The sequence below is a fragment of the Mycobacterium sp. E796 genome, from assembly GCF_001672815.1.
Classification (GTDB): Bacteria; Actinomycetota; Actinomycetes; order Mycobacteriales; family Mycobacteriaceae; genus Mycobacterium.
In genome coordinates, this window is the sequence record NZ_LZKK01000300.1 from 1 (window position 1) to 45,744 (window position 45,744).

Consider the following 45,744-nt stretch of genomic DNA (forward strand, 5'->3'; position numbering starts at 1 on the left):
CACCGCGGCCGTCAGCGCCTTACCGGGGCCCACTTCGACGAACACCCCGGCCCCGAGCGTCTCGGCCAGTTGGATGCCGTCGGCGAAGCGCACCGGCGCGCGGACCTGCTCGACCCAATACTGCGGGGAGCCGTACCCTGGCCCGGCCGCCTGGCCGGTCACGTTGGATATCAACGCAATCCGCGGTTCGGCCGGCGCTATCTGGCCGGCCACCTCCGCGAACCGCTCGATCATGGGTTCCATCAGCGGTGAGTGGAACGCATGCGAGACCGCCAATCGATGTATCCGCCGGCCCTGCTCCGCCAACCGGTCGGCCACCGCGTCCACCGCGGCCGCCTCGCCTGAAATCACCACGGCGCTGGGCCCATTGACCGCCGCCAGGCTGACACTCTCGGTCAACAACGGCGCCACATCGGCCTCACTGGCGGCCACGGCGACCATCACGCCACCGGCGGGCAGCGCACCCATCAGGCGGCCCCGCGCGGCCACCAGTTTGGCCGCGTCGGCCAAGGACAGCACCCCGGCGATGTGGGCGGCCGCGATCTCACCGACGCTATGGCCGATCACCACATCGGGCTGCACACCCCAGGACCGCCACAGCGCGGCCAGCGCGACCTCGACCGCGAACAGTGCCGGCTGCGCAAACTCCGTGCTTTCCAACAGGTTCGGGTCATCTCCCCACATCACCTGGCGCAGCGGCAACCGCAGGTGTTCGTCCAGGGCCTGCGCGGCCTCGTCGAAGGCGCGGGCGAACTCCGGGAAGCGCCGGTACAGCGCCGCACCCATCCCCAGCCGCTGCGACCCCTGACCGGGGAACAGCCACACGGTCTTGCCCGCTGCCCGCGCCCGTCCGACGACCGTGTCGGGGCCCGGGTCGCCGGCGGCCAGCTGCACCAAACTCAGTTGCATCGCCTCGCGGTCGTCGCCCACCACCACGGCGCGATGATCGAAGGCGGAGCGCGTGGTGGCCAACGACCACCCGACATCGATGACGCTGAGGCCCTCGTCGGCGCTCACCAGCGCCAGCAGCCGCTTCGCGTACGCGCTCAGCGCTTCGGGCGAACGGGCCGACAGCACCCACGGCGCCACGACGGCCTGGCGGGGCTCATCCCGCTCAACCGCAACGCCTTCCAACGCCGGTGGATCCTCGACGATCACGTGGGCGTTGGTCCCGCTGATCCCGAACGACGACACCCCCGCCCGGCGCGGACGATCCCCCGCGGGCCAGGGCCGCGGCTCGGTCAACAACGACACCGCCCCCGCCGACCAATCCACATGCGGCGACGGCACATCCACATGCAACGTCTGCGGCATTACCCCGTGGCGCATCGCCTGGATCATCTTGATCACCCCGGCCACCCCGGCGCCGGCGGAAGTATGGCCGATATTGGATTTGATCGATCCGAGCCAGAGGGGCTCTACGCGGTCTTGGCCGTAGGTCGCCAGAAGTGCCTGGGCCTCAATGGGATCCCCGAGCACCGTCCCGGTCCCGTGTCCCTCGACCACGTCGACGTCGGCCGCGCTCAGGCCGGCGTTGGCGAGCGCCGCGCGGATCACCCGCTGCTGGGACGGACCATTGGGTGCGGTCAAACCATTGGAGGCGCCGTCCTGGTTGACCGCCGAGCCGCGCAGCACCGCCAGCACCGGATGCCCCAGGCGGCGGGCGTCGCTCAGCCGCTCCAGCACCAGCACGCCCGCGCCCTCCGACCACGCGGTGCCGTCGGCGGCGCCGGCATACACCTTGCACCGGCCGTCGGGCGCCAGCGCCCGTTGCCGACTGAATTCCACGAAGGCGGCCGGGGTCGCCATCACGGTCACGCCGCCGGCCAGGGCCAGCTCGGACTCCCCCGAGCGCAGTGACTGCGCCGCCAGGTGCATGGCCACCAACGACGACGAGCACGCGGTATCCACCGAGACCGCCGGGCCTTCCAATCCCAGCACGTATGCCACCCGGCCGGAGGTCACGCTCAGGGTCGAGCCGGTGAGCCCGTAGCCCTCCAGCTCGCCCTTCACCTCGCCGCCGTAGCCGGCGTGGATGACTCCGGCGAACACCCCGGTGGCCGAGCCGCGCAGCGTGAGCGGGTCAATCCCCGCCCGCTCCAACGCCTCCCAGGAGAGCTCCAGCATCAAGCGTTGCTGGGGATCCATCGCCAGGGCCTCGCTCGGGCCGATGCCGAAGAATCCCGCGTCGAAGTCGCCGGCGTCGCGCAGGAAGCACCCGCGGCGCGTGTACATCTTGCCCTTGGCATCGGGATCCGGATCGAACAACCCGTCGACGTCCCAGCCCCGGTCGGTCGGAAAATCCGACACCGCGTCGCGGCCTTCGACCACCATGTCCCACAACGCTTCCGGCGAATCCACCCCGCCCGCGTAGCGGCAGGCCATCCCCACCACCGCCACCGGCTCCGACTGCTTGCCCTCCAACTCCAGGACGCGCCGGCGCGTCCGCCTGAGATCGGCGGTGAGGCGCTTGAGGTAATCGAGATGCTTTTCGGTGCCCGGCACCGCGTGCTCCTTAAGTTATGAGCCCAGCTCTTCGTCGAGGATGGCGAACAGTTGGCTTTCGGTCGCGGTGTGGATGTCTGCGTCGTCGGTGTCGTCGAGGTGGGCGCCGCTGAGGGTGGTCAGCAGGTTTTGCAGCCGGATGGTCAGGTGCGCCTTGTCTTCCGGGTTCCAGTCGGTTCGATTCAGGAGCGCTTGTAGCTCTGCGGCGATGTCGTTGGCGCGGGCCGCCGGGTCGGGCTTCTCGGTCCCGACCGCGAGGCGGGTGTCCAGGTATTCGCCCAGCGCTATGGGCGTGGGATGGTCGAAAATGATCGTTGGCGAAAGGGTGAGCCCGGTGGCGGTTTTCAGCCGGTTGCGCAGTTCGACCGCCGTCAGCGAGTCGAAACCCAGTTCCTGGAACGCCCGTTCGGCGTTGATGTCCGCCACGTCGGTTCGTCCCAGCACCGTGGCGGCGTTGCTGCGCACCAACTCGACGAGCTCGCGGTGGCGCTGGTCGGGGGCCAGTTCCCGCAGCCGCGCGGTCAGCCCCGTCGTCGAGGCGGTCACGGGAGCGTCGTCGATGACGCGGCGCGCGGGGCGGGTGGCCAAACCGTGCAGCAGGGGCGGTAGCGCGGCGGCGTTGTGCGACAGCGCGATCCGGTCCAGGGACGTGGCCACCACGACGGGCCGCTCGCCCACCATGGCGGCGTCCAGACGCTGGAGGGCCTCGGTGGTCGACAACGGCGCGAGGCCCAGCCTGCTCATGCGGTCCTTGTCCGTGTCGCCCAGGTGCGCGGTCATCGCCGAAGCCTGCTCCCACAGGCCCCAGGCCACCGACAAGCCGGGCAAACCATTTGCGTGGCGATGGGCGGCGAGCGCGTCCAAGAAGCTGTTGGCCGCGGCGTAATTGCCCTGACCGGGGGTGCCGACGATCCCCGCCATCGACGAAAACAGCACGAACGCGGACAGGTCCAGGCCCGCGGTCAGCTCGTGCAGGTTCCAGGCGCCATCGACCTTGGCGCGCAACACCGCATCCACCCGCTCGGGCGTCAACGACGCGATCAACCCGTCGTCCAGCGTCCCCGCCGCATGAAACACCCCGCGCAACGGATACTCGGCGGGCACCCGCGCCAACAGCGCCGCGGCCGCGTCCCGGTCGGCCACATCGCAGGACACCACGGACACACCGGCCCCGGCCGACCGTAACCCGGCCTCCAGCTCGGCGGTTCGTTCGTCGCCACCGCTCCTGCTGGCCAGTACGACGTGGGCCACCCCGTACTGGGCGACAAGGTGACGCGCCAGCGCCGAACCGGCCATCCCGGTTCCGCCGGTGATCAGCGCGGTGCCCCCGGAAAGCCCCGACGACAGCGTCAGCACGATCTTGCCGACGTGGCGGGCCTGGCTGACGAACCGATACGTCTCGGCGGCGCGGCGCACGTCGAAAGCCCTTGTCGGCAGCGGCTTCAGGACGCCCTCTTTGAACAGATCCGTCAGCTGGCCCAGCATGGCCGCGATGCGATCGGGGCTGACCTCGGTCAGGTCGAAGGCCTGATAGCGCACGCCCGGATGCTGCGCGGCGACCTCGTCGGGGTCGCGCAGGTCGGTCTTGCCCATCTCGACGAAGTGCCCTCCGTCGACCAGCAACCGCAACGAGGCGTCCACGAACTCCCCGGCCAGCGAGTCCAGCACGACGTCCACCCCGCGGCCCCCGCTTGCCGCGAGGAACTGTTGCTCGAACGCTGTTGTCCGCGAGTCGCCGATGTGGTCGTCGTCGAAACCCATCGCGCGCAACGTTTCCCACTTGCCCCGGCTGGCGGTGGCGAAGACCTCGGCCCCCCAATGCCGCGCCAGCTGGACCGCGGCCATGCCGACCCCGCCCGTGGCGGCGTGGATCAGCACCCGCTGTCCGGCCCGCAGCCCGGCCAGCACCGACAGGCCGTACAACGCCGTCAAGAACACCACCGGCACGCCCGCGGCCTCGAGCGTCGACCACTGCACCGGGACGGCGGTCACCAACCGCGCATCGACCACCGCTTCGGAGCCCACGACCCCGAGCAGCCCCATCACGCGGTCACCGACCGCCAGCCCGGACACACCGGGGCCGACTTCGGCGATCACGCCGACGCCCTCGGCGCCCAGCTGGCCGCCGCCGGGGTACATCCCCAGTGCCACCAGCACATCCCGGAAGTTCACCCCGACGGCGGCTACCGCCACGCGCACCTGGCCGGCGGCCAGTTCCACCGGCGGGCTCGGGCGCACGACCAGGTCCTCCAGCGTCCCACCCCCGCCGGCGTCCAACCGCCAATTCCCCTGCGGCAGCGCAAACGCCGCGTCGGGCGGCACCGGCGCCAGCCGGGCGGCATACGCGACCCCGGCCCGGATCGCCAATTGTGGTTCGCGGCAACCGATTACCGCGCTCGTGTCCAGCGATCCATCCGAATCGACCAGCACCACCCGGTCGGGATGCTCGGCCTGGGCGGAGCGGACCAGTCCCCACACCGCGGCGCCGGCCAGATCCGTGACGTCCTCGCCGGGGAGCGCGACGGCGCCGCGGGTCTGCACCACCAGCACCCCGCGCCCGTCGCCGGCCAGCCAGGACTGCAACACTCCCAATGCCTCGTGAACGGCCTCGTGCGTTGCGCGCACCACATCCGGGCCCGTGCCCGGCTCCCACACCACCACGCCATCGCCAACACCGCTGTCGCCCAACGGCGTTGGTGACCAGGCGACCTCGAGCAGCCCGCCGACGCCCGGCACCGCCGCTGACAGCTGGCCCGCCGACATCGGCCGTAGGTCGAGGCGTCCTACCGACAACACGGGAAGGCCCATCGCATCGGCCAACTCGATGGACACCGCCCCGGCGCCCGCCGGGGTGATCCGCACCCGCGCCCGCGATGCCCCCGCCGCGTGCAGGCTCACCCGCTGCCAGGAAAACGGCAGCACCGTCGAGGCGTCCGCATCGGTCAGGCCCAGCGCGTGCAGCGCGGCGTCCAGCAAGGCGGGATGAATCCCGAACCCGTCAACCGTGACACCGGCCTCTGGTGAAACCGCGACCTCGGCGAAGATCTCGTCGCCGCGCCGCCACATGGCCCGCAATCCTCGAAAGGCCGCACCGTATTCGTATCCCCGTGCCGCCAGGCGCCGATAGGCGTCGCTCACGTCGACCGGCTCCGCGCCCACGGGCGGCCAGGCTGACAAATCCGCGCCCGGCGCGGCCGAGCGACCCCCCAGCAGGCCCTCGGCGTTCAACGCCCACTCCGAATCCGGCTGCGCGCCAGAGGAATACACCGCCACCGGCCGCGAACCCGCCGCGTCTGCCCCGCCGACGACCACCTGAATCTGCGCCGAGCCGTCCGCGGGCAGCACCAACGGGGCCGACAGCGTCAGCTCCTCGATCACCGGACAGCCGACCTCGTCACCGGCCCGGGAGGCCAGTTCCACAAAACCGGTTCCCGGGAACAGCGTCACCCCGCTTACCTGGTGGTCGGCCAGCCAGGGCTGCGCGGCCGGGGATAGCCGACCCGTCAGCACCACGCCGCCCGAATCGGGTCGCTGCACCACCGCACCCAACAAGCCGTGCTCGGCCGCGGCCAACCCCAACCGACCCACGTCGCCCGAACCCATGAACTGGGCGGGCAACCAAAACCGCTGTCGCTGAAACGCATACGTCGGCAGCTCGACACGCCGCGCGTCGCCGCCGGCAAACGCCGCCCGCCAATCGACCTCGGCCCCGGCCACGTGCGCTTGCCCGACGGAGAGCCAGAACCGGTCGAGGCCGCCGTCGTCGCGGCCCAGCGACGGGACGACGATCGCGTCTTCTACGGAATTCACCGCGCCGAGCGTCTCTTCGATGCCCGCGATCAATACCGGGTGCGGGCTGCATTCGACGAACATCCGGTACCCGGCCTCGCGTGCGCCCCGTACCGCTCGCTCGAATTCCACCGTCTCACGGATGTTTCGGAACCAGTACTCGGCATCCAGGCCCGCCGTGTCCATGATCTCGCCGGTGACGGTCGAGTAGAACGCCGTCGAGGACGACCGGGGCTCGATGTCCGCCAGCGCCTGAATCAGGGGTTCGCGGATCGCGTCTACCTGCGTCGAGTGCGACGCGTAGTCGACGTCGATCCGGCGGGCCCGAACGTTATCGGCCTCGCAGTGCCGGATCAGCCCTTCCAGCGCCTCGACATCGCCCGACACGACGACCGCCGAAACCCCGTTCACCGCGGCGATATTCAGCCGATCACCCCAGTGCGCCGCCAACTCCCGTGCCTGCGGTAGGCCGCACGCCAGGGAGGCCATGCCCCCCTCACCCGACAACTGCAGTAGGAGCAGGCTGCGCAGCGCCACGACCCGCGCGCCGTCCTCCAGTGACAGCGCCCCCGCCACGCACGCCGCAGCGATCTCGCCCTGCGAGTGGCCGATCACCGCGTCGGGGACGACGCCCATCGACCGCCACGACTCGGCGAGCGACACCATGACCGCCCACAGCGCCGGCTGCACCACGTCCACCCGATCCAGCCCCGGCGCGTCCGGCGCCGCGCGGATGACGTCGAGCAACGACCACTGGACGTGCTCGCCGAGCGCCTTGTCGCACCGGCGCATGTGGTCGGCGAATACCGTTGACTCATCGAGTAATTGGGCCCCCATGCCGGCCCACTGTGAGCCCTGCCCGGGGAACACGAACGCCGTCTTGCCTGCCGCGCCGGCCCGGCCCACCACCGCGCCCGCGCCGGGCGAACCGGATGCCACCCCGGACAGGCCGGCCAGCAGCGCCTCGCGGTCGGGACCGACCACGACGGCACGATGCTCGAACGTCGAGCGGCTGCTGGCCAGCGACCACCCGACATCGGCGGCGCTCAAACCCTCGCGCTCCCCGACCCAGGCCGCCAGCCGGGCCGCCTGCTCGGCCAGCGCGCGCTCGGAGCGAGCCGACACCACCCACGGCACCGACGGCGGCTCATCGCGTTGGGCCACAACCGGTTCCGGCTCGGCGGGTGCCTCCTCGACGATCACGTGCGCGTTGGTCCCGCTGATCCCAAACGACGACACCCCCGCCCGGCGCGGACGATCCCCCGCCGGCCAGGGCCGCGGCTCGGTCAACAACGACACCGCCCCCGCCGACCAATCCACATGCGGCGACGGCACATCCACGTGCAACGTCTGCGGCATCACGCCGTGGCGCATCGCCTGGACCATCTTGATCACCCCGGCCGCGCCCGCGCCGGCCGAGGTGTGGCCCATGTTCGATTTGATCGAGCCCAACCACAGGGGCTTTCCGGGTTCTGCCCTATTCTGCCCATAGGTCGCCAAAATCGCTTGGGCCTCAATCGGATCCCCCAGCATCGTGCCGGTGCCGTGCCCCTCCACGACGTCGACGTCGGCCGCCTCGAGGCGCGCGCTGGCCAACGCCGCTCGGATCACCCGCTGCTGCGACGGCCCGTTCGGCGTCGCCAGCCCGTTCGAGGCGCCGTCTTGGTTGACCGCCGAACCCCGCAGCACCGCCAGCACCGAATGCCCCAACCGCCGGGCATCGCTCAGCCGCTCCAGCACCAGCATGCCGGCGCCCTCGGAGAACCCGGTCCCGTCGGCGGCGCCCGCGTAGGCCTTGCACCGACCATCAGCCGACAGCGCCCGCTGCCGGCTGAAGTCGACGAACATCGCCGGGGTCGCCATCACGGTCACGCCGCCGGCCAGCGCGAGATCGCACTCCCCCGACCGCAGCGACTGCGCCGCCAGATGCATCGCCACCAACGACGACGAGCACGCGGTATCCACCGACACCGCCGGGCCCTCCAGCCCCAGGGCGTACGCCACCCGGCCCGACGCCACGCTCAGCGTCGTGCCGCGCATCCCGTAGCGCTCCAGCTCTCCCGGCACCCGGCCCGCGCCGCCGTACGAACCATGGAAGACGCCGGCGAACACCCCGGTCGCCGAACCCCGCAAGCCCAGGGGGTCGATCCCGGCGCGCTCCAGCGCCTCCCACGAGATTTCCAGCAACAACCGCTGCTGCGGATCCATCGCCAGGGCCTCGCTGGGCGCGATCCCGAAGAAGGCGGCGTCGAAACCGGCGACGTCCGCGAGGAACCCGCCCTGCCTCGAATACGACTTGCCGACCGCGTCGGCGTCGGCGTCGAACAGGTCCGCCAGGTCCCAGCCCCGGTCGTCCGGGAAGTCCGACACCACGTCGCGACCCTCGGCGACCATCGCCCACAGACCCTCGGGCGAATCGACCCCGCCCGGATAGCGGCAACCCATCCCGACGATCGCCACCGGCTCGGTCGCCTGGGCCAGATATTCGCGGTTCTCGCGCTTGAGCTGCTCGTTTTGTTTCAGCGACGCGCGCAGGGCCCTCACGAGCTCTTCGTGAGTGCTGCTCATGAGCCCCGGCCTCCCGGGTTACTCAATCGGCGCCAAGCCGCGCGACGATCATCGCCATATTCTCTCAACGGCCGCTCGTGCCGTCTGCCGATCTCGTCAACTGCGGGCGCCAGGGGTCGCGCCACTCGTGGACTCAATGCCAGCGCAGGAGCACGAGCTCAGAACAGAATCCGGGACCCATCGCGATCATCAGCCCGGGGCTGTCGCTGGGCGGCGGCTTGGCCAGGGTGTCGCGCAGCACGTGCAGCACCGACGCGGACGAGAGGTTGCCGATCTCGCCGAGCGAACGCCAGGTCAGCTCCAGGGCCTCCGGCGGCAGGTCGAGGGTCTTGACGATCGCCTCGATGACCTTGGGACCGCCGGGATGACTGACCCACGCGCCCACGTCCGTCGTCGTCAGGCCATGAGCTCCGAGGAAGCCGGTGACGTCGTCGTACAGGTACTGCTCGACAACGCCGGCCACATCCTTCGACAAGACCAGCTCGAAGCCGGTGGCGCCGACGTCGTAACCCATCGTGCGTAGCGAGTCGGGGTAGAGGTGACTGCGGGAGTCAACGATGTCGGGACCGACGGCACCGATATGCTCGGCGCGGCGCTCCCCGACAGCCACCACCGAGCCCGCCCCGTCAGCGAACAGCGCGCTGCCGACCAGGCCGGCCACCGTCGGCTTGTAGCCCGGGTACGTCATCGAGCAAAGCTCCACCGAGACGAGGGCCGCGACGCCGTCCGGCGCGCCCCGCAGGTAGTCGTTCATGCGGGCGACCCCCGCGGCGCCGGCAACGCAACCCAACCCGAACAGCGGAACCCGGCGCACATCGGGACGCAGGCCGAGCCGCCCGGCGATGCGAGCGTCCAGCGACGGCACCGCGATCCCGGTGACCGTCGTGGTGATCAGCACGTCGAGGTCCTGCGGCTGCAGCCCCGCCTCCTCGAGAGCGCCCGACAGCGCCTCGCAGCCCAGATCCACCGCGTGCTCGATGAAGACCCGGTTGGCCACGCTGAAGTCGGTCAGCGTCGGGTATTTCTCCAGCGGCAAAACCAGGTGGCGGCCGTTGACCTTGGAGCTGGCGTGCAGCTGGCGAACGAGGTCCTCGTATTCGGCAAACTCGGGGATGCTGATAAAGAACTCGGTCAGCTCTCGCTGCGAATAGCGGTGAGGCGGCAGGGCGCCGAAGACTCCTGCGATGACGCTCATTGGTCCCACCCTTTTGGAGACGTGTAACTAGGCCGATAGGTTCAGCCAGATCGCTTTTCGAGCTGAAAGCTTAGCCGGGTTTCATAAGTAAGGCAGAAATGGGCCGCGGACCTGCGGCGTTAGCTGGAGCCATTGGCGACAAGCCGACATGAAGTGGGCGACGGCGCCACGGGGGCGGCGCGGAGGCGCAACGCCGGTCGAGCGACTCGGGAAAGTCCCAACGCATTCCCCGTCGCATTAATTTGCCGCCGCGTCAATATACCGACGGCCTGGCGCCGCCACCCTGATTAGCCCCGGAAACAACAACCGAAACCCACCAAACCACACGGGGAATACGACGCAACGCTGCCATTCGACGCGAAAGAGCTTTATCGGCATCGCAAGCCGACCGGCTGTATTGCCGGGCAAACAAGCCGATGGCATTTGTATTCAATGGTCCGAATTCCTCGGCAGCGGCTGAGGAATTGGTCCGCGTCCGTTCGACGATTCCCGGCTATCGCTCCGCGCTTAGGCGGTCCTTGAGTTCGGCGCACCGTGCCAGCACGGCATCGAGCTGCTCGGCGACCCGGTTGGGTGCGGTGCCACCCCTGGAATCCCGCGAGGCCACCGACCCCTCGATGGTCAGCACGTCGCGGACCTCCGGGGTCAGCTCGGGGCTGATGGCGGCCAGTTCGTCGTCGGTCAGCTCGTCGAGCCCGACCCCGCGTCCCTCCGCGGTGCGCACGGCCGCCCCGGCCGCCTCGTGCGCGGACCGGAAAGGAACGCCCTGGCGAACGAGCCATTCCGCGATATCGGTGGCCAGCGTGTAGCCGGCCGGTGCCAGGGCGGCCATCCGCTCGACGTCGAACGTCAGGCTGGCCACCAGTCCGGCCATCGCCGGCAGCAGCAGCTCCAGCTGCGCCACCGCATCGAACACCGGCTCCTTGTCTTCCTGCAGGTCCCGGTTGTAGGCCAGCGGCTGCGCCTTCAACGTCGCCAGCAAGCCGGCCAGGTTGCCGATCAGCCGCCCGGCCTTGCCGCGGGCCAGCTCGGCGATGTCCGGGTTCTTCTTTTGCGGCATGATCGAGCTGCCGGTGGACCACGAATCGTGCAGGGTGACGTAGCCGAATTCCGTCGAGCTCCAGATGATGATGTCCTCCGCCAGCCGGGACAGGTCGACGCCGATCATGGCGAAGACGAACGCGGCCTCAGCGGCGAAATCCCTCGCCGCGGTCGCGTCGACGGAGTTGTCGGCGGCGGCGGCGAAGCCCAGCTCCGCGGCGATCGCGTCCGGGTCCAGGCCCAGCGACGACCCGGCGAGCGCGCCCGAGCCATACGGGGAGATCGCCGCGCGACGGTCGAAGTCGACGATCCGGTCCACGTCGCGCAGCAACGGCTGGGCGTGCGCGAGCAGATGGTGGGCCAGCAGGATCGGCTGGGCGGACTGCAGGTGGGTCTTGCCGGGCATGATCGCGTCCGGGTGCGCGGCGGCCTGGGCGGCCAGTGCGGCAACGACCTCGAGCGCCCCATCGGCGACCCGTTGGGCCGCGTCCCGCAGCCACATCCGAAAGAGCGTGGCCACCTGGTCATTTCGCGATCGCCCGGCGCGCAACCGGCCGCCGAGGTCGGGCCCGACCCGGTCGATCAGCCCGCGCTCGAGCGCGGCGTGGACGTCCTCGTCGGTCACCAACGGCGTGAAGCTGCCGTCGGCCACGTCCTCGGCGAGGCTGTCCAGGCCGGCCAGCAACCCATCGCGCTGCTCCTCATCGAGGAGCCCCGCCCGGAACAGGATCACCGTGTGCGCCCGAGAGGCCACGATGTCGTAAGGCGCCAGCACCCAGTCGAAGTGCGTGGACTTGCTCAGCGCGGCCAGCGCGTCCGACGGCCCGTCGGCGAACCGCCCGCCCCACAGCGACCCCTCGCGAGTGCTCACCTCGTCTCCGCGAGCAGACGCAAAAGCCCCATTGCGCCCGGCGTGTCGGGGGCTTTTGCGTCTGGTGGCCGGGCAGGGCCCGGCGAACACTGTTGGAGGAAGCTCACTGCATGTCCCGGCGGGACGCGATCTTCGACGACAACCCGTGCACGTAGACGAAGCCCTTCGCCGCCGACTGGTCGAAGCTGTCGCCCTCGTCGTAGGTGGCAAGGTTGAAGTCGTACAGCGATTCGGAACTGCGCCGGCCGTTGACCGCAATGTGGCCGCCGTGCAACACCATTCGCACCTCGCCGGTCACGTGCTCCTGGGTCTTGGCGACGAAGCTCTCCAGCGCGTCCTTCAGCGGCGAGTACCAGAGCCCGTCGTACACCAGCTCGGCCCAGCGCTGGTCGGTGTGGCGCTTGAACCGGCCCAGTTCGCGCTCCAGCGTGACGTGTTCGAGTTCGGTGTGCGCGGTGATCAGCACCATCGCGCCTGGCGCCTCGTAGATTTCGCGGCTCTTGATCCCCACCAGCCGGTCCTCGACGACGTCGAGGCGCCCGACGCCCTGGCCACCGGCGCGCCGATTGAGTTCCTCGATGGCCTGCAGCATCGACACCCGTTTGCCGTCGATGGACACCGGCACCCCGCGCTCGAACCCGACGATCACCTCGTCGGGCGTGCTCCAGTTCAGCGTCGGGTCCTCGGTGTAGGAGTAGACATCCTTGGTAGGCGCGTTCCAAAGGTGTTCCAGGAAGCCGGTTTCCACCGCGCGGCCCCACACGTTCTGGTCGATCGAGAACGGCGAGCGCTTGGTGACGTTGATCGGGATGGCGTTCTCCTCGGCGAACGCGATCGCCTTCTCCCGCGTCCAGGCGTAGTCGCGGACCGGCGCGAGCACCTCCAAATCCGGTGCCAGCGAACCGAATCCCACTTCGAAGCGGACCTGGTCGTTGCCCTTGCCGGTGCAGCCGTGCGCGACGATGGTGCCGCCGTGCTCACGGGCCGCCGCGACCAGGTGCTTGACGATCAGCGGCCGGCTGATCGCCGACACCAGCGGGTAACGGTCCATGTACAGCGCGTTGTTGAGCACCGTCGGGAGGCAGTAGCCCTCGGCGAACTCGTCGCGGGCGTCCACGACGACGGCCTCGACCGCGCCGCAGTCCAGGGCCCGCTGGCGGACCACTTCCATGTCCTCGCCGCCCTGGCCGAGGTTGATCGCGACCGCGACCACCTCGCGGCCGGTCTCCTTGCCGATCCAGCTGATCGCCACCGAAGTGTCCAGCCCGCCGGAATACGCCAGGATGACGCGTTCTGACATTGACTTATCTCCTTACTTGAGCTTCTCCAGCATCGCGGCGAGTTCCGCGCCCGTCATCGGTTCGCGCGCAACCACCAGGATGGTGTCATCACCGGCCACGGTGCCGACTACGTACGGTAGGGCCGCGCGGTCGATCGCACTGGCCAGATAGTGCGCCGCGCCCGGTGGGGTGCGCAGCACCGCGAGGTTACCGCTCGCGTCGGTCGACACCAGCAGCTCGCCGAGCAGGCGCGACATCCGGTCGGTGCCGCCGGCCACCCCGCGCACCGGGCTGCCGTCCTCGGGAACGATGTAGACGCCGACGCCGCCGTCGGCGCCGCGCAGCTTGACCGCACCCAGCTCCTCCAGATCGCGCGACAGCGTGGCCTGGGTGACCTCAATGCCCTCGCCGGCCAGCCGGGCCGCCAGTTCGCTTTGGCTGCTGATCGGCTCCGACGACAGGATCGCCACGATGCGGGCCTGCCTGCCGGCGCGGGTGGTCTCGGGACTGGTCTTCGAGCGGGTCATCGTGATTGCTCCAGCAGCCACACCAGCAGCGCCTTCTGGGCGTGCAGACGGTTTTCCGCCTCGTCCCACACCGCGCTGGCCGGCCCGTCCATCACCTCGTCGGTGATCTCCTCGCCACGGTGGGCCGGAAGGCAGTGCAGCACAACGGCTTCCGGGTCGGCCAACCCGACGAGCCGCGCGTTGAGCTGAAACGGCCTAAAGGGGCCCACCCGGTCCAGCCCGTCGTTCTCCTGGCCCATCGACGTCCAGGTGTCGGTGACGACGACGTCGGCACCCTTGGCGGCCGCGTCGGGGTCGGCGGTGACCGTGACCGACGCGCCGGTGGCCTCGGCGCGTCGCCCGCCCGCGGCCACCAGGGCCGGGTCGGGCGCGAAGCCATCGGGGGCGGCGACGGTGACGTGGATGCCGGCGGTTACCCCGCCGAGGATCAGCGAGTGCGCCATGTTGTTGGCGCCGTCGCCGAAGTACGTCAGCCGCAAGCCCTTTAGCGATCCCTTGCGTTCGGCGATGGTCTGCAGGTCGGCCAGCACCTGACACGGATGGAAGTCATCGGAGAGCGCATTCACCACGGGCACCGACGCGGACGCCGCCATCGCCTCGAGCCGGTCCTGCCCGAACGTCCGCCAGACGATGGCGTCGACATAGCGGGACAAGACCTTCGCGGTGTCACCAAGCGTCTCGTCGCGGCCAAGCTGCGTGCTGCGGCCATCGACGACGACGGCGTGCCCCCCGAGCTGGGCGATGCCCACCTCGAACGAGAACCGGGTGCGGGTGGAGTTCTTGTCGAAGATGACCGCGACCCCGCGCGGCCCGTCGAGCGGGCGGCGCGCGAACGGGTCCTTCTTCAGTTCGGCCGCCAGGTCGAGCACCTCGGCCTGTTCGGCGGGTGACAGGTCGTCGTCGCGCAAGAAGTGCCGAATCACGTTGCCGCCCCGGCGCTATCGAGGATGCCCGGCAAAGCGGCAATGAAGCCGTCGATCTGGCCCTCGGTGATGATCAGCGGCGGCGCCAGCCGAATGACGTCGGGGGCCGCCGCGTTGACCAGGAATCCGGCGTCCCGCGCCGCGGCCTCGGTTGCCTTGGCCGCCGTCGCCGAAAGCACGATGCCCCAGAGCAATCCGCGGCCGCGCACGTGGTCGATCAGCGGGTGCCCGAGCCGTTCGATGCCGTCACGCACGGACTTGCCCAGCACGTCGGCGTGCCGGACCAGATCCTCCGTGGCGATCACCCGCAGCACCGCCAGCGCGGCCGCGGTGCAGATCGGGTTGCCGCCGAAGGTGCTGCCGTGCAGGCCGGGGGTGAGCAGCTCGGCGGCCGGCCCGACGGCCAGGCACGCCCCGATGGGCAGCCCGCCGCCGAGCCCTTTGGCCATCGTCACCACGTCGGGGGTGATGCCGTCGTGCTGGTGGGCGAAAAACGCTCCGGTGCGGCCCATCCCGGTCTGCACCTCGTCGAGGACCAGCAGGGCGCCGTGGCGCGCGGTGATGTCGCGCGCGGCGGCCAGGTAGCCCTCGGGCGGGACGACGACGCCGCTCTCCCCCATGATCGGCTCGAGGAACACCGCGGCGGTGTCGTCGCCGACCGCGGCGGCCAGGGCGTCGGTGTCGCCGTACGGCACGTGGGTGACGTAACCGGGCAGCGGTTCGAACGGCGCCTGCTTGCTCGGCTGGCCCGTCAGCGCCAAGGATCCCATCGTGCGGCCGTGGAAGGCCTCTTGCGCGGCAACCAGTTTGGTGCGACCCGTGAGCCGCGACATCTTGAACGCCACCTCGTTGGCTTCGGTGCCGGAGTTGCAGAAGAACACTCGCGCCGGCGTGTCGGCGCCGAGCAGGGCGACCAGTTCCTCGGCCAGCGCGATGCCCGGTTCGGTGGCATAGAGGTTGGAGGTGTGCCCCAGCGTGGCCATCTGGTGCGTGACGGCCTCGATGACGGCCGGGTGGCGATGGCCGAGGACGTTGACCGCGATGCCGCCGAGCAGGTCCACGTAGGTCTTGCCGTCCACGTCGGTGACGAGGGCGCCGTCTCCGCTGGCGAGCGCGACCGGTGGGGTGCCGTAGTTGTGCATCATCACGGCGTCCCACCGCTGCCTCAAAGACTCAGTGGCCGTCATGCGTTCCACCTGCGCCGCTCTCCCCCGCAAGCGGGAGGTGCCCCCACCTCATCGCTGCGCTCTGCATCGTCGCCGGCGCGCACCACCTTGGTTCCGGTGCCCGCATCGGTGAAAAGCTCGACCAGCACGCAGTGTTCGACCCGACCGTCGATGACGTGCGCGCTGGGTACACCCCCGGTGACGGCCCTCAGGCACGCCTCAACCTTCGGGATCATGCCGGTCTCTAGCGTGGGCAGCAGTCGCGCGAGTGCGACGGTGTCGATCTCGCTGACCAACGACGCGCGGTCCGGCCAGCTGGTGTATAGGCCTTCGACATCGGTGAGCATCAACAGTTTTTCGGCTCCCAGGGCTTCGGCCAGCGCCGCCGCGGCGGTGTCGGCGTTGATGTTGTGGACGACGCCCTCGGCATCGGGCGCCAGCGTAGAGACCACCGGAATACGGCGTGCCGCAATCAGATCCAGCACCGCGGCGGTGTTGACCAGCTCGACGTCGCCCACCAGCCCGATGTCGGTGGCCACGCCGTCGACCGTGACGCTGCGCCGCACCGCGGTGAACAGTTGCGCATCCTCGCCCGTGATCCCGACCGCATAAGGCCCGTGCGCGTTGATCAGGTTCACCAGCTCGCGGCCCACCTGCCCGAACAACACCATCCGCGCCACGTCGAGCACTTCGGGGGTGGTGACCCGGAAGCCGCCCTTGAAGTCGCCTTCGATGCCGAGCCGGCGCAGCATGGCGGTGATTTGGGGTCCGCCGCCGTGCACGACGACGGGGTGGATGCCGCAGTTGCGCAGGAACGCCATGTCGGCCGCGAAGGCGTGGCGCAGCGTGTCGTCGGTCATGGCGTTGCCGCCGTACTTGATGACGACGATCTTGCCGTGCAACTGCTTGAGCCAGGGCAGGGCTTCGGCGAGCACCTGCGCTTTGATCTGAGTGGGCAATTCTTCGACGCGGAGACTCATGAGCTGTAGGCCGAGTTCTCTTCGACGTACCCGTGCGAGAGGTCCGTGGTCCGGACGGCGGCCCGCCCGTTCCCGACGCGGAGGTCGACGGTGATGTCGATGTCGGCGCCGGAAAGATCGACCTCGCGCGCGCCGGGCGCGCCGACTCCGTCGACGCACACCGCAAAACCGTTGAAGGACACCCGGATCCGGTCCGGTTCGAGGGTGACCGGCGCCATGCCGACGGCCGCGAGCACCCGGCCCCAGTTCGGGTCGGACCCGAATACCGCCGTCTTGACCAGGCTGTCGCGGGCGATCGCCCGCGCGGCCGTCAGCGCGTCGTCCTCGGAGGCGGCACCGGTCACGGTGACGGTGACGCGCTTGGTGACACCCTCGGCGTCGGCCTGCAGCTGCGCGCACAGGTCGTCGCAGACCCGCAGCACCGCCTCGTCGAGGTCGGCCTGGGACGGGGTGATCTCGCTGGCTCCCGAGGCCAGCAGCAACACGGTGTCGTTGGTCGAGCAGCAGCCGTCGATGTCGAGACGGTCGAAGGTGCGGGCGGTCGCATGACGCAGCGCGCGGTCGAGCGCGTCCGCGTCGACGGCCGCATCGGTGGTGAGCACGCACAGCATGGTGGCCAGCGACGGGGCCAGCATGCCCGCGCCCTTGGCCATCCCGCCGATCGTCCAATTGTTGGGATGGTGCAGCGCAACCTGTTTGGGCACGGTGTCGGTGGTCATGATTGCCTGGGCGGCGTCCTCGCCGCCGGTCAGCCCGCCGGCCATCTCGCGCACGATCTCGCGCACCCCCGCGAGCACCTTGTCCATCGGCAGCCGGTCGCCGATCAGCCCGGTGGAACAGACACCCACCTCGATGGCGCCGGTCTCGGTGCCCCAGTCCGACAGGGCCGCCGCGACCGCTTCCGCGGTGGCGTGGGTGTCTTGGAAGCCGCCGGGACCGGTGCAGGCGTTCGCGCCACCGGAGTTGAGGATTACCGCCCGCAGCTGTCCGGTGGTCAGCACCTGCTGGGTCCACAACACCGGTGCGGCCTTTACCTTGTTCCGGGTGAAGACTCCGGCGGCCGCATAGTCGGGCCCCTCGTTGAAGACCAGCGCGAGGTCGCGAGCCCCGGATGCCTTGATCCCGGCGGCGATGCCGGCCGCCCGGAACCCTGCCGGGGCGGTGACACCCTGTTCCCGCAGCAACCGCGCGGTAGCGGCAAGTTCCGTCACGGCGCCACCCCCACCACCGAAAGGCCTTCGGTCTCAGGCCAATCCAGCGCCAGGTTCATCGACTGCACCGCGGCGCCGCCCGTGCCCTTGACCAGGTTGTCGATCGCTGCGATCGCCACGAACGTCTGCGCGGCCTCGTCCACCGCGACGGCGATGTGGGTCGCGTTGCTGCCGAGCACCGCCCCGGTGCGGGGCAGCTGCCCGTCGGGCATCAGGTAGACGAATGGCTCGGCGTCGTAAGCCTTTTCATAGGCGGCCCGCAGCTGCGACAGCGGCGCTCGGGTGCGCGCGGTGCAGGTGGCCAGGATGCCGCGGGAGGTCGGGATCAGCACCGGGGTGAACGACACGGTGACGTCGCGGTCGGTGAGGGCCCGTAGCCCCTGGGCGATTTCGGGGGTGTGCCGGTGCGCCCCGGCGATGTTGTATGCACGCGCCGAACCGATGACCTCCGATCCGAGCAGGTCGGTCTTGGCGGCGCGGCCGGCCCCCGAGGTGCCGCTGACGGCGACGACCGTGACCGCCGGCTCGATGAGGTCCTCGGCCATCGCGGGCGCCAACGCGAGCAGCGCCGCCGTCGGGTAGCAGCCGGGAACCGCGATGCGGCGGGCGCCGCGCAGCCGCTCGCGTCCGCCGGCCAGCTCCGGCAGCCCGTACGGCCAGCTGCCGGCGTGGCTTGTTCCGTAGAACCGTTCCCAGGCGGCGGGATCGGTGAGGCGGAAGTCGGCGCCGCAGTCGATGATCAGGGTTTCCGGGCCGAGCCGTTCGGCCAAGGCGGCCGAATGGCCGTGTGGGAGGGCCAGGAACACCACGTCGTGGTCTTTCAGGACGCCTTCGTCGGTCGGCTCGACCACGCGCTGGGCCAACGGCGTCAGGTGCGGATGGTGCTCACCCAGTGTGCTGCCGGCGCTAGCCGCCGCGGTCAGAGCGCCGATCGTGAGGCGGCCGTCGGCGTAGCCCGGGTGCCCGAGCAGGAGCCGTAGGATTTCCCCGCCTGCGTAGCCGGTGGCACCGGCAACCGCCACCCTCAATACGTCGGCCATCTCGACGATTCTGCATGGTTATGCAGTAGTTTGCAAATCCATTCCACAGGTCGAGCGGGAGGCGGTGTGCGCCCAGGAGGTCGCGTCGGGCAAGGCGTCGCTTCGCTTCGGAAGAGCGAGGCCTACACGACTCTCCTGGGCGCCACCGGGCTATGCGGCGATCCCGATGCCCAAGCTGGCGTCGATGGCCGCCTGCAGCGAGAGCTCGAGATCGGTCAGGGCGGTGTTGAGGGACACGACGAGCGAGCCGCCGGTCTGCTCCAACGTGGAGGCCGCGCCGGAGAGGCCGGCCGCCAGGTCGGCGCCGAGCCCGAGCACGCCGGGAGCACCCACACCCAGGGTCGCCGCGAAACCACCGAAGAGCGCGCCACCTATCTGGGCCGCGGTGTTCTCCCAGATATTCGCCAACGCGTTGCCCGTGCCGGCCAACCCGGACAAGCCCGTCGCCAGGCTGCCGCCCAGTGTTTCACCCGCGTGCACCAGGCCAGCGAGGCCGCCGGTGAGGCCGCCTGTCAGGGATCCGGTGGCCTGTAGCAGGCCGTTCAGCGCGGCACCGAGGTTAGCCGACAGAGCCGCATTGATAGACAGCCCCAAGTTGGGAATGGACAGCGTCGACAACGCGGCAGCGAAGTTGGCGGCCAAGCTCTCGCCGGTCTGGATCGCCGCGTTCAGGCCCGCTCCGATGTTGCCGGCGAAGTTCGCCGCCAGCGTTTCACCGGTCTGGATAAACGCGTTGAGGTTGGCGCCCAGGTTCAGGCTTCCCGACAACATCGCGTTCAGCGACGCACCCAGCCCATTCAGCGACGCGCTGATCGAACCACTGATCCCGTTCAGCGCCGCGCTCAATCCCACACTCAGCGCACCCAGGTTAGGCAGCGTAAGCGGAGGCAAGGCCGGGAAGGTGAAAGGCGGCAGCGTCAACGCCCCGGACAACACCGCGTTCAACGCCGCGTTGATGTCCGCCCCAATGTTGGGCAGCGTGATCGGCGGCAACCCCGGCAACGGCGGCAACGTGAAGGACGGCAGGCCCGGCAACGTCAACGTGATCGGCGGCAACCCCGGCAGCGTCAAATTCAGCGCCGCGTTCAGCGCCGCGCTGATGTCGGCCCCCAGGTTGGGCAGCGTGATCGGCGGCAGCCCCGGCAACGGCGGCAACGTGATACTCGGCAACCCCGGCAGCGACAAGTTGATCGGCGGCAACGTCAACGCCCCGGACAACACCGCATTCAACGCCGCGTTGATGTCCGCCCCAATGTTGGGCAGCGTGATCGGCGGCAACCCCGGCAACGGCGGCAACGTGAAGGACGGCAGGCCCGGCAACGTCAACGTGATCGGCGGCAACCCCGGCAGCGTCAAATTCAGCGCCGCGTTCAGCGCCGCGCTGATGTCGGCCCCCAGGTTGGGCAGCGTGATCGGCGGCAGCCCCGGCAACGGCGGCAACGTGATACTCGGCAACCCCGGCAGCGACAAGTTGATCGGCGGCAACGTCAACGCCCCGGACAACACCGCATTCAACGCCGCGTTGATGTCCGCCCCAATGTTGGGCAGCGTGATCGGCGGCAACCCCGGCAACGGCGGCAACGTGAAGGACGGCAGGCCCGGCAGCGACAAGTTGATCGGCGGCAACGTCAACGCCCCCGACAGCGCAGCGTTCAGCGACGCACTCAGGTTGGCGCCCAAGCCATTCAGCGCAGCACCGAGTTGCACACCGAACGCACCCAGGTTCGGAATCGTCAGCGCGGGCAGACCAGACAGCGACGCAAGGAAGTTCGCCGCCAGCGTCTCACCGGTCTGCAGCGCCCCGTTGAGACCCGCCCCGAGGTTGCCGGCCAAGTTACCCAGTCCGTTGATTCCCGCGGCGAGGTTGGCTGCCAAGCCATTCAGGCTGCCGCCCAGGCTGGCTGACAAGGCCGCGTTGAGGTCAAGACCGAAGTTGGCGTTCAGCAGCGCCTGAAGGGCGGCGTTGGCCTGAGCAATGAGCGGACCCCCCATGGCCGACAAAGTCGCGCCGGCATTTTCAAGGGCGACCCCGGCCTGGACGATGGCGTTGCCGGTTTGGACCAGTCCGTTGCCGAGACCCGACAGGAACAGGCCACCCGTCTGGAAAGCGATTCCGCTGAGCCCGGCGCCGAGGAACGTTTCGACCGTGCCGCCGAGCGCGGCTCCCAGGCTGCTGGTCAAGCCGGCCGACAGTGACCCGCTGATCGCGGCACCCAAACCGGATATCGCGCCACCGATCTCGGCGGCCAGGTTCCCGCCGCCCGAGAGCACCGCGGCGCTGTTGGCGACTTCGGCCGCCGCATAGGCGGCCGCCCCACCGCCCAACGTGTTGACGAACGCGTTGTGGAACGCCGCCGCCTGGGCGCTGAGCGCTTGGTACTCCTGTCCGAAGTTGCCGAAAAGCGCGGCGATGGCGGCCGATACCTCGTCGCCCGCCGCGGGCGCCAAGCTGGTGGTCGGAGCGATTATCGCCTGGGTGACCTCATCCAGGGACGAGCGAATACCCGCAAGATCTTGGGCTGCCACCTCGACGAGATCGGGAACTGCAACGACGAAAGACATGTTCATCTCCCCACGCGAATGAACGACATATACGTTTGTAAGCCCGAATTATCGAGGCAAGGCGAGCGTAATGGTGTGCCACACAGGCACATTCGAAAATGGTTGTTTTCAACGGGGTCTGGCGCGTCTATTTACGGTTCTGCGCGACCCGATGCCCACGACGCATGCCTAGGACGAGACTTAGCACACCGTAAGCGGGGCGTTCGAGATACTTAAGGTACAAACCCCTTGCTATTGAACAATTTTCAGTCCGTTGGGCCTCCCCCGTCGTTGCATTTGGGCTACAGGCGACCAAATTTGGCATGTGCCGAATAACGAGGTTGCCCCACGGCGCGTGTTTTAAACATCGCAACGCGATTTTATCCATTATTGGTATTCGCGTACCGAAAACAAGGGAATGACAAGCTGTTTCCGCAGCCGCCCGTCACCACGACTGGCCGAAACGCAGGCACGCCGAATTATCCGGTCGAGTTGTAGGACCCGCGCAACCGCCAGCCTCGGTACCGGCAGTCACGGTAGACCAAATTGGTATCCGCGTACCGAAAAGACAGGGGTGACAAGGACTTTCCGTCGACGCCCGTCCCGGACCTACCGAACTAGAAGGTTGGCAGAGTTATCGAGAGCAGCGGCGGGGGCGACACGGGCGCGCCGATCGCCTGGGCCAGCTGTTGGGGCGCGTAGTTCACCAGGAAGGGCAGGAGACCGCTGAAGGGCGTGCTTCCGACACCGAGGTTGACGTTGATTGCAGGCAGAACGGTGTTGCCCAGCAGCGTCACCGTCGCGGTCACCGGGTAGTAACCGGGCGCGTGGAGTATGCCGTCGAGTGGGATGTTGGCGACCACGGTGACGTTGGCTATGTTGCCGATCGCGGGCCCGGTAATGCTCGATAGGTTCAGCGCGCATGGGAATGTCGCCTGGCCGTTGAGGAAACCGTTGGCGATGACGGCGGGTGCATCGACGAGGGCGGCGAAAGCCCCAGCGGCGTCGCCGGCCTGGACGGCCGCCGCGAACGTCGCGGCGCTGTAACCAGCCGCCTCCATGGTCGCGGCGGGCGGGCCCATCAGGCTGGCCGCGAACACCAGCGGCAGCCCGACGGCGTTGTTCAGGGTCACGTCGGTAGGCACGGTGAGCGACTGCACCACCAGCGATGACGTGACACCGGTATTCGTCAGCGTCCCAACGACATTGGCGATGTTTTGTGCGATATGACCAGGTATGGCAGTCACCGGTTGGAAATCGCCGGTTTGGAATGCTGTCGCGATGGTCTGGCCATAGCCCATCTGGTTGACGGCGACCTGCCGCAGGAACGGGAACGGGTCGGCAAACCAACCACCCACGAGGCTTTGCAGGTTGGTCACAGTGTTGTAGACGAGCGCTTCGTACGGGCCCGCGATGCCGGTGAAGTAGGGACCCGCGCCGGCTTGAACGTTCAGCAGCCCGGGAAGTAGCGAATTCACAACGGGGGTCAACGAATTCGTAAGACTGCCGAGCGATGTGGGCAGCCCGGGAACGGCACTCGTCAAGAGGGTGCCCAGATTACTTCCGAGTGAGCCGAGGTTTCCGAGGGAACCCACGACGCCTCCGAGTGAACCCAGGCCGCCCAGCAGACCACCGGTGCCCGTCAGGCCTCCCAGAAGTCCGCCGCCCGACGTGCCGCCGCCTAGGATCCCACCGAGCAAGCCCGCGGCGCTGACGCTTTGGGCGGCGCCGGCCCCGCCGGACGCGTTGACCACGTTCGCCACGGCCTGTTCGGCGTTGGCGATCTCGGCGCCCGCATAGGCGCCCGCGCTCGTGTTCATCAATTTGACGAACTCGGCGTGAAACGCTCGGGCCTGGGCGCTGAGCCCCTGAAATTCCTGCCCGAACTTGGCGAACATCGCGGAGATGGCCGCTGACACCTCGTCCGCCGCTGCGGGCACCACTCTGGTCGTGGGACCCGCGGCCAACACGGTGGCGTCGCCGAGCGAGGCTCCTAAACCCGCCAGGTCCTCGGCCGCCTCCCGAACCATTTCCGGCGCTGCGATTACAAATGACATGCCCGACCACCTCTATTCACGGCGAGGTGTCTACCCGGGAAAAGCCGAAGTAAACGCGAGATTAATATTCCCTGCGATTAATGCAGTAGAAATTTCATGGTTGATTGTCGTTAACCACTCTGATAATCTTCCCGGCCCTACTGCGGCGGCGCCGCGTCAACTCCCCACTGGCGACGAAAAGCGATTGCCGACAACGCATTTCACTCGGACCGAAGATTGGGTCAGCCCACCGCGCCAGGCGATTCCACCGTCAAGTTTTTCAGCGTGGTGATTCGCAAGCATCGAACCGCGGCGGTTTCGCCCACCGGCTGCGGTTACTTGCCTGCAATTGCCGGAGCGAGCTGTTCGGGCAGGGTGTTCACCAGGAACTTGAACAGCACAGCTGACCGGAGCCTGACGCGAAGCGCCAGGAGGCGCCTCAATTAGCCGCCGAACGACGACGCAAGCAGCTGGGGTGCAAAGTTGAGCAGCGCTGGAATGAGCCCGCCGACGGGCGGGCCGCTGACGGTAACGGAAGTCCCGAGCAATGACGCCGTCGTCGTAAACGGTTGCACGGGAACGAGGAGGCCGGAGAAGGGAACGTCCGCCGTCAGGCCCGGCGCCAGCAGCAAAGGCAAGGTCCGTTCGCCGTTGAGGAAAGCGTTCGCGATGTTGGCGGGAGCGTCGACGAACGCGGTGAACGCCGCCAGCGGGTTGCCCGTGCCTACGGCCTCGAGAAATGCTGCGCCGCTTAGTGATGCCGCGAGGCCCGCGTTGACCGGCGCGCCCAGCGCGTCGAAGGCCAGCACCTCTGGCAGCCCGAGGCCGACGGCGAACGATGGCGGATTAATTGACGTCACGGACAGCGAGGCGGGAACGATCAGGTCGCGGAAGATGTTGGCGGAGCCCAGCGCGAACTGTCCAGTCGTGCTCAGGATCGGCAGCGGGTTGCCGGTCTGCAACGCCCCGAGGATCAGCTGCGGGTTGGTGTACGTGCTCATCGCCTTGAAGACGGCGGGCGCAGTGACCGTGGCCCACGTGTTGCCGATGCCCTGCAGGTTGGAAACCGTGTTCGCGGCAAGGCTTTCGTATGGTCCCGCGATTCCGAGCGGGTCGCTGGTCGCTGCGGCCGCGCCTCCCTCGATCAGCTTCGCGTTGGCCGCCTCGGAGCTGAGATATGCCCCCGCCCCGGCGTTCATCAGGTTGACGAACTGGGCGTGAAACGCCTGAGCTTGCGCATTGATGGCTTGGTACTCCTGGCCCAAGCTGTCGAACAGCGCCGCGACCGCACCGGACACCTCATCCTGGGCCGCAGCCACCACCCCGGTCGTCGGGCCGGCGGCGGCGGCGCTCGCCTCGCCGAGCGCTGAGCGAATTCCCGCCAGGTTCTGGGCGGCCGCCTGGACCAATTCCGGCTGCGCAATGACAAACGACATAGCCGTCTCCCATCGGCTCATCAGGATGACCACCGGATGGTGACCAAGATGAACATGAGGTTAAAGGGACCAGTGTGCGAGCGGAGGAAATTGCGCAATTTCGTGGCACCTGTGGCGTTACGATTTCGCCACGAGAGCGCCCCACTCGAGCCGAACGGCGCCTATCCAGCGGGGGTGATCGCCACGGCGAGTTGCTGGGGCGCGTAGATCAGTAGGCGGTCCCCCATCGCTTCATGCGACGGTCGCCCGACGGCCGTCGAGATGAAGGGAGCTTAGTCACACCCCGTTCACCACGCCGAGAAACGGCCGTTTAGTGCGGCTATACCGCCGAATTGCCGGCTCGCGACGGCGACGTCAGGGGGTGATGACCGCCGCGAGTTGCGACCCGAAGCTCAGCAGGCCCGGGATGAGGCCACCGATTTGAGTGCCCGGAAGCGGGCCTCCACCCCCGCCAAGCTGAATGGGGCTGAGCGGAGTGAGGAGCCCACCCAAGGGAACCTCGGCAACTGAGTTAAGGGTTAAGAGCGGCTGGCCGGCAGCGGTCACCGTGACGGGCAGCGTCGGCAGGCTGATAAACGTTTGGCCGTTCAGGAAGCCGTTCGCAACGGCGCCCGGGGCACCAATCAGCGCTGCGGCGGCCCCGATTGGGTCGCCCGTCTGCACCGCCGTGACAAACGCGAGCGCACTCGAATTCAGGGCGCTCAAGGCGTTGGCCGGCGCGCCGATCGCGTCCAGGAGGAACTGCAAGGGCAAGCCGAAGGTGATGCCGAGGTCCGCGGGATTAAACGTCGCCCCGAAGTTGGTGAGCGTCTCGACCACGTTGGCGAAGTTCTGCGCCATCTGAGCGGGGATGGACCCTGGGGGGAACACGTTGGCGACATTCTGCGCCATCTGTCCGGGGATGGCGAAGATCGGTGCGAGGTCTCCCAGGGGGCCGAGCGGTGTGACCGGAAGGAGCGTCGCGGTGGGCGACCCGAGTTGGCCGATGTCGAAGCTGATGGGCTGGAAACCGGGCAGCACAACGTTTTCCAAGCCCTGCGCGACCGCGTTCACCGCGCCCTGGATGTTCCCGCCGGCGAGGGCCTGACCTGCCGCCTGGAAGCTGGCGGGCAAGCCGCTCAGCCCGGTGACGAGGTCGGTGCCGGCATTCTGCAGCCCCGTGACGACGGTCTGGGCGTAGCCGATCTGGTTGGTGACCAATTGCTGCAGCAGCGCACCGGGGTTCAGCGTCGACAGGCCCTGGATGCCGGTTTGGATGGCCGTGGGCAAGCTGGCCAGCTCGGCGGGCAGGTTTTGGACGCCGGTCACGATCGACGAACCGATCGTTTGCGCGTAGCCGATCTGGTTGTTGGCGAGCTGGTGCAGGAACGGGAACGGGTTGGCGGTGAAGGTGCTTCCGATCGCCTGCAGGTTGGTGACCGTGTTCGAGACCAGCGCCTGGTACGGCGCGGCCACGGCAGCGCCGAACGAGTTGAGGCCGGTGATCGCCGCGGAGGCGCCGCCCGTGGGGAGCGAACCCAGACCGATGGGCGAGCTGGCGATCGCGTTCGAAATCGCTTGCGCGCCAGACTGAATCTCGCCACCGACGACCTGGGCGGCGTTGGCCGCCTCGGCACTCGCGTAGGCGCCCGCCCCCGCGTTCATCAAGGAGACGAACTGCTGATGAAAGGCCTGCGCCTGGGCGGTCAGCGCCTGAAATTCCTGGCCGAAGTTGCCGAACATCGATGCAATCGCGACCGATACCTCGTCCTGAGCGGCCGTCGCGATCCCGGTCGTGGGACCGGCCGCGGATGCCGCGGCCTCGGCGAGCGACGAACGAATACCGGCGAGATCCTGGGCCGCGCTCTGCACCAGGTCCGGCGTTGCGATCACAAACGACATATCCACCCTCTCCTCGGGCACTAGCCGGATGACCCGTGGTCATCCGATATTCCGTACGAGACCAACGAGGACCCCGCGCCGGCGCGGCGCGAAACCCACTTGAGTCATTCGCTGCCGGTTACCGGCCGGAAACTTACCCGGCAGTAACCCTTGACAGACACGAGCCTAATAAGCCCACGGCTGCAACAAAAAAGACAATTTGCGTTTTCACAGGTTTCGCTACGGTTTGCGACTCTTTGGGGCACCTCATCCTGAAAGCACAGCTAGGGAGGGCGCTGGCCCAAACCGGCGCCCTTCCCGCAGCGACTAAATAGTCGCCGACTAGGTGGCGGCGATGTCCGCCGCCAGCTGGGCGGGGAAGCTCAGCAGCCCCGGAATGAGGCCACCGATAGGAGTGCCGCCCGAGAGTTCGAGCTGCGCGAGATCGCCCCCGCCGAGGTCAACGAACACCGAAGGAAGGCTGAGCGGCGTGAGGATCCCACCCAGCGGAAGGTACGTAGTCGACGGAAGCGTAAGGCCGAACAGGCTGACAGCGGCCGGTGGCAGCGGGACGAGCATCGAGCCATTGAGGAAGGCGTTGGCGACGACGGCCGGCGCATCGAGGAGCGTGGCCGCGAAGGCGGACGCGTTGCCGGCCTGCGCCGCGCCTACGAGGGCTACCCCGGTGGAGTTGAGCGCGCTCAACGCGTTCGCCGGGCCACCGATCCCGTCCAAAATGAGCTGCAGCGGGATCCCAAAGCTCAGATCGGCCACATTACTGATGGTGAGCGTCGTCCCCAGGTTGGTGAAGGCGCTGACCAGATTGGTCGCGTGCTGCGCCATTTGGGCTGCGATAGAGCCGGCGGGTAGCAGGTTGGTGACGTTCTGCGCCATCTGCCCTGGTATCGCCAGGATCGGTGCGAGGTCTCCCAAGGGACCGATCGGCACGATGTCGATGACGATCGACGTATCACCCGGGCCGACCTGAACGCCATTGAAGCCGGGCAGGAAGGCGTTGATGAGGGCTTGGTTGATGGCGCCGTATGCGCCACCGTTGTCCCCGGAGAGGAGGTCCTGGACGGCGGTCTGGAAGCCCCCCGGCAGGGTTTGGATTCCGGTGACGAAATCATGGGCGGCGCTTTGCAGACCCGTGACGACGGTCTGCGCGTTGCCGATCTGGTTGCTGATCAGCTGCTGTAGCACTGCACCGGGATTGACCGTCGAAAGGCTTTGCAGCGCAGTCTGAATCGTCGCCGGCAAGTTCGCCAACGTGGCGGGCAGGTTTTGAATACCGGTCGCGATCGTCTGCCCGTAGAAGATCTGGTTATTGACGAGTTGGTGCAGGAAAGGGAACGGATTGCCAACCACGGTGTTGCCGATGGCCTGCAGGTTGGTGACGGTATTCGAGACCAGCGCCTGGTACGGCGCCGCCACCGTGGCCCCAAACGATCCGACTCCGCTCATCAGCGCGGACGCCCCGCCCGTCGGAAGCGAACCCAGACCAATCGGCGAGCCGGCGATCGCGTTCGAAATCGCTTGCGCGCCAGACTGAATCTCCCCGGCGACCCCACCGAGGCTCTGCTCGACCCCGCCGCCCAGCACCGTCTGAGCGGCGTTGGCGACCTCGGCGCTGGCGTAGGCGCCCGCGCCGGCATTCATCAACGAGACGAACTGCTGATGAAAGGCGTGCGCCTGCGCGCTGACCGCCTGGAATTGCTCGCCGAAGTTGCCGAACATCGATGCGATCGCAAGCGAAACCTCGTCCTGGGCCGCGGTCACGATCCCGGTCGTGGGAGCCGCCGCGGTCGCTGCCGCCTCGACCAGCGACGAACGAATACCCGCCAAATCCGCGGCCGCGCTCGCGACCAGATCCGGTGTTGCGATCACAAATGACATATCCACCCTCTCCTCGGACCACTGGACGATGACCAGTGGTCACCCACATGGACACAGTCGAATAAGGCCTCGCGCACGAACGTGCGCGAGGCCCCCCTCGACTGTTCTTGCTGTCGCTTACCGAGCAGTAAACTTACCCGCGGGTAAGCAAGACAGACGTGAGTTTAATAAGGCGTCGTCTTTTGTCAATACCGTGGTGCGGATTTCATAAGAATCATTACGCCTGCGAACCATTTCGGCCGCGACCACCCCAACACCGCAGTTCAGGGCGCCGCCAAACGTGGCCGAGGGGCGGCGCGCCGATCGCCTGCGCAAGAGTTTCGGGCAGCTAAGCAGCCCGGGGAGTCCAGCCCGTCATCTGCGGGCGCCGCGCGACGTCAGGCGCGAAGTTCGGCGCCGACCACCTCGGCGGCGCGTCGCACAGCGGCGTCACGGGCCGCGCTCGCGTCGCCCTCGGTCAGCGTGCGATCCGGCGCCCGGAAGCGCAGGGCGAACGTCAGGGATTTGCGGTCCTCGCCGATCTGCGGACCCGTGAACACGTCGAACAGCTGCAGGTCTTCGAGCAGTTCGCCGGCCCCCTCGCGAACGGCGTCCGCCACCGCCTGGGCCGGCACGTGCGCGGCCACCACCAGGCTGACGTCCTGGAAGACGGCCGGAAACGGCGACACCCGCGGCGCTGGCAGCACGTCGACGATGGGAATCGCATCCAGGTTCAGCTCCATCGCGCAGGTGCCCTTCGGCAGCGCGGAGCGCTCGATCACGGCGGGATGCAGCTGCCCCGCATAACCCACGCACGTCTCCCCCACGAGCACCTCGGCGCACCGGCCCGGATGCCACGGCAGGTGTTGGGCCGCGCGCAAGCGAACGTCAATCCCACTGGCGCGCGCCACGATTCGCACCGCGTCGAACGCGTCCGCGGCTTCCACCCGGCGGCCGGGACCCCACGGACCGCGCGGTTCACGTAGGCCGGTCAGGACCGTGGCGACGTGCTGCGGCTGTCGCGGCAGGGACGCGTCGAGCATCGCGATCTCGGCGTCGGTGGGCCGACGGTCGACCGGGATGAGCTCGACGCCGCGGGTCTCGTCTGTCGGCTGAACAACTTGCGCCAGGGCGAACAGCGCGACGTCGACGAGGCCGCGAGATACGTTGCGGCTCAAGGCTTCCAGCAGCGCCGGCAGCAGCGTGGTGGCCAGCGCCGGGCGGTCGGCTTCCAGCGGGTTGAGCACATGCGTCGCCGCGCGCCGCGGGTCGTCGGCGGGCAGTCCCCACAGGTCGAAGACGCCGGCGGGCAAGAACGGCGTCGGCAGGATCTCCACGTAACCGGATTGGGCCAGCGACTTGCCGATCGCGCGGCGCCGCTTCTGCGCCGCGGTGAGGCCCCGCCCCGCCGGGGCCGCCGGCAACACCGACGGGATGACCTCCAGCCCCTCCAGCCGCATGACCTCCTCGACGAGGTCGGCGGGCTGCAACAGATCGGGGCGCCAACTCGGCGGCGTCACGATCAGGATGTCGTCGTTTTCGGCTACCGCCGCGCCGATTTGGGCGAGGCGCCGGGCCGTCGTGCCGGGGGCGTAGGCCACCCCGGCGATGCGATCCGGAAGGCCGACGCTGATCCGGATCGGTGGGGGCGACCAGTCCTCGCGCGGCGGATCGCCCCGCCAGTCGGTCAGCGTGGGCGACACCGCTCCCCCGGCGATCTCGGCGAGCAGGGTGGCGCATCGGTCCAGGGCGGCCACCGAGATGGCCGGGTCGACGGAGCGCTCGTAGCGGCGGGCTGCCTCGCTGGGCAGGTGTAGGCGTCGCTGGGTGCGCGACACGCCGGCCGGGTCCCACACGGCCGCCTCCAGCAGCACGTCGGTGGAGTCGTCGCGCACCTCGGTGGTGGCCGCGCCCATGACGCCGCCGATCGCCGCGGTCGCCTTGTCATCGACGATGAGTACGTCAGCCGGATCGAGCCGCCGCTCGATGTCGTCCAGCGTGACGACGGTTTCACCGGGCCGGGCGAACCGCACCGCGAGGCCACCGGTGATGCGATTGCGGTCGTGCGCGTGCATGGGGTGGCCGAGCTCGAGCATCACGTAGTTGGTGACGTCGACCGCGGGCGACGTCGCGCGGATGCCGGCCAGCAGTAGCCGGCGCTGCAGCCACCACGGCGACACGGCGGTCGGGTCGATCCCGATAACCGGGCGCAGCGCGAACCGGCGCACGCCCGTCTCTGGGTCCACCGTGAGCGGCCACGCCTCTCCCTCGACCGGCAGCGGTTTGATCTCGGCCGGGTCGACGAAGTTGAGGTCGTAGGCGCAAGCGATCTCGCGCGCCACGCCCCGCACCGACATGCAGTATCCGCGATCGGGAGTGATCGCCAGGTGGAAAACGACGTCGTCGAGACCGAGCACCTCGGCGCCCGAGGCTCCCGGCGCGGCGGTTTCGGGTGGCAGCACCAGGATCCCGGAATGGTCTGCGCCCAAACCGAGTTCGGCGGCCGAACAGATCATGCCGTCGGAGCTGCGGCCGTAGGTCTTGCGAGCCGTGATTGCAAAGCCGCCGGGCAGCGTGGTGCCGGGCAACGCCACCACCACCAGATCGCCGACCGCGAAGTTGGTTGCCCCGCAGACGATCTCGCGTGGCTTGTCCTCCCCGACGTCCACCTGGCAGGCGCGGATGGGCTTCTTGAACTCGGTGAGCTCTTCGATGGAGATCACGCGCCCGACCGTCAGCGGGCCGTCGACCGGGCCCAGTGTGACGACCTCTTCGACCTCGTGGCCGATGCGCACCAGGGTCTGCTCGATGTCGTCGGGCCTCGCGTCCCAGCCTGGGGCTCCGGCCGTCACGACCTCGCGCAGCCAGCTCAAGGGGACGCGCATCAGGCACCCACTCCGAACGGCAGCGAGAACCGGACGTCGCCCTCGACCATGTCGCGCATGTCCGGGATCCCGTTGCGGAATTGCAGGGTGCGTTCCAGGCCCATGCCGAACGCGAAGCCGGAGTAGATATCGGGGTCAATTCCAGCGGCGCGCAACACGTTTGGATGCACCATGCCGCAGCCGCCCCACTCCACCCAGTCCGCGCCGCCCTTTTTATTGGCGAACCACACGTCGACCTCGGCGGACGGCTCGGTGAACGGGAAGAAGTGCGGCCGGATCCGGGTGCGCGCGGTCGGCCCGAACTCGGCGCGCGCGAACGCGTCAAGCGTGCCGCGCAGATGCGCCATCGACAGGCCGCGGTCCACCGCCAGGCCCTCGACCTGGTGGAACACCGGCGTGTGGGTGGCGTCGAGCTCGTCGGTGCGGAACGTGCGGCCGATCGAGACGATGTAGACGGGCAGCTCTCGTTCCAAGAGCGTGCGGACCTGAACCGGCGACGTGTGGGTGCGCAGCAGCTGGCGGGAATCCTCGGGCGCGACGTAAAAGGTGTCCTGTTCGCTGCGGGCGGGGTGGTCGGCAGGGAAATTCAGGGCGTCGAAGTTGAACTGCTCGGTTTCGACCTCGGGCCCCTCGGCCAACTCCCATCCCATCGCGATGAAGGTATCGGCGATGTGCTCGGCCAAGATCGTGATCGGGTGCCGGGCGCCGGGTGGCTGTCGGGTCGACGGCAACGTGACGTCGATGCCCTCGGCGACCAGGACCGCGGCGTCGCGCTCGGCGCGCAGTTCCGCCAGCCTTTCGTCGTAGCTGCGTTGGGCCTCGCCGCGCGCGGTGTTGACGCGCTTGCCGGCGTCGGCGCGCTCGTCCTTGGGGACGCTGCCCAGCGCCTGGCGCGCCAACGCCAGCGGCGAACGGTCCCCGAGGTGCTCGGTCTTGACCCGCGCCAGCGCGTCCAGGTCGTCGGCGCCCGCGATGGCGTGGCGGGCGGCCGAGACCGCCTCGGCCAACGCTTCCGGCGACAGGTCGACGGGTTGATCGCCCACGCGGCGGCACTCTCCTTGCTGACGAGGCTGTGGAACGCGCCGGCATGCGCCCAGCGCAAGTGCCGATCATAGGTGATTCGGTGCACGACGCTCGGTGCGTGCCGGGCCGTTGGCCGGCGGGTGATTAGCCGGTTGCTACCGGCTGCGGAGTGGTGTCAACCGGCAAAACCCGCAGTGCGGCGCGTCCGGTGACGAATTGGTAGGCCTTGTGGGCCGCCAGCGCGCCCAAGATGCCGAAGGCCGGCGCGGCGGCCATCGTCCCCCAGTGGTGAGCCAGCATCAGGAAACCGAAGCCCGACGACGCCACGAGCATCAGGAAACGCAACGGCGTCCAGTGAATCGGCTGCCGGAAGCGCGCGGACACCAGCACGCCCAGGACCACCGCGACCGTGTGGCCGGCGTCGGTGAAATCGCCACCGATGATCGCCGAGGCCAGGCCCGCCGCGACCCACCAGCCGACCCAGGGTGCCCGCCAGCGCGCCGGGATCACCGCCGTCATCGCGCCGAGCACCGCCAGAGCGCCGTAGCTCATCCCGACGTCGCTGGCCCGGGTGATCGACATCGGCATCCAACCGAACTCGACCGCGGCGGCCAGGGCCGCGGCCACCACGAGCGTCGCGCCGATGTGTCCGACCAGGAACGCCACCACCAGCCGGATGGTGCGCAGGTGCAACTCGGCGAGTGCGAGCAGGCAGGTCAGGAAGGGCAACCAGAAGTACAGCGGTCCGGCGTCGACGACCAACGCGCTGCCCAAAAGGGTGCCCACATGGCCGTGGGCCAGGTTGTGCAGGTTGGTGCTGGCCCGCTCGACGAGCACGTCATGGGCGTGCGGCCCTAAGGCGAGGAGTGCGCAGCTGATGACGAGCAGCGCCGCCACATACCCCACCGTGAATCGAACCCGGGCAAGCCGGGAGAAGATGCCCCCAATCATTGGCATCCATTATGTGGACTAATTTGTTTCGGAAGTGTGATCAAAGGCTGTTAACTCCCTAAGAGTCTTGAGGCGGTATATCCCCAGGTCAGCGGGGACGCCGGCGGGCTTACCCGCGAATACGGGCTTACGTGCACGCTTGGCGACGATGCCCAACGCGTCCAGCTCGGTCTGCGGTATCTGATCCAACGTCGAGCTCGACACCATAATTCCACCTTTGGTGGCGCGTTCCATAACTCGAGCGGCGACGTTCACATCGACGCCGAGCCAGTCCGCGGCCATTCGTTGCGGCCGACCGGTATGGATCCCGACCCGCATCCGTGGCGTGTAACCCGCCACCTCGACCGATTTCAGAGCCTCGTTCGCGGCCAGCGATGCCCGCAAGGCGACCGTCGGATCGCGGAACACGGCCATGAGCCCGTCGCCCATGCGCTTGACGATGTGGCCGCCGGCGTCGAGCAACGGCGGCTCGACCGCCCGTGCCACGCGTCGCAGCAGGGTGAGGGCCGCCTCGTCGCCCGCTTGCAGCGACCATGTCGAGAAGCCGACCAGGTCGGTGAATACTAGCGTGACCTCCGGGTTTGCCGGTCGTCGGGAAACGGTCTCGGTCAGCGCCTGCCACACCTGCAACACACCGAGGCTGATCTCGCGTGACGCCGCATCCCGATCCCCCAGCAAACGGTCGGCGGCACGGGCCGCGGCCCGGGGTCCGCCCTCGCCCGCGGTGGACAGCGGGTCGCCGAATTCCGGATCTCCCGGCAACAGCCGGCGTGCCCGCCGCAGAAACGACACCACACCTGGGCTGTGATTCGTTGAGTGCAGCCAGCGCGCAGGCGACCGCCGTTCCGAAGCCGGGGGCGCCGTCGCCACCGCTTCGCGGTCGGTCTTCAGATCGGTCTCCGAGGCCTCGCCCGGGTCCGGATCGCGCGGCGCGAGTTCCACTTGGCCAGGTTAGGTGCTGCCGGGAGAAGCGGGCAATGACGGTCGCCACACGGTTGCGGAAGGCGCCGACCCTAACCAACTAAACGGCCGGCACGAGTAACCCGAGACCGAAATAGGGCTTGTGCAAAACGGCTTGCACCGCGGGAAGCAAGCCGCCGAACTCGGGGCCGGCCAAGGGGACGACGGTCGGCGCGCCGGTTGGCGACGTCAACATGAGCGAAGCCGGTTGCACGGGTGCCAGCAGCCCTCCGTACGGCACGCTGATCGTCGCCGATGCGAAGCCGAGCCCCGGTGGGGGCGCCACCGGGACCGCGAACGATCCCTGCCCGAACAGCAGACCGTTCCCGACGTTCGCCGGAGTGTTGAGGAGCCCGATCAAGGCGCCCAGCGGGTCACCGGTTCGGGCCGCATTGCCCACTGCGGCCAGGCTGTTTGCGAACGCATTCGCCGCGCTGAGCGGCGGGCCCACCGCGTCCACGCCGAGGGCGAAGCCCGGCACAGCGGACAGGGAGCCAATCAAGGATCCGTTGCCCGATACCGAGGTGTCCAGCGTCGCCGAGAATGCGCCGAATCCCCACGAGAATGACGCCGGCACCGGCGCCGCAGCGCCGCTCACCGCGCTGGCCAAACCTTGCTGGACGTTGGCAATCTCGGTGCTCAGATACGCGGCCACGCCGCCGTTCAGGGAGCTCACCAGCTGCGAGTGGAATGCGGCGGCTTGGGCGCTGGCCGCTTGAAAGGCCTGGCCATACTCGGCGAACAGCGACCGGACGGCCGCCGACACATCGTCGGCCGCCATGGCCGCCAACCCCGTCGTGGAACCCGCCGCCGACGAATTGGCCGAGGTCAGCGCCGACCCGATGGCCTCCCATTGCTGCGCCGCGGACGTCACGGCATCAGCTGTCAGACTCAGAAACGACATCGTCTGGCTCCCTTCGACTAGCGCTACGTATCGATGCCGGCACAGGGTTAGCGACTACAGCCCGAATAGGCCCGCGATTCCGCCCAGCACGTAAGGAACAAAGCCATTCGTGCTTCCAATCGGAAGGTTGTTGGCGCCGAGGACCGTGTAAGTTGTGCCGCCGGTCGTAACGTCAAATGTCGGCCACGATGCCGTTATCGGCTGGGGGGAGGCAAAAACCCCATTGAAGGGAATGCTGAGGGTGCCGATTGGGCCACCAAAGGCAGTGGTATCGATCGGGATGTTAACGGTCGTGGAGCCGATCGTAATGGCGGTTAAATAATTACCGGGAGCGCTGGCCAGCGTCAACGCGGCTCCCGGCAAGTTCCCTGTTTGCAAATCGCCAATTAGTGTATTGACGCTGTTAACCAGCGACGCGTTGCCCGACACGCCGGGGCCCGCGGTGGCGCTGAGAAGCGAAAGCAGCTGGGGCGCGCTGAAGCTCCCGCCCGTGACTTGGAATTCCGTCCCCGGAGCGCCGGACGGGCCCGTCAACACGTTTCCGGACAGCGTCACGTTCGCAGTGCCGAGCACCGCGTTGGTGGCGTTGGCGAATCCCGAGAACGGGCCGTTCTGGCCGATCGGGGGCAGGCTCCCGCCGAACGAGACCGCTACGGCCCCAAAGGGAGTGTTGAGGGAGGTAATTGCGCCCGACACGGTCTGGGTGGGGCCGGTGACCACGCTCGCTAACGTTTGCTGGACATTGACGGCTTCCGCGCTGACGTACTGACCGGCCCCCGCGGTCAACGCACCGACGAAGTTGTCGTGATAGGCCGCAGCCTGCGCCCCGAGTGCTTGGAATTCATGGCCGGCCCTTCCGAACAACGAGGAGATCGCCGCCGAGACCTCGTCTGCGCCAGGTGCCGCGATCGCGGTCGTCTGGGCCATCGCCTCCGCTTGAGCCGCCCGCAGCGAAGAGCCGATATTCGCCAGATTTCCGCTTGCCACGGTCAATGAGTCAGGCACGACACTCACGAATGACATAGCACCCCTTCGCCGCCGAATAATGCCCACGCGGAATACGAGCCGCGAGGTGGAGTAATCGTAACTGCGAAGACCCTTTTTTGGCAGAGGGCCAAAGTCCTTCTTGACGTCAATTTATCGAAGCCACGATAAAATTGACCCGGTCAAAATTAGGATAGCCACAGAGGTCGCCGAGAGGTCCTCCGGGCGACCCATCATCACGTGTTCGCAGACGTTGGATACCACTTGCGGCACGCGGTCGCGAAATCGTAGACAACGTGCGTTGTCAAAGTTATCGTGGGCCCAGGAGGCCGAGATGACTGCCATATCAACGACATCCGCGGATCCGCTCGGACCCGACTCACTCACCTGGAAGTACTTCGGTGACCTCCGCACCGGAATGATGGGCGTGTGGATCGGCGCGATCCAGAACATGTATCCGGAACTGGGCGCGGGCGTCGAGGAGCATTCAATCCTGTTGCGGGAGCCGCTGCAGCGCGTGGCGCGCTCGGTCTATCCGATCATGGGCGTCGTTTACGACGGCGATCGCGCGGCCCAGACCGGTCAGCAAATCAAGGGCTATCACCGCACCATCAAGGGCGTCGACGGTGCGGGGCGCCGCTACCACGCGCTCAATCCCGAGACGTTCTATTGGGCGCACGCCACGTTTTTCATGCTCATCATCAAGGTGGCCGAGTACTTCTGCGGGGGCCTGACCGAAGCCGAGAAGCGACAGCTGTTCGACGAGCACGTGCAGTGGTACCGCATGTACGGCATGAGCATGAGGCCGGTGCCTCGATCGTGGGAAGAGTTTTTGGAGTACTGGGATCGGGTGTGCCGCGAGGAGCTGGAAATCAATCAGGCGACGCTGGACATCTTCAAGATCCGCATTCCCAAGCCCAAGTTCGTGCTGATGCCGACACCGATCTGGGACCAGTTGCTCAGGCCGCTGGTGGCCGGTCAGCGCTGGATCGCGGCGGGGCTGTTCGAGCCGGCGGTGCGCGAGAAGGCGGGCATGCATTGGACGCCGGGCGACGAGGTGCTGCTGCGCGTGTTCGGGAAGCTCGTCGAGCTGGCCTTCCTGGCCGTTCCCGACGAGATCCGGCTGCACCCGCGCGCGCTGGCCGCCTATCGCCGCGCCGAGGGGCGGCTACCCAGCGACGCGCCGTTGGTGGAGGCGCCGGCATTCATGGCACCGCCCCGCGACCGCCGCGGGCTGCCGATGCATTACTTTCCGCCACGTCCCCGCACCCCTCTCGACCCCGCCAAGTTCCTGATGGAACGCGCGGGATCGTTGGTGCACGGCACACTCTCGCTCACCGGCCTGCGCCCTGCCCGGGGGCGCCGCGCCAGGGCGGCTTGAGCCCGTCCTCACACCCAAGGCCAGAAGGCGGACGAATGCCTACTGGAACGTGAAGTCAGGAACGATGCCACCGAAGTGCGTGCCCGGATATGAAATCAGTAAGTTGTCGATGCTGAGCGTCCAGCCGGTGAGCTGGACCGCGGGCAAGAGGTCCCCCCTCAATGAGGCCCCGTAGGAAAGAAACGGAAGGCTCTGCCCCAGCGTCATAGAGAATCGCCCGTCGGAAGTGATGGCCGAGGTACCGCCAGCCGACAACAGCGGCACGGCGCCGAACGGCGTGTTGAGGGCGACGCTTGCGTTAGTGGTTCCCAACAGCCCGCCGGCGCTGAGGGAATCGATCGTCGTATTCAGCGATACGCCGAAGGGACCGAAATCCTGGCTGACGTTCACCAAGGGGGTGGAGGCGGCGGCGCCGGCGGGCGCGTTCACTGTCGTCAGCGTTTGCTGGGCATTAATTAGCTCGGCGCCCACATACTGCGCGGCCCCGCTGCTCAAGTTGCTCACGAACTCATCATGAAATGCCGCCGCCTGGGCGTTGATGGTTTGAAATTCCTGGGCGTGCGTCCCGAGCAGCGCGGTAATCGCCACCGAGACTTCATCTTCGGCCGGCGCAGCAACCGCCGTCGTTTGACTTGCGGCCACAGCGCTCGCGCTACGCAGCGCAGAGCCGAGATTTTCTAACTTGCTGCTCGCCTCTGACACGATGTCGGGCGCCACGCTGAGTAGCGACATTGCCGTGCCTCCCTGCAATCCGGACCATTCATGACACAGACCGCTGAACAAGCGGAGAGACGCAAAGCGTAACAGTAGGTTGCTCGCCCTAGCGTGCATATTTGCAAAGTTTTCCGACCGCCAGCCCTATACCCTCTGGTGCAGTTTGCTGAAGAGGTGGGCTCGCAGCGCGCGTCGAGTCCGGAGCCACTCAGCGAAGGCACCCAAGCGCTTGAGCGCTCTGGTAGAGGCAGATGGCCGCGGCGGCGGCCACGTTGAGGCTTTCGGCGCCGCCGGCCATCGGGATGCGTACGCGGCGGTCGGCCGCCGCCGCGAGCTCAGCCGACAAGCCGTGTGATTCGGCTCCGAACAGCCAGGCCGTCGGCGCGGTGAGGTCCGCCTCGTCGAGCCGGGTCTCGCCGTCCACCGTCGTGGCCAGCACCTGCAACCCGGCGGCGCGCAACGCGGCGACCGCGGCGGCGGCGTCGGGCGCGGAGACAACCGGGATCGAGAAGATGCTGCCGGCCGACGCGCGCAGGCACTTGCCGTTGTACGGGTCGACGCTGTGCCCGCCGAGCACTACGGCCCCCGCGCCCATCGCGTCGGCGATGCGAATCAGGGTGCCCGCGTTGCCCGGCTCACCGATCTCGATGGGAACAGCAACCAGCCGCGGCGAGTCCGTCAGCGCGTCCTCGATCGAGCTCGCCGGCATGTCACAAACCGCCACCAGCCCCGTCGGGGTCACCGTGTCGGACAGCGCCTTTGCGGCGCGCTCCGTGACCAGGTGGACCGGGCACTGCTGCGTCGCGAGCAGCGCCGCGTGCCGCTGCGCCGCGAGTTCGGTGACAAACACGTCGCGGACCAACCCGCGCGCGGCCGCCGCCCCGACCAAGTTCGGTCCCTCGGCGAGGAACCGTCCGACCCGGCGACGCCCGACATGCCGATGTAACTTGACCGCCGCGGCCACCCTGGCCGAGCGTTCGGTGAGCGGTGCCGGCATCGCCGGCAGCTAGGCGGCCTCTCCGGAATCCGACGGGGCGTTGACGTCCTCGGGCAGCGCCGCCCGGGCGACGTCGACCAGCGCGGTGAACGCCGCCGGATCGGTGATCGCGATGTCGGCGAGGTTCTTGCGGTCCACCTCGACACCGGCGGCCTTCAGACCCTGGATCAGGCGGTTGTAGGTGATGTCGTTGGCGCGTGCAGCCGCGTTGATCCGCGAGATCCACAACTTACGGAACTCGCCCTTACGCGCACGACGGTCGCGGTAGGCGTAGTTCAGCGAATGCAGCTGCTGCTCTTTGGCTTTGCGATAGAGCCGGGACCGCTGGCCGCGATAGCCCTTCGAGGCCTTTAAGACGCTGCGCCTCTTCTTCTGGGCGTTGACCGCCCGCTTCACGCGTGCCATGGATGTTCCTACTCTCGTTCTGGCAGTAAATGCTTTTAAATGGTCGTTTGCCGGCTGCCTAGCCGTTCAGCAGCTTGTTGACGCGCTTGGTGTCGTTGGCCGACACCGTGGTGCGGCCATCCAGCCGCCTGGTCCGGGTCGACGGCTTGTGCTCCAGCAGGTGCCGCCGGTTGGCTTTCTGGCGCACGATCTTCCCGGTGCCGGTGCGCCGGAACCGCTTCGACGACCCGCTGTGGGTCTTGGCCTTGGGCATGTTTCCTCTACTTTCAGTACTTTTCAGTACTTCTCAGCATCTTCGGTACTAGCTGGTACTCGTTCGTGTCAGGTCAGTTGGGCGACGGGGTGGCGTCGGCTCCCGCATCGGTGTCCGGTGCCGCGCCTCCTCCCGGTGCCTCTGGGTGGCGCGCCCGCGCGCGGGTCTTGGCGCCGCGGTGCGGTGCCAGCACCATCGTCATGTTGCGGCCGTCCTGCTTGGCGGACGTTTCGACGAATCCGTAGTCGGCGACGTCCGCGCCCAGGCGCTGCAGCAATCGGTAGCCCAGCTCGGGCCGCGACTGCTCGCGTCCGCGAAACATGATGGTGACCTTGACCTTCGATCCCGCCTCCAGGAAGCGGATTACGTGGCCCTTCTTGGTCTCGTAATCGTGATCGTCGATTTTTGGTCGCAGCTTTTGCTCTTTGACGACGGTCTGCTGCTGGTTCCGGCGGGATTCGCGCGCCTTTTGCGCCGCCTCGTATTTGAACTTGCCGTAATCCATGATCTTGCAGACCGGAGGTCTGGCGTTCGGGGCAACTTCGACGAGGTCGAGATCGGCGTCCGCGGCGACGCGCAGTGCGTCCTCGATGCGCACTATGCCTACCTGCTCTCCCCCGGGTCCGATCAATCGAACTTCAGGTACGCGGATGCGCTCGTTGACGCGGGTCTCAGTGCTGATGGGGCCTCCCTTGTTGGGCTTCTTTCTCTGGTGGCGGCCGCAGCGGTGGAAAACCACACCATCAGCAAAAAAGCCCTGCACAAGCAGGGCCCAATGCCGACCGATCGCGGCTGGAAGTGCTCCAGCAGCCCGCGCTGCGCGCGGAACAGGCATTCACGATGCCCGTGACCGGACCGCTGAACCTTGAGAAAACTCGTGGCCAACGGTGGGAGTGGGACTCCACTTACTGTCCCCGGCGTTCACCGGGATGGTCGCAGTCGATAGTTTAGCAGCCATGACGCGTCTTCCTGCACGTCTGCGGCCGGACGGGCGTCCGGCGCGCGTCGCATCCCGACTAATAGCTGTCCGCCTCCCATGGCGCTTCGCCAGGATTTTCACGGCTTGACGGCATATCCTCGCGGTCTGTGACACTCGCTACGTCCCGCTTCGGCCCGCGTTCGGGCAGCCAGCCGAACTCCCGGTATCGCTGGGTACCGGCGGCGGCGGGCTGGACCGTCGGCGTCATCGCCACGGTGTCACTGATCGCGAGCGTGTCGCCGCTGATCCGGTGGCTGATCAAGGTCCCACGCGAGTTCATCAACGACTACCTGTTCAACTTCCCCGACACCAGCATCGCGTGGTCGTTCGTGCTGGCCCTGCTGGCCGCCGCCCTGACCGCGCGCAAACGCATCGCCTGGGTGTTGCTGCTCGGCAACATGGTCCTGGCCGCCGCTTTGAACGCCGCCGACATCGCCGCGGGCGACAACACCGCGGCCGAGTCGTTCGGGGAGAACCTCGGCTTCGCCGTGCACATCGTCGCGATCGTCCTGCTGCTCCTTTCCTATCGGCAGTTCTGGGCCAAGGTGCGCAAGGCCGCCCTGTTCAAGGCGGCCGCGGTCCTGGTCACCGGGCTCGTGATCGGAATCCTGGCGTCCTGGGGCCTGGTCGAGATGTGGCCGGGCACCCTGGCGCCCGATTCACGCTTCTGGTACGTCGTCAACCGGGTGGTGGGGTTCTCCATCGTCGATCCCGACGCGTTCACCGGCCGGCCACACGTTCTGCTCAACGCGATCTTCGGGTTGTTCGGAGCGCTCGCGCTGATCGCGGCGACGATCGTGCTGTTCCAGTCCCAACGTGCCGACAACGCGCTGACGGGCGAGGACGAGTCCGCGATCCGCGGGCTGCTCGAGCTCTACGGCAAACAGGACTCCCTCGGATATTTCGCCACCCGCCGCGACAAGTCGGTGGTGTTCGCCCCGAGCGGCCGCGCGGCCATCACCTACCGGGTCGAGATCGGGGTCTGTTTGGCCAGCGGCGACCCGATCGGTGACCCGAGGGCGTGGCCGCAGGCGATCGACGCGTGGTTGGGGTTGTGCCAGACCTACGGCTGGGCACCAGGTGTGATGGGCGCCAGTTCGCAAGGCGCCCAGGCGTACCGCGAGGCCGGGCTCAACGCCCTCGAGCTGGGCGACGAGGCGATCCTGCGGACGTCCGACTACAAGCTGTCCGGCCCCGACATGCGCGGGGTGCGCCAGGCGGTGACCCGGGCGCGCAGGGCGGGGCTGACGGTACGCATCCGGCGACACCGCGACATCTCGGCCGACGAGATGGCCGAAACGATCTCGCGCGCCGACGCGTGGCGCGACACCCAAACCGAGCGCGGCTTTTCGATGGCGCTGGGCCGGCTCGGCGACCCGGCCGACGGCGACTGCCTGCTGGTCGAAGCCATCGATCGCGAGGGTCGGGTGGTCGCGATGCTGTCGCTGGTCCCGTGGGGAAGCACCGGCGTCTCCCTGGACCTCATGCGGCGTTCCCCGCAATCCCCCAACGGCACCATCGAGCTCATGGTCAGCGAGCTCGCGCTGAACGCCGAAGCCCTTGGCATCATTCGCATTTCACTGAACTTTGCGATGTTCCGCTCGGCGTTCGAACAGGGCGCCCAGCTCGGCGCCGGGCCCATCGCCCGGTTGTGGCGCGGGTTCCTGTTGTTCTTTTCGCGATGGTGGCAGCTCGAGACGCTGTACCGCTCGAACATGAAGTACCAGCCCGAGTGGGTTCCCCGGTACGCGTGTTACGAAGATGCCCGGCTGATTCCCCGGGTCGGCGTCGCCTCGGTGATCGCGGAGGGTTTCCTCGTCCTGCCGTTCAGCCGGCGCGAGAAGGTGCACACCGGGCATCATCCGGCGGTACCGGCCAGGCTGGCGGAGTCCGGGCTGCTGCACCACGACGGATCGACGCCCGACGTGAGCGACCTGCAACGCGGGGTCAAGGCGGCCGAGGCCGAGGAGTCGAGGTTGCGCCTACCCGAGCAGGTACGGGTGCGCCTGGCCAAGCTGAAGATCTTGCAGCGCAACGGGGTTGACGCCTACCCGGTGGGGTGCCCGCCCAGCCACTCGATCGCCGCCGCGTTGGACGCCGACGATCAGGAGGACGTGTCGGTGGCCGGCCGCATCCTGCGGATCCGCGACTACGGCGGCGTGCTGTTCGCCCAGGTGCGTGACTGGTCGGGCGAAATGCAAGTGCTGCTGGACAATTCGCATCTCGGACGCGGCCGCACCGCCGATTTCACCGCGGCCATCGATCTCGGTGACCTGGTCGAGATGACGGGGCACATGGGCTTTTCCAAAAAGGGGACCCGCTCGTTGATCGTGCGCGACTGGCGGATGATCGGTAAGTGCCTGCGCCCGTTGCCGAATAAGTGGAAGGGACTGACCGATCCCGAGGCGCGGGTGCGGGCCCGCTACGTCGACCTGGCGGTCAACCCGGAGTCGCGCGAGCTGATCAGGGCCCGCAGCGAGGTGTTGCGCTCGGTTCGGGAAACCCTGTTCGCCAAGGGCTTCATCGAGGTCGAGACGCCGATCCTGCAGCAGATCCACGGCGGGGCCACCGCCCGGCCGTTCGTCACCCACATCAACACCTACGACATGGACCTGTTCCTGCGCATCGCGCCGGAGCTGTATCTGAAGCGGCTGTGCGTCGGCGGCGTTGAGCGGGTGTTCGAGCTGGGCCGGGCCTTCCGCAACGAAGGCGTCGACTTCAGCCACAACCCGGAGTTCACCCTGCTGGAGGCCTACCAGGCGCATGCGGACTACAAAGTGTGGATCGACGGCTGCCGGGAGCTCATCCAGAACGCCGCGCAGGCCGCCAACGGCGAGCAGACCGTGCTGCGCCCCCGCGCGGGGACCGACGGCCGACTCGAACCGGTGGACATCTCCGGCACGTGGGCGGTGAAGACCGTGTACGACGCGGTATCGGAGGCGCTGGGCGAGCGCATCGATCCCGACACTTCGCTGGCCGCCCTGCGCAGGATGTCCGACGCCGTGCACATTCCGTATCGGGCGCATTGGGATTCCGGCGCGGTGGTGCTCGAGCTCTACGAGCACCTGGTGGAGGACAAGACCGAGCAACCCACGTTCTACATCGACTTCCCCACCTCCGTGTCGCCGCTGACCCGGCCGCACCGCAGTCAGCGCGGCGTCGCCGAGCGGTGGGACCTGGTGGCGTGGGGCGTCGAGCTGGGCACCGCCTACAGCGAGCTGACCGACCCGGTGGAGCAGCGGCGCCGCCTGCAGGAGCAGTCACTGTTGGCCGCCGGCGGGGATCCCGAAGCGATGGAGCTCGACGAGGACTTTCTGCAAGCCATGGAGTACGCGATGCCACCCACCGGCGGACTCGGTATGGGCATCGATCGGCTCGTCATGCTCATAACCGGCCGAAGCATCCGCGAAACCCTGCCGTTCCCCCTGGCCAAGCCGCATTAGCCCGGCCCGCCCCGCCAGCCGGCACACAGGAAACATCCGGTCAAAATGTTCCGGGAGTGTTAACGATGGCTCACACTGATGCACGTGACCGCTCCGACGCCCCTCGCCGCGGCGGAGCTGGCCGGTAATTTCACCTCCCTGATGCACGGGTGGATACCCGCGACCATCCAGATCGGTACCGCCGCCGTGCTGACGCTGGCCGTGGGCTGGCGGTCGCGACGATGGCGGGCGGTGTGGCTGCCACTGGCCGGCGCCGCCGGGGGCGCCGCCGCCTACCTGACGCACTGGTACGTCGTCGACCGCGGCCTGTCCGACGAGCCGGCGCCGTCGGCGCTGTGGGTCTGGGTCGCGTTGGCCGGCGTGGCCGCGGCGGTGCTGGTGGTGGGCTGGCGCAGCGCGCCGCCGTGGCGGCGCGGCATGACGCTGCTTGCCGTGCCGTCGTGCTTGCTCTGCGCAGCGCTCGTGCTCAACGCGTGGGTCGGCTACTTCCCGACCGTGCAGGCGGCCTGGAGCCAGCTCACCTCCGGTCCCCTGCCCGATCAGACGGACCCGGCCACCCTCAGCGCGCTGGCCGCCAAGCGGGCCCGCCCTCCGCACGGCAGCGTCGTGCCGGTGGTGATCCCCTCGGACGCATCGCATTTCAAGCACCGCGGGGAACTCGTGTACCTGCCGCCCGAGTGGTTTACCAGCAGCCCGCCGCCGGCATTGCCGACGGTGATGATGATCGGCGGACAGTTCAACACACCTGCGGACTGGACGCGGGCGGGCAACGCGGTCACGACGATCGACGACTTCGCGGCCGGCCACGACGGCAAGGCGCCGGTGTTGGTGTTCGTCGACGCCGGTGGGGCCTTCAACAACGACACCGAATGCGTGAACGGTGTGCGCGGCAACGCCGCCGATCATCTGACCAAAGACGTTGTCCCCTACATGGTTTCGAAGTTTGGCGTGAGCGCCGACCGGTCCAACTGGGGCATCACCGGCTGGTCGATGGGCGGGACGTGCGCCGTTGATCTGGCCG

29 protein-coding genes and 1 pseudogene are annotated in these 45,744 nt (G+C 68.2%); 3 read left to right on the forward strand and 27 right to left on the reverse strand.

Features of this window, described 5'->3' with window-relative positions; genetic code table 11:
• The 22 genes and pseudogenes from A5706_RS23145 to A5706_RS23250 form a co-directional block, all read right to left on the reverse strand.
• The coding region (locus A5706_RS23145; protein ID WP_156767291.1) for a type I polyketide synthase at positions 1 to 2,505 on the reverse strand (2,505 nt) is incomplete at its 3' end.
• 15 nt (positions 2,506 to 2,520) lie between these two features.
• Positions 2,521 to 8,862, reverse strand: a complete 6,342-nt coding sequence (locus A5706_RS23150) for a type I polyketide synthase (RefSeq protein WP_068135861.1) — start codon at positions 8,860 to 8,862, stop codon at positions 2,521 to 2,523.
• Positions 8,863 to 8,995: 133 nt separating this feature from the next.
• Positions 8,996 to 10,057 carry a type III polyketide synthase gene (locus A5706_RS23155; protein ID WP_068135863.1) on the reverse strand — a complete coding sequence of 354 codons (1,062 nt, stop codon included), beginning with the start codon at positions 10,055 to 10,057 and terminating at the stop codon, positions 8,996 to 8,998.
• Between the two features lie 493 nt (positions 10,058 to 10,550).
• Entirely contained in the window at positions 10,551 to 11,969 is a 1,419-nt protein-coding gene (argH, locus tag A5706_RS23160) for an argininosuccinate lyase (protein ID WP_068135864.1), read from the reverse strand.
• A gap of 103 nt (positions 11,970 to 12,072) precedes the next feature.
• On the reverse strand, positions 12,073 to 13,269 hold the full coding sequence (locus tag A5706_RS23165; RefSeq protein WP_068135865.1) for an argininosuccinate synthase: 1,197 nt from the start codon (positions 13,267 to 13,269) through the stop codon (positions 12,073 to 12,075).
• Between the two features lie 12 nt (positions 13,270 to 13,281).
• Positions 13,282 to 13,776, reverse strand: coding sequence for an arginine repressor (locus A5706_RS23170; protein WP_068135866.1), 495 nt, complete (start codon positions 13,774 to 13,776; stop codon positions 13,282 to 13,284).
• Positions 13,773 to 14,699, reverse strand: a complete 927-nt coding sequence (gene argF, locus A5706_RS23175) for an ornithine carbamoyltransferase (RefSeq protein WP_068135870.1) — start codon at positions 14,697 to 14,699, stop codon at positions 13,773 to 13,775. Before argF ends, A5706_RS23170 begins: the two co-directional genes overlap by 4 nt.
• The gene (locus A5706_RS23180) at positions 14,696 to 15,886 is read right to left on the reverse strand and encodes an acetylornithine transaminase (protein WP_068135873.1); all 1,191 of its coding nucleotides are present in this window, start codon (positions 15,884 to 15,886) and stop codon (positions 14,696 to 14,698) included. Before A5706_RS23180 ends, argF begins: the two co-directional genes overlap by 4 nt.
• Positions 15,883 to 16,845, reverse strand: coding sequence for an acetylglutamate kinase (gene argB, locus A5706_RS23185; protein WP_068135875.1), 963 nt, complete (start codon positions 16,843 to 16,845; stop codon positions 15,883 to 15,885). Before argB ends, A5706_RS23180 begins: the two co-directional genes overlap by 4 nt.
• The gene (gene argJ, locus A5706_RS23190; RefSeq protein WP_068135880.1) at positions 16,842 to 18,056 is read right to left on the reverse strand and encodes a bifunctional glutamate N-acetyltransferase/amino-acid acetyltransferase ArgJ; all 1,215 of its coding nucleotides are present in this window, start codon (positions 18,054 to 18,056) and stop codon (positions 16,842 to 16,844) included. Before argJ ends, argB begins: the two co-directional genes overlap by 4 nt.
• A pseudogene (gene argC, locus A5706_RS23195) lies at positions 18,053 to 19,112 on the reverse strand (N-acetyl-gamma-glutamyl-phosphate reductase). Before argC ends, argJ begins: the two are co-directional and overlap by 4 nt.
• A 134-nt stretch (positions 19,113 to 19,246) precedes the next feature.
• Positions 19,247 to 21,658: a PE family protein gene (locus A5706_RS35020; RefSeq protein ID WP_197517948.1), complete on the reverse strand. Its 2,412-nt coding sequence runs from the start codon at positions 21,656 to 21,658 to the stop codon at positions 19,247 to 19,249.
• A 596-nt stretch (positions 21,659 to 22,254) separates the two neighbouring features.
• Positions 22,255 to 23,694, reverse strand: coding sequence for a PE family protein (locus A5706_RS35025; RefSeq protein WP_082964566.1), 1,440 nt, complete (start codon positions 23,692 to 23,694; stop codon positions 22,255 to 22,257).
• 422 nt (positions 23,695 to 24,116) lie between these two features.
• A complete protein-coding gene (locus A5706_RS35030; RefSeq protein ID WP_068135892.1) occupies positions 24,117 to 25,109 on the reverse strand; it encodes a PE family protein in 993 nt (330 codons plus the stop codon).
• 354 nt (positions 25,110 to 25,463) lie between these two features.
• Entirely contained in the window at positions 25,464 to 26,990 is a 1,527-nt protein-coding gene (locus A5706_RS23215) for a PE family protein (RefSeq protein ID WP_068135896.1), read from the reverse strand.
• A gap of 321 nt (positions 26,991 to 27,311) precedes the next feature.
• Positions 27,312 to 28,865 carry a PE family protein gene (locus tag A5706_RS35035; RefSeq protein ID WP_068135900.1) on the reverse strand — a complete coding sequence of 518 codons (1,554 nt, stop codon included), beginning with the start codon at positions 28,863 to 28,865 and terminating at the stop codon, positions 27,312 to 27,314.
• 377 nt (positions 28,866 to 29,242) lie between these two features.
• Positions 29,243 to 31,729 carry a phenylalanine--tRNA ligase subunit beta gene (gene pheT / locus A5706_RS23225; RefSeq protein ID WP_068135902.1) on the reverse strand — a complete coding sequence of 829 codons (2,487 nt, stop codon included), beginning with the start codon at positions 31,727 to 31,729 and terminating at the stop codon, positions 29,243 to 29,245.
• Positions 31,729 to 32,772 carry a phenylalanine--tRNA ligase subunit alpha gene (gene pheS / locus A5706_RS23230; RefSeq protein ID WP_068135905.1) on the reverse strand — a complete coding sequence of 348 codons (1,044 nt, stop codon included), beginning with the start codon at positions 32,770 to 32,772 and terminating at the stop codon, positions 31,729 to 31,731. The genes pheT and pheS overlap by 1 nt, the downstream gene beginning before the upstream one ends.
• Before the next feature lie 124 nt (positions 32,773 to 32,896).
• Positions 32,897 to 33,703 (reverse strand): rhomboid-like protein, encoded by an 807-nt coding sequence (locus A5706_RS23235; RefSeq protein WP_068135924.1) that lies wholly within the window; start codon positions 33,701 to 33,703, stop codon positions 32,897 to 32,899.
• Between the two features lie 18 nt (positions 33,704 to 33,721).
• Positions 33,722 to 34,645 (reverse strand): adenylate/guanylate cyclase domain-containing protein, encoded by a 924-nt coding sequence (locus tag A5706_RS23240; protein WP_082964567.1) that lies wholly within the window; start codon positions 34,643 to 34,645, stop codon positions 33,722 to 33,724.
• 79 nt (positions 34,646 to 34,724) lie between these two features.
• On the reverse strand, positions 34,725 to 35,567 hold the full coding sequence (locus tag A5706_RS23245; RefSeq protein ID WP_068135908.1) for a PE family protein: 843 nt from the start codon (positions 35,565 to 35,567) through the stop codon (positions 34,725 to 34,727).
• A gap of 54 nt (positions 35,568 to 35,621) precedes the next feature.
• Positions 35,622 to 36,590: a PE family protein gene (locus tag A5706_RS23250; RefSeq protein ID WP_082964568.1), complete on the reverse strand. Its 969-nt coding sequence runs from the start codon at positions 36,588 to 36,590 to the stop codon at positions 35,622 to 35,624.
• Between the two features lie 295 nt (positions 36,591 to 36,885).
• On the opposite strand from A5706_RS23250, the gene A5706_RS23255 reads away from it, so the two are divergent.
• Positions 36,886 to 37,932 (forward strand): oxygenase MpaB family protein, encoded by a 1,047-nt coding sequence (locus A5706_RS23255; RefSeq protein WP_068135914.1) that lies wholly within the window; start codon positions 36,886 to 36,888, stop codon positions 37,930 to 37,932.
• A 39-nt stretch (positions 37,933 to 37,971) separates the two neighbouring features.
• Here A5706_RS23255 and A5706_RS23260 read toward each other — a convergent pair whose 3' ends face one another.
• The 5 genes from A5706_RS23260 to infC all read right to left on the reverse strand — a co-directional run bounded on the left by A5706_RS23260 (position 37,972) and on the right by infC (position 40,983).
• Positions 37,972 to 38,664 carry a PE family protein gene (locus A5706_RS23260; protein ID WP_068135917.1) on the reverse strand — a complete coding sequence of 231 codons (693 nt, stop codon included), beginning with the start codon at positions 38,662 to 38,664 and terminating at the stop codon, positions 37,972 to 37,974.
• A 190-nt stretch (positions 38,665 to 38,854) separates the two neighbouring features.
• Positions 38,855 to 39,643, reverse strand: a complete 789-nt coding sequence (locus A5706_RS23265) for an RNA methyltransferase (protein ID WP_068135919.1) — start codon at positions 39,641 to 39,643, stop codon at positions 38,855 to 38,857.
• Between the two features lie 9 nt (positions 39,644 to 39,652).
• A complete protein-coding gene (gene rplT / locus A5706_RS23270; protein WP_068111278.1) occupies positions 39,653 to 40,048 on the reverse strand; it encodes a 50S ribosomal protein L20 in 396 nt (131 codons plus the stop codon).
• Between the two features lie 58 nt (positions 40,049 to 40,106).
• Positions 40,107 to 40,301: a 50S ribosomal protein L35 gene (rpmI, locus tag A5706_RS23275; protein WP_068135921.1), complete on the reverse strand. Its 195-nt coding sequence runs from the start codon at positions 40,299 to 40,301 to the stop codon at positions 40,107 to 40,109.
• Between the two features lie 73 nt (positions 40,302 to 40,374).
• The gene (infC, locus tag A5706_RS23280) at positions 40,375 to 40,983 is read right to left on the reverse strand and encodes a translation initiation factor IF-3 (protein ID WP_081665070.1); all 609 of its coding nucleotides are present in this window, start codon (positions 40,981 to 40,983) and stop codon (positions 40,375 to 40,377) included.
• A gap of 404 nt (positions 40,984 to 41,387) precedes the next feature.
• Between infC and lysX the strand changes: the two genes are divergently transcribed.
• On the forward strand, positions 41,388 to 44,723 hold the full coding sequence (gene lysX, locus A5706_RS23285) for a bifunctional lysylphosphatidylglycerol synthetase/lysine--tRNA ligase LysX (protein ID WP_197517949.1): 3,336 nt from the start codon (positions 41,388 to 41,390) through the stop codon (positions 44,721 to 44,723).
• Positions 44,724 to 44,801: 78 nt separating this feature from the next.
• Positions 44,802 to 45,744 (forward strand): alpha/beta hydrolase family protein (locus A5706_RS23290; RefSeq protein ID WP_255406331.1); only part of this gene is annotated, 943 nt, incomplete at its 3' end.

Excerpts from the sequence above, each read along its gene's own strand:
- A5706_RS23150 (WP_068135861.1), bottom strand. The coding sequence starts at position 8,862 with ATGAGCAGCACTCACGAAGAGCTCGTGAGGGCCCTGCGCGCGTCGCTG.
- A5706_RS23155 (WP_068135863.1), bottom strand. The coding sequence starts at position 10,057 with ATGAGCGTCATCGCAGGAGTCTTCGGCGCCCTGCCGCCTCACCGCTAT.
- A5706_RS23165 (WP_068135865.1), bottom strand. The coding sequence starts at position 13,269 with ATGTCAGAACGCGTCATCCTGGCGTATTCCGGCGGGCTGGACACTTCG.
- A5706_RS23170 (WP_068135866.1), bottom strand. The coding sequence starts at position 13,776 with ATGACCCGCTCGAAGACCAGTCCCGAGACCACCCGCGCCGGCAGGCAG.
- A5706_RS23180 (WP_068135873.1), bottom strand. The coding sequence starts at position 15,886 with ATGACGGCCACTGAGTCTTTGAGGCAGCGGTGGGACGCCGTGATGATG.
- argB (WP_068135875.1), bottom strand. The coding sequence starts at position 16,845 with ATGAGTCTCCGCGTCGAAGAATTGCCCACTCAGATCAAAGCGCAGGTG.
- A5706_RS35020 (WP_197517948.1), bottom strand. The coding sequence starts at position 21,658 with ATGTCTTTCGTCGTTGCAGTTCCCGATCTCGTCGAGGTGGCAGCCCAA.
- A5706_RS35025 (WP_082964566.1), bottom strand. The coding sequence starts at position 23,694 with ATGTCATTTGTAATCGCAGCGCCGGAAATGGTTCGGGAGGCGGCCGAG.
- A5706_RS35030 (WP_068135892.1), bottom strand. The coding sequence starts at position 25,109 with ATGTCGTTTGTCATTGCGCAGCCGGAATTGGTCCAGGCGGCCGCCCAG.
- A5706_RS23215 (WP_068135896.1), bottom strand. The coding sequence starts at position 26,990 with ATGTCGTTTGTGATCGCAACGCCGGACCTGGTGCAGAGCGCGGCCCAG.
- A5706_RS35035 (WP_068135900.1), bottom strand. The coding sequence starts at position 28,865 with ATGTCATTTGTGATCGCAACACCGGATCTGGTCGCGAGCGCGGCCGCG.
- pheT (WP_068135902.1), bottom strand. The coding sequence starts at position 31,729 with ATGCGCGTCCCCTTGAGCTGGCTGCGCGAGGTCGTGACGGCCGGAGCC.
- A5706_RS23235 (WP_068135924.1), bottom strand. The coding sequence starts at position 33,703 with ATGATTGGGGGCATCTTCTCCCGGCTTGCCCGGGTTCGATTCACGGTG.
- A5706_RS23245 (WP_068135908.1), bottom strand. The coding sequence starts at position 35,567 with ATGTCGTTTCTGAGTCTGACAGCTGATGCCGTGACGTCCGCGGCGCAG.
- A5706_RS23250 (WP_082964568.1), bottom strand. The coding sequence starts at position 36,590 with ATGTCATTCGTGAGTGTCGTGCCTGACTCATTGACCGTGGCAAGCGGA.
- A5706_RS23255 (WP_068135914.1), top strand. The coding sequence starts at position 36,886 with ATGACTGCCATATCAACGACATCCGCGGATCCGCTCGGACCCGACTCA.
- A5706_RS23260 (WP_068135917.1), bottom strand. The coding sequence starts at position 38,664 with ATGTCGCTACTCAGCGTGGCGCCCGACATCGTGTCAGAGGCGAGCAGC.
- A5706_RS23265 (WP_068135919.1), bottom strand. The coding sequence starts at position 39,643 with ATGCCGGCACCGCTCACCGAACGCTCGGCCAGGGTGGCCGCGGCGGTC.
- rplT (WP_068111278.1), bottom strand. The coding sequence starts at position 40,048 with ATGGCACGCGTGAAGCGGGCGGTCAACGCCCAGAAGAAGAGGCGCAGC.
- rpmI (WP_068135921.1), bottom strand. The coding sequence starts at position 40,301 with ATGCCCAAGGCCAAGACCCACAGCGGGTCGTCGAAGCGGTTCCGGCGC.